Origin of the sequence: Collinsella sp. CLA-SR-H006, assembly GCF_040097075.1 — a bacterium.
GTDB lineage: Bacteria > Actinomycetota > Coriobacteriia > Coriobacteriales > Coriobacteriaceae > Collinsella.
In genome coordinates this window covers 57,672-115,342 of sequence record NZ_JBBNPD010000001.1, presented here as the reverse complement: position 1 = coordinate 115,342, position 57,671 = coordinate 57,672, and the positions used below count along the sequence as shown (strand labels likewise).

General features: G+C 61.5%; 49 protein-coding genes, 1 other RNA gene and 1 pseudogene (2 of these 51 cut by a window edge). 21 read left to right on the top strand and 30 right to left on the bottom strand.

What is annotated here, in order from left to right; genetic code table 11:
- The 15 genes and pseudogenes from AAA069_RS00480 to AAA069_RS00410 all read left to right on the top strand — a co-directional run.
- On the top strand, nucleotides 1–441 hold the 3' portion of the coding sequence (locus AAA069_RS00480) for a Gp15 family bacteriophage protein (protein ID WP_349127265.1). It extends 216 nt beyond the left edge of the window; only the last 441 of its 657 coding nucleotides appear in the window; the start codon falls outside the window, past its left edge; the stop codon is at nucleotides 439–441.
- 2 nt (nucleotides 442–443) lie between these two features.
- Complete coding sequence (locus AAA069_RS00475) at nucleotides 444–3,134, top strand: phage tail tape measure protein (RefSeq protein ID WP_349127393.1); 2,691 nt, start codon at nucleotides 444–446, stop codon at nucleotides 3,132–3,134.
- Nucleotides 3,131–3,844 carry a distal tail protein Dit gene (locus AAA069_RS00470; protein WP_117637885.1) on the top strand — a complete coding sequence of 238 codons (714 nt, stop codon included), beginning with the start codon at nucleotides 3,131–3,133 and terminating at the stop codon, nucleotides 3,842–3,844. The genes AAA069_RS00475 and AAA069_RS00470 overlap by 4 nt, the downstream gene beginning before the upstream one ends.
- On the top strand, nucleotides 3,844–6,405 hold the full coding sequence (locus tag AAA069_RS00465; RefSeq protein ID WP_349127264.1) for a phage tail spike protein: 2,562 nt from the start codon (nucleotides 3,844–3,846) through the stop codon (nucleotides 6,403–6,405). The genes AAA069_RS00470 and AAA069_RS00465 overlap by 1 nt, the downstream gene beginning before the upstream one ends.
- Before the next feature lie 12 nt (nucleotides 6,406–6,417).
- Nucleotides 6,418–6,738, top strand: a complete 321-nt coding sequence (locus AAA069_RS00460; protein WP_349127263.1) for a hypothetical protein — start codon at nucleotides 6,418–6,420, stop codon at nucleotides 6,736–6,738.
- Between the two features lie 3 nt (nucleotides 6,739–6,741).
- The gene (locus tag AAA069_RS00455) at nucleotides 6,742–7,644 is read left to right on the top strand and encodes a BppU family phage baseplate upper protein (RefSeq protein WP_118349153.1); all 903 of its coding nucleotides are present in this window, start codon (nucleotides 6,742–6,744) and stop codon (nucleotides 7,642–7,644) included.
- Between the two features lie 12 nt (nucleotides 7,645–7,656).
- Nucleotides 7,657–8,565 (top strand): DUF6273 domain-containing protein, encoded by a 909-nt coding sequence (locus AAA069_RS00450; RefSeq protein ID WP_349127262.1) that lies wholly within the window; start codon nucleotides 7,657–7,659, stop codon nucleotides 8,563–8,565.
- Between the two features lie 104 nt (nucleotides 8,566–8,669).
- A complete protein-coding gene (locus AAA069_RS00445) occupies nucleotides 8,670–9,140 on the top strand; it encodes a hypothetical protein (RefSeq protein WP_199669199.1) in 471 nt (156 codons plus the stop codon).
- A 34-nt stretch (nucleotides 9,141–9,174) separates the two neighbouring features.
- A pseudogene (locus tag AAA069_RS00440) lies at nucleotides 9,175–9,312 on the top strand (DUF6273 domain-containing protein); the annotation flags it as partial.
- A gap of 192 nt (nucleotides 9,313–9,504) precedes the next feature.
- A complete protein-coding gene (locus tag AAA069_RS00435; protein ID WP_349127261.1) occupies nucleotides 9,505–10,758 on the top strand; it encodes an RNA-directed DNA polymerase in 1,254 nt (417 codons plus the stop codon).
- Nucleotides 10,706–10,951, top strand: coding sequence for a hypothetical protein (locus AAA069_RS00430; protein WP_117637890.1), 246 nt, complete (start codon nucleotides 10,706–10,708; stop codon nucleotides 10,949–10,951). Before AAA069_RS00435 ends, AAA069_RS00430 begins: the two co-directional genes overlap by 53 nt.
- Before the next feature lie 74 nt (nucleotides 10,952–11,025).
- Nucleotides 11,026–11,451 (top strand): hypothetical protein, encoded by a 426-nt coding sequence (locus AAA069_RS00425; RefSeq protein ID WP_233514508.1) that lies wholly within the window; start codon nucleotides 11,026–11,028, stop codon nucleotides 11,449–11,451.
- Nucleotides 11,452–11,464: 13 nt separating this feature from the next.
- Nucleotides 11,465–11,770, top strand: coding sequence for a hypothetical protein (locus AAA069_RS00420; RefSeq protein ID WP_349127260.1), 306 nt, complete (start codon nucleotides 11,465–11,467; stop codon nucleotides 11,768–11,770).
- Between the two features lie 3 nt (nucleotides 11,771–11,773).
- Nucleotides 11,774–12,586: an N-acetylmuramoyl-L-alanine amidase gene (locus AAA069_RS00415; RefSeq protein WP_349127259.1), complete on the top strand. Its 813-nt coding sequence runs from the start codon at nucleotides 11,774–11,776 to the stop codon at nucleotides 12,584–12,586.
- Nucleotides 12,587–12,589: 3 nt separating this feature from the next.
- Complete coding sequence (locus AAA069_RS00410; protein ID WP_271736860.1) at nucleotides 12,590–12,901, top strand: hypothetical protein; 312 nt, start codon at nucleotides 12,590–12,592, stop codon at nucleotides 12,899–12,901.
- Between the two features lie 106 nt (nucleotides 12,902–13,007).
- Here the strand turns inward: AAA069_RS00410 and ssrA are convergent.
- Nucleotides 13,008–13,371, bottom strand: a transfer-messenger RNA (tmRNA) gene (ssrA, locus tag AAA069_RS00405).
- Between the two features lie 239 nt (nucleotides 13,372–13,610).
- On the opposite strand from ssrA, the gene AAA069_RS00400 reads away from it, so the two are divergent.
- The gene (locus AAA069_RS00400; RefSeq protein ID WP_349127258.1) at nucleotides 13,611–14,045 is read left to right on the top strand and encodes a hypothetical protein; all 435 of its coding nucleotides are present in this window, start codon (nucleotides 13,611–13,613) and stop codon (nucleotides 14,043–14,045) included.
- 58 nt (nucleotides 14,046–14,103) lie between these two features.
- Here AAA069_RS00400 and AAA069_RS00395 read toward each other — a convergent pair whose 3' ends face one another.
- From AAA069_RS00395 to AAA069_RS00370, 6 genes are all read right to left on the bottom strand, one after another.
- Nucleotides 14,104–14,619: a PIN domain-containing protein gene (locus tag AAA069_RS00395; protein ID WP_349127257.1), complete on the bottom strand. Its 516-nt coding sequence runs from the start codon at nucleotides 14,617–14,619 to the stop codon at nucleotides 14,104–14,106.
- A complete protein-coding gene (locus AAA069_RS00390) occupies nucleotides 14,616–14,969 on the bottom strand; it encodes a hypothetical protein (protein ID WP_349127256.1) in 354 nt (117 codons plus the stop codon). The genes AAA069_RS00395 and AAA069_RS00390 overlap by 4 nt, the downstream gene beginning before the upstream one ends.
- A gap of 139 nt (nucleotides 14,970–15,108) precedes the next feature.
- Nucleotides 15,109–17,124, bottom strand: a complete 2,016-nt coding sequence (locus AAA069_RS00385; protein WP_349127255.1) for a heavy metal translocating P-type ATPase — start codon at nucleotides 17,122–17,124, stop codon at nucleotides 15,109–15,111.
- Between the two features lie 78 nt (nucleotides 17,125–17,202).
- Nucleotides 17,203–17,448: a DUF6110 family protein gene (locus tag AAA069_RS00380; protein WP_055250999.1), complete on the bottom strand. Its 246-nt coding sequence runs from the start codon at nucleotides 17,446–17,448 to the stop codon at nucleotides 17,203–17,205.
- A gap of 145 nt (nucleotides 17,449–17,593) precedes the next feature.
- Nucleotides 17,594–19,351: an ABC transporter ATP-binding protein gene (locus tag AAA069_RS00375; RefSeq protein WP_349127254.1), complete on the bottom strand. Its 1,758-nt coding sequence runs from the start codon at nucleotides 19,349–19,351 to the stop codon at nucleotides 17,594–17,596.
- Nucleotides 19,352–21,178, bottom strand: a complete 1,827-nt coding sequence (locus AAA069_RS00370; protein WP_349127253.1) for an ABC transporter ATP-binding protein — start codon at nucleotides 21,176–21,178, stop codon at nucleotides 19,352–19,354.
- A 114-nt stretch (nucleotides 21,179–21,292) separates the two neighbouring features.
- Between AAA069_RS00370 and AAA069_RS00365 the strand changes: the two genes are divergently transcribed.
- Nucleotides 21,293–22,297, top strand: coding sequence for a helix-turn-helix transcriptional regulator (locus AAA069_RS00365; protein WP_349127252.1), 1,005 nt, complete (start codon nucleotides 21,293–21,295; stop codon nucleotides 22,295–22,297).
- Between the two features lie 64 nt (nucleotides 22,298–22,361).
- Here the strand turns inward: AAA069_RS00365 and AAA069_RS00360 are convergent, their stop codons facing one another.
- The 15 genes from AAA069_RS00360 to AAA069_RS00290 form a co-directional block, all read right to left on the bottom strand.
- Nucleotides 22,362–23,726, bottom strand: coding sequence for an ATP-binding protein (locus AAA069_RS00360; RefSeq protein WP_349127251.1), 1,365 nt, complete (start codon nucleotides 23,724–23,726; stop codon nucleotides 22,362–22,364).
- A gap of 343 nt (nucleotides 23,727–24,069) precedes the next feature.
- Nucleotides 24,070–25,746: an Asp-tRNA(Asn)/Glu-tRNA(Gln) amidotransferase subunit GatB gene (gene gatB / locus AAA069_RS00355; RefSeq protein WP_349127250.1), complete on the bottom strand. Its 1,677-nt coding sequence runs from the start codon at nucleotides 25,744–25,746 to the stop codon at nucleotides 24,070–24,072.
- A complete protein-coding gene (gene gatA, locus AAA069_RS00350; RefSeq protein WP_349127249.1) occupies nucleotides 25,746–27,260 on the bottom strand; it encodes an Asp-tRNA(Asn)/Glu-tRNA(Gln) amidotransferase subunit GatA in 1,515 nt (504 codons plus the stop codon). Before gatA ends, gatB begins: the two co-directional genes overlap by 1 nt.
- A complete protein-coding gene (gatC, locus tag AAA069_RS00345) occupies nucleotides 27,260–27,571 on the bottom strand; it encodes an Asp-tRNA(Asn)/Glu-tRNA(Gln) amidotransferase subunit GatC (RefSeq protein ID WP_055250987.1) in 312 nt (103 codons plus the stop codon). The genes gatA and gatC overlap by 1 nt, the downstream gene beginning before the upstream one ends.
- A 326-nt stretch (nucleotides 27,572–27,897) precedes the next feature.
- A complete protein-coding gene (locus AAA069_RS00340; protein WP_157758027.1) occupies nucleotides 27,898–28,815 on the bottom strand; it encodes a class C sortase in 918 nt (305 codons plus the stop codon).
- A 283-nt stretch (nucleotides 28,816–29,098) separates the two neighbouring features.
- The gene (locus AAA069_RS00335; RefSeq protein WP_349127248.1) at nucleotides 29,099–29,251 is read right to left on the bottom strand and encodes a hypothetical protein; all 153 of its coding nucleotides are present in this window, start codon (nucleotides 29,249–29,251) and stop codon (nucleotides 29,099–29,101) included.
- A gap of 782 nt (nucleotides 29,252–30,033) precedes the next feature.
- A complete protein-coding gene (locus AAA069_RS00330) occupies nucleotides 30,034–31,728 on the bottom strand; it encodes an isopeptide-forming domain-containing fimbrial protein (protein WP_349127247.1) in 1,695 nt (564 codons plus the stop codon).
- Between the two features lie 114 nt (nucleotides 31,729–31,842).
- Entirely contained in the window at nucleotides 31,843–33,510 is a 1,668-nt protein-coding gene (locus AAA069_RS00325; RefSeq protein WP_349127246.1) for a SpaA isopeptide-forming pilin-related protein, read from the bottom strand.
- Nucleotides 33,503–33,901 carry an FctA domain-containing protein gene (locus AAA069_RS00320; protein WP_349127392.1) on the bottom strand — a complete coding sequence of 133 codons (399 nt, stop codon included), beginning with the start codon at nucleotides 33,899–33,901 and terminating at the stop codon, nucleotides 33,503–33,505. Before AAA069_RS00320 ends, AAA069_RS00325 begins: the two co-directional genes overlap by 8 nt.
- An 18-nt stretch (nucleotides 33,902–33,919) precedes the next feature.
- Complete coding sequence (locus AAA069_RS00315; RefSeq protein WP_349127245.1) at nucleotides 33,920–36,880, bottom strand: hypothetical protein; 2,961 nt, start codon at nucleotides 36,878–36,880, stop codon at nucleotides 33,920–33,922.
- A 505-nt stretch (nucleotides 36,881–37,385) separates the two neighbouring features.
- Nucleotides 37,386–38,207 carry an HAD family hydrolase gene (locus tag AAA069_RS00310; RefSeq protein WP_349127244.1) on the bottom strand — a complete coding sequence of 274 codons (822 nt, stop codon included), beginning with the start codon at nucleotides 38,205–38,207 and terminating at the stop codon, nucleotides 37,386–37,388.
- A gap of 224 nt (nucleotides 38,208–38,431) precedes the next feature.
- Nucleotides 38,432–39,718 (bottom strand): MFS transporter, encoded by a 1,287-nt coding sequence (locus AAA069_RS00305; protein ID WP_349127243.1) that lies wholly within the window; start codon nucleotides 39,716–39,718, stop codon nucleotides 38,432–38,434.
- Nucleotides 39,719–39,981: 263 nt separating this feature from the next.
- Nucleotides 39,982–41,286 (bottom strand): molybdopterin-guanine dinucleotide biosynthesis protein B, encoded by a 1,305-nt coding sequence (gene mobB / locus AAA069_RS00300; protein ID WP_349127242.1) that lies wholly within the window; start codon nucleotides 41,284–41,286, stop codon nucleotides 39,982–39,984.
- Between the two features lie 4 nt (nucleotides 41,287–41,290).
- On the bottom strand, nucleotides 41,291–42,346 hold the full coding sequence (moaA, locus tag AAA069_RS00295; protein WP_349127241.1) for a GTP 3',8-cyclase MoaA: 1,056 nt from the start codon (nucleotides 42,344–42,346) through the stop codon (nucleotides 41,291–41,293).
- A 233-nt stretch (nucleotides 42,347–42,579) separates the two neighbouring features.
- On the bottom strand, nucleotides 42,580–43,617 hold the full coding sequence (locus AAA069_RS00290; RefSeq protein ID WP_349127240.1) for a hypothetical protein: 1,038 nt from the start codon (nucleotides 43,615–43,617) through the stop codon (nucleotides 42,580–42,582).
- Between the two features lie 319 nt (nucleotides 43,618–43,936).
- On the opposite strand from AAA069_RS00290, the gene AAA069_RS00285 reads away from it, so the two are divergent.
- Complete coding sequence (locus AAA069_RS00285; RefSeq protein ID WP_349127239.1) at nucleotides 43,937–45,283, top strand: MATE family efflux transporter; 1,347 nt, start codon at nucleotides 43,937–43,939, stop codon at nucleotides 45,281–45,283.
- A 55-nt stretch (nucleotides 45,284–45,338) separates the two neighbouring features.
- Nucleotides 45,339–46,187 (top strand): MerR family transcriptional regulator, encoded by an 849-nt coding sequence (locus AAA069_RS00280; RefSeq protein WP_055286025.1) that lies wholly within the window; start codon nucleotides 45,339–45,341, stop codon nucleotides 46,185–46,187.
- Nucleotides 46,188–46,280: 93 nt separating this feature from the next.
- Here AAA069_RS00280 and AAA069_RS00275 read toward each other — a convergent pair whose 3' ends face one another.
- From AAA069_RS00275 to AAA069_RS00245, 7 genes are all read right to left on the bottom strand, one after another.
- Complete coding sequence (locus AAA069_RS00275; RefSeq protein ID WP_195568424.1) at nucleotides 46,281–46,703, bottom strand: PIN domain-containing protein; 423 nt, start codon at nucleotides 46,701–46,703, stop codon at nucleotides 46,281–46,283.
- The gene (locus AAA069_RS00270; RefSeq protein ID WP_196026000.1) at nucleotides 46,700–47,092 is read right to left on the bottom strand and encodes a type II toxin-antitoxin system prevent-host-death family antitoxin; all 393 of its coding nucleotides are present in this window, start codon (nucleotides 47,090–47,092) and stop codon (nucleotides 46,700–46,702) included. Before AAA069_RS00270 ends, AAA069_RS00275 begins: the two co-directional genes overlap by 4 nt.
- A gap of 284 nt (nucleotides 47,093–47,376) precedes the next feature.
- Entirely contained in the window at nucleotides 47,377–49,605 is a 2,229-nt protein-coding gene (ligA, locus tag AAA069_RS00265) for an NAD-dependent DNA ligase LigA (protein WP_349127238.1), read from the bottom strand.
- A gap of 447 nt (nucleotides 49,606–50,052) precedes the next feature.
- Nucleotides 50,053–51,513: a trypsin-like peptidase domain-containing protein gene (locus AAA069_RS00260; RefSeq protein WP_349127237.1), complete on the bottom strand. Its 1,461-nt coding sequence runs from the start codon at nucleotides 51,511–51,513 to the stop codon at nucleotides 50,053–50,055.
- A gap of 208 nt (nucleotides 51,514–51,721) precedes the next feature.
- Nucleotides 51,722–52,384 (bottom strand): response regulator transcription factor, encoded by a 663-nt coding sequence (locus tag AAA069_RS00255; RefSeq protein ID WP_022095077.1) that lies wholly within the window; start codon nucleotides 52,382–52,384, stop codon nucleotides 51,722–51,724.
- A gap of 50 nt (nucleotides 52,385–52,434) precedes the next feature.
- Nucleotides 52,435–53,772, bottom strand: coding sequence for a glutamine synthetase family protein (locus AAA069_RS00250; protein WP_349127236.1), 1,338 nt, complete (start codon nucleotides 53,770–53,772; stop codon nucleotides 52,435–52,437).
- 134 nt (nucleotides 53,773–53,906) lie between these two features.
- Nucleotides 53,907–54,929, bottom strand: a complete 1,023-nt coding sequence (locus tag AAA069_RS00245; protein ID WP_271757503.1) for a LacI family DNA-binding transcriptional regulator — start codon at nucleotides 54,927–54,929, stop codon at nucleotides 53,907–53,909.
- Nucleotides 54,930–55,164: 235 nt separating this feature from the next.
- Here AAA069_RS00245 and AAA069_RS00240 point away from each other — a divergent pair, with 235 nt between their 5' ends.
- A complete protein-coding gene (locus tag AAA069_RS00240; RefSeq protein ID WP_195240513.1) occupies nucleotides 55,165–56,199 on the top strand; it encodes a sugar kinase in 1,035 nt (344 codons plus the stop codon).
- Nucleotides 56,200–56,452: 253 nt separating this feature from the next.
- Complete coding sequence (gene eda, locus AAA069_RS00235; protein WP_055286010.1) at nucleotides 56,453–57,094, top strand: bifunctional 4-hydroxy-2-oxoglutarate aldolase/2-dehydro-3-deoxy-phosphogluconate aldolase; 642 nt, start codon at nucleotides 56,453–56,455, stop codon at nucleotides 57,092–57,094.
- Between the two features lie 392 nt (nucleotides 57,095–57,486).
- Here eda and AAA069_RS00230 read toward each other — a convergent pair whose 3' ends face one another.
- On the bottom strand, nucleotides 57,487–57,671 hold the 3' end of the coding sequence (locus tag AAA069_RS00230; RefSeq protein ID WP_349127235.1) for a GntR family transcriptional regulator. 508 nt of this gene lie beyond the right edge of the window; only the last 185 of its 693 coding nucleotides appear in the window; the start codon falls outside the window, past its right edge; the stop codon is at nucleotides 57,487–57,489.

Here is a 57,671-nt window from a genome sequence, read left to right as displayed (position 1 = left end):
GCATGCGACTACGACGCCGCCGAGTTCGTGCGGATGCGCGACGCGGCGGTATGGGACATGTGCGGACTCGACCTGAACGGCGACCGCCCGCACGAGACCCCGCTGTGGGACTTGGAGGAGGACGCGGCGCGCATACGCACCAGCTTCCGCCAGGCCTACGGCATCGAGTGGGACGAGGTGCGCGGTCGCATCAGCTTCGCCGAGTTCGTGGCACTCGTGGGCGGCTGCCCGCAGGACACGCCGCTCGGCGCGGCCATCCACTACCGCAACCCGGCGACCAAGCCGAAGCCAACCAAATACAACAGGCAGGAGGTCGAGGCCTGGAACGCCGCCCACAAGGCGTTCGAACTCGGCAAAGGCCGCAGCTCACACGGCTCTGAGGAAGGAAGCGACGCGGCGATGCGCGATGTGTTCGCCGCGCTCAAGAGAGCGACGAGGTGAGCATGGACGGCAACGTCATCATCAAAGCGGTGCTCGACACCGTTGACGTATCCAAGAACATCAAGGCCCTGGAGCGCGACCTCCAGGGCATCTCCTGGAAGAACATAACCGAGGGCGACGAGAAGGCCGCGAAGCTGTCGTCCTCGTTCAAGAAGGCCGGCACGGCCGCCACGGTGACGCTGACCGCGCCCGTGGTGGCCGCCGGCAAGGCCGTATTCGGCGTGGCCAGCGACTACGAGCAGGCCAACGCCCGCATAGCCGCCGCGTTCGGCGTGTCCGGCGAGGAGGCCGAGCGTTTCAGCGGCATAGGCAAGCGCATATACGAGGGTGGCTGGGGCCAGTCCCTGGACGAGGTCAACGATGCGCTGATCCAGTGCAAGTCCACCCTTCGCGACGTATCCGACGAGGACCTGCAGACCGTCACCACCAACGCACTCATGCTGTCGGACACCTTCGGCGCAGACGTGAACGAGTCCATACGCGGCACCAACGCCCTCATGGAGGGCTTCGGGCTGTCTGCCACCGAGGCCAGCGACCTGCTGACGGCGGGCATGCAGCGCGGCCTGAACTACACCGACGAGCTGGGCGACAACCTGAGCGAATACTCCGTGCGATGGGGCGAGGCGGGAATGAGCGCCAGCGAGTACTTCTCGCTGCTCGAAGCGGGCACGTCCAACGGCGCGTACAACCTGGACAAGGTGGGCGACTACCTCAACGAGTTCCTGACGGCGCTGTCCGACGGTCGCATGGAGGAATCCATCGGCTCGTTCAGCGAGGGCACGCAGGAGGTCTTCGAGAACTTCAAGAACGGCAGCGCCACCGCCGAGGACATGCTGCAGGCGGTGCTGGGTGACCTCACGCAGATGCCAAACGAGTACGACAAGGCCGCGCTGGCCTCCACCCTGTGGTCCTCGCTGGGCGAGGACAATGCCATGGGCATGATCGAGTCCCTGGCGGGCGTGCAGGACAGCTTCGGCGACGTGGCGGGCGCTGCGCAGCAGGCCCAGGAGGCCGCCTCCGACAGCTTCGCCGTGAAATCGCAGGAGGCCATGCGCGAGCTGCAGGGCTCCATCGAGCCGCTTGGCGAGCCGCTGCTCAACATCGCCACCAACGTGGCGGGTGTCGTCAAGTCGTTCTCCGAGTGGTTCGCCGGCATCGGCGAGGGCGGCCAGACCGCCGTGCTGGCGATCGCCACGATAGCGGCCGCCATAGGCCCCGTGCTGTCGACGGTCGGCACCGTCGTGGACACCGTGCCGAAAATCGGAGCGGCCTTCCAGGTGGTCGGCAAGCTGGGCACCGGCGCGCTGGGGCTCATAGCCGCGCACCCCGTGGTAGCGGCCATAGCGGCCATCATCGCCGCCGTGGTGCTGCTGTGGAACAACTGCGAGGAGTTCCGCGACGCGGTGACCGCCGTGTGGGATGCCGTGTGCGCCGCGTTCGAGGCGGCCATCCAGGTGGCGGGCGACGTGGCCCAAAGCGTCGGCGAGTTCTTCTCGCAGCTCGGCGAGAAGCTGGGCGGCGTGTGGGACGGCATCTGCTCCACGGTGCAGGGGGCCATCGACGCCATAGCCGGGTTCTTCCAAGGCCTGGCCGATACCGCCTCGTCCATCTGGGACGGCATCTGCAACGTGGTGCAGGTCGCCGTGATGCTGCTGGGCGAGATTCTGAACCTGGCCATCGAGACGCTGCTCATACCCTGGAACTTCATCTGGGAGAACTTCGGCGAGCAGCTGACGGCGGCATGGGACGCAATCTGCGGCGCGGTGGGAGGCTACATCGACGCGGTGAGCCAGGTCATCACCGACGTGGTGACGGCGCTCTCCGAATGGTGGGGCGCGACGTGGGAAGGCATCAGCGGCACCGCCAGCGCCATATGGGAGGCCATCTACGGCGCGGTGAGCGCGTACATCCAGTACGTCAGCGACGTGATAGGCGCGGCCCTTGGGGTCATCCAGGGCGTGTGGGACACGGTGTGGGGCGCGGTGAGCTCCACCGCCTCCAGCATATGGGATGCCATCAGCTCGGCGATAGGCGCGGCCATCAATGCCATCAGCTCCACCATATCGGCGGTGCTGTCGGCAATTCAGGCGGTGTGGGACTCCATATGGGGGGCCGTGAGCAGCACGGCGTCGAGCGTGTGGGGCGGCATCAGCTCCACCATATCCAGCATCGTGAACGGCATCCGCGACACGATCTCCAGCGTGTTCAACGCCGCCAAGGACACCGTGAGCAGCGTGTGGAACTCCATCAAGAGCGCCATCGAGACGCCGATACAGAACGCCCGCGACACCGTGCGCAACGTCATCGACTCCATCAAGGGGTTCTTCAACTTCTCGTGGTCGCTGCCCCACCTGAAGCTGCCGCACCTGTCCATCTCCGGCAGCTTCAGCATCGCCCCGCCGAGCGTGCCGCACTTCGGCATCGACTGGTACGCCAAGGGCGGCGTGTTCAACGGCCCCAGCGTCATCGGCGTCGGCGAGGCGGGCCCCGAGGGCGTGGTGCCGTTCAACGAGCGCGGCGCGCGCCCGCTGGCCGAGGGCATCGCCAAGTTGCTCGACGGCAAGGGCGGCGCGGCCCATGGCGACACGAACGTGACAATCAACCTGTACGCGACCGTGCGGGAGGAGGCCGACATCGAGAAAATCTCCCGCCAGATAGCCAAGGAAATCAAACGGCAGGAGTGCTTCGCATGATATACAACGGCTTCGACTTCGCGCCGTGGTTCGACACCCGGCTCGTGACCCGCTCGCTGCTGCCCGAGTACGAAATCGCCACGCGCGACGTGCCCGGGCAGCCCGGCTCGCGCTTCATGCGCGCAGAGCTGAAACCCCTGACGATAGACGTGGCGGCGGCCTGGAGGGCGCGCCCCGCCGACGACATGGCGGCCCTTCGCCGCCTCATGGCCTCGCGCCTGCTGTGCCTCAAGGAGGCCGAGCTGTGGCTGGACGACGAGAGGCACCTGGGCCTGCGCTACATGGCCGTGCTGACCTCGCCGGGCGCGCTCGACACGTTGTGGCACACCGGCGAGGCCACGCTGACGTTCACGGCATACGACCCCGTGGCCTACGGGGCCGAGGGGCGCGCAACCGTGTCGGGCACCTCGGGCGTGCAGGTGGGCGGGACGTTCCGCACCTACCCCACCGTGACCGTCAGGCCCGGCGGCAGCACGTCGGCGCTGCGGCTGACGAACATGGGCACGGGCGAATTCGTGCAGATCGACAAGGCGGTGACGGCATCGAGCGCGGTGGTCATCGACATGGCCGCCCCGCAGGCCACGGTGGACGGCAGCCCAGCGCCCGTGACCTTCGAGAGTGACTTCTTCCCGCTGGAGCCGGGGGCCAACAGCCTCAAGCTGTCCAGCGGCACCGCGACGGTACAGTGGACGGAAAGGTACGTGGGCTGATGATTCTGTGGGCATGCGACCGCTGGGAGGCGTACAAGGGACCCATCAAGACGCTGTTCGAGTGCGAGGACACGCGCGAGGTCAACGGCGAGAACGCCCTGAGCATCACAACGCTGGCGCGCCTCGACAAGGGCGACCGCCTGGTGTGGCGCGACCTCAAGGGCCGCTGGCACGAGAACATCGTGGACGGCGTGGAGGAGGAGCGCGCAAGCGCGGGCATCCTCTACACGTACTACTGCCCGACCTCGGCGCAAATCGAGCTCCTGGGCGACTACCTGGAGGACAAGCGCCCCTACGACGTGAGCGCCTACGCCGCGCTGGCCTCGGCGCTGTCCTCCTCGCGCTGGCAGGTCGGAACCGTGGCCGACCTCGGGCAGGCCGGCACGAACTTCTACCACACCAACGCATGGGCGGCCATCCACGACGTGGCAGACACTTGGGGCGGCGAGCTGTCGTTCGAAATCCAGGTGAGCGGCACCAAGGTGACCGCACGCCGCGTGTGCATGGCCAAGCAGGTCGGCGAGGACAACGGCAAGCGTTTCACCTACGCCAAGGACCTCGTGAGCGTCAAGCGCAGCGTGGACGAGGGCAACGTGTGCACCGCCCTGTACGGCTACGGCAAGTCCCTGCAGACCGCCGACGAGGACGGCAACCTGACGGGCGGCTACGACCGCAAGCTGACCTTCGGCGACGTGAACGGCGGGCAGAACTGGGTGGGGTCGGCCGACGCGCTGGCGCGCTGGGGACGGCCCGACGGCAAGGGCGGCAAGGCGCACGTGTTCGGCGACGTGGAGTTCTCCGACTGCGAGGACGCCGCCGAGCTGAAGAAGCTCACCGAGGCGCAGCTGGCGCAGTCGTGCGTGCCCACCGTGTCCTACACCGTGGACGCCACGGCGCTTGCGCGCGCCGGCGAGGGCTTCGAGGGCGCGGACGAGGGCGACCTGGTGACCGTGGTGGACAAGGTGTACGACCCGCCGCTGCGCGTGCGCACCCGCATCACCAAGGTGGTGGAGGATCAGCTGCGCCCCGGCGAGGTCACCTACACGTTCGGCAACTACCAGACCGTGGCCGAGCTGATGGCCGCCCAGAAGTCCAGCGCAAAGAGAACGGCTTCGAGCATCCGCGCCACCGTGGCCGACGCGGTAAACGCGTCCAACAAGGCATCGACCGGCAAATGGGGCGAGAGCCTGGCGGCCTCCGAGAAGCGCCAGGAGGCGTTCGCCAGGGAGCAGGGCGGCGCGGCCAAGGACTACACCGACGAGGTGAAGGACGCGCTTGACAAGGCCCTCAAGGAGTATGCCGACAAGGGCGACACCACGCTGGAAGAGGCGCTGAAGAAGTACTCCGACGACGGCAACCTGTCCCTTGAGGAAGTGCTCAAGCTCTACACCGACACCACGGTGGAGCAGAGCGAGAGCGTGCTCAAGCAGATAGACGAGGCCAACAAGGAGTACCTGGAAGGCGTCACCGGCTCGCTGGACGAGCGCCTGACGAGCGCCGAGAGCGAGGTTGATGGGCTGCAGAACCAGCTCGATCAGCTGCCGACGGATATCCGCAAGAAGATCGTGGAAATGCTCAACAGCGAGATAAACACCACGGGCGGTTGGGTGTACGAGGAGCCCGGCCAGGGCATCCTCGTGTACGACAAGAAGCCGGAGAACGCGACCAAGTGCGTGAAGATAGGCGGCGGCGTCATCGGCGTGGCCAACTCAAAGTACTCCAGCGGCGCGTGGAAGTGGCGCACGGCCATCACCGGCGACGGCGTGACCGCCGACGAGCTGACCACGGGCCGCATCAAGGGCGGCAACTCGTACTGGGACCTCGACAGCGGGGCCTTCTATCTGCGCGACGGCTCCATCTTCATGACGGACGGCAACGGCAACAAGGTGTACATCAACGCCACCAACGGCTTCCAGATATACGACAAGAACGGCTCTATCATCGCGGGCACCGTGCTGGTGGGCAGCACCTCCATGTTCCGCTGCAACATGGTCGGCACGTCGTCCACCAACTACATCACCACCGGCACGACGACGAACAACCACCCGGGAGCGTCGTTCGTGAACGGCTCGACCGAGTACTGCACCATCGAGGCCGTCCACGCGAAGGACAGCCCCACGGCGAGCTCGACCGACGGCGTGGGCATATCCACCTGCGGCTACGGCTTCCTGGCAGTCAACCGCTACTACCGCCAGACGTGGCTGACGACCCCCTACTACGCGGGCTACATGAGCCATCCCGACGAGCAGCTGTACATGAGGAGCGGCAACAGCAACGCGGGCGGCTCGGCGTACGTGAAGCTGCAGGAGAACTCCAACAACTACGTGTACCTGGATAGCAGCCGCGCAGACATTGGGTCGTCGGGCACCGCCAGGATACTCGCCCCGAAGTTCGCCATAGGAACCAGCCCGAGCAGCGGCGGCACCTACGGGTACACGGGTTCCACGCAGTTCATCGGGTGCATCACCAACAACGGCAACAACTGGACGTGGGGCACCATCAACGTGGTGAACGGAATCATCACCGGCATGAGCAGCATCACGGGAAACCAGACCAGCTAGAGAGGAAACGGAATGTTCTACCACCTTGTGCAGCAGCCCGAAGCGCCGCAGGCGCTCGACGGCGCGCCGAAGCCGCCCGAGGCGCTTCCGGTGTTCGAGTGCATCAGCGACACGGCCACGGCGCGGGCCATCGTGGAATCGGAAGACGTGTTCGAGTTCGACGGCAAGGGCGGCTTCACGCTCGTGTCCAGCCCCGTGGCCGTCATGGACGCGGAAGGCGGCGAGGCCAACGCCGTGGACTTCTCGGCGCTCACCGACGAGGAGATATGCGGGGTCCACAGAGCGCAGCCCGGCGACATATCGCGGACACTTGCGGCCGAAGGAAAGGAATGAGGCATGGCAACGCACGAGCTTACGCTCAACCTCAAGAAGACCAACATAGCGCCGCCCGTCATCACCGTGCACCAGGGCGACAGCGCCGAGGTCCTGAAGGCCGCCATCTACGACGGCGACAAGAAGGCGGCCCTGACGGGCTGCAAGGTACACCTCATGGCTGCGAAGCCCGACCACACCTACGTGGAGCAGCAGTTCACTGGCATCAGCGACAACGTGGCCACCGTAACGGTCGACCCCGCCGTCTTCGGCGTGGCCGGGCTGCTCAAGGTGTGCTACGTGCGCGTGCGGAACGCGGCAGGGCTGGACGCCACCACCGAGAACGTCCTGGTGAACGTGCTGCCCTCGGCGAGCGCGTCGGGCGAGATATCCGGCCCGTACGTCGATGCGGTGGAGGCGATCATCGCGAACCTCGAAGGGCAGCTAGCCGACGTGAGCGCGCTGAACGCGCAGATGCAGAAGGCCGAGGCCTCCCGCGCGAGCGCGGAAAACCAGCGCGCCACGAACGAGAAGGCACGCCAGACCGCCGAAACCAAGCGCGCGGAGGCCGAGAAGAAGCGAGCCACGGCGGAAAGCGACCGCGTGACCGAGGCGTCGCAGCTGAAGACGGCCTCGCAAGCCGCCACGGCTGCGGCAAACGGCGCGGCCTCGAACGCCGACGCGGCGGCAAACATCGCCCTGCAGATAGCCAACAGCGTGGCGCAGGGCAGCGCGGGCAGCTCGGACATGGCCAAGCAGAAGCAGCAGATAGCCGACCTGTACGGCAAGCTGGCCGACGCCACGGACGCGTTCATCTACGACGACGGCACCGTGTACTGCCCCGCCTCCAAGGCCAGTGCATCTGGCAGCACCATCACGTTCGGGAGCACCTGCACGGCGTCCGGCACAACCCTCAACCTCAAGTAGAAAGGCAACGAAATGGCACAAGCGAAAACCCTGTCGGTGGGCGGCATCGGCTACGAGGTCATCGACGATACCGCGCGCAGCAACGCGCAGACGGCGCTCAACAACGCCGAGTACAACCGCCAGGGCCAAATCGGCAAGTACGGCGGGCAGAACATCGCCACCATCCTGGCGGGAGAGATCGGCAGCGGCAGCGTGTACGACGCGCTGCATAAGCGCATCGCCGCCGCGAACTTCGCAGGCCTGCGCGTGGGCGACTACCTGGACGTGCCGCTTGTGAGCGCATCCGCCGTCACCACACAGCAATCTGTGCGGTTCCTGCTTGCCCACATCGACCCGTACCTTTACTGCGGCGACAACAGCAAGGGACACCATATCGCGTTCGTGGCGTCCGCTCCCGTGCCCGTAGCCAAGACCGTGACCGGCGTGGCAAACGACAGCTTCCTGATGTGGAACACCACCAACACGAACCAGGGCACCGCCGACCGGAAATGCCCCTACCTCAATAGCAACCTCAAGGCGTGGGAGACGGCCTTCGAGGCGTGCCTGCCCGAGGGGCTGACCAAGTACCTGCTTACCCAGCGCGTGCTGCTTGAGGAGCGGTACAGCGCCAGCGGCGCGCTCAACGACTCCAACTCGTGGAGCTGGCAGGATATCGGCAAGGTGTTCTCGCTGTCGGAGATGGAGGTGTACGGCTGCCCCGTGTGGGGGACGAAGGGCTACAGCGTGGGCTTCGACTGCCAGTTTGACCTGTTCCGAGACACGGCGCACCGAGTCAACGGAAATCGCTGCACTTGGTGGCTGCGTTCCGTTGCGTCGGGCTCCGCGTCCCACGTGTGCTATGTCAGCGACCACGGCAATGCCCGCTACACCTCGGCGACGTACGTCTGGGTTCGCCCCCGCCCCGGCTTCCTCGTCGGCTAGCCAGCCGAGTGCTCTATACTCTGCTTTTAGGCGACCGCCTTGCGCGGTCGCCTCCTGCCCGCGAAGCGGGCCGTTTTTTTCGCCAGTTTCCCCAGGAGGTGCACGTGAGCGGCGTCTACCAGCGCAACCGCGAGGTGTCCGAGTACAAGTTCTTCACGCAGGCCATCGCCATCCGCGTGGAGGTCAACAAGCTGATGGCGTCCTCCTCCGTGGTTCCGAAGGCCTACCGTCTGCTGAACGCGGTGCCGACCGTGGAGACGGCGCGCAGCATCGTGTACAACGTCAACCGCGCCGACTGCTTCTATCCCAACAGCTCGTTCAACGCGCTAGAGAGGAAACGCTACCTGACGCTGGCCATAGCTGACTGCGAGCAGCTGATGCTGGACATGCAGTGCCTCATGGATATCGGCCTGCCCGTGAACGCCAACCGCTTCGAGGAGCTGGCGGCCATGGTCGAGGAGGAGATCAAGCTGCTGAAGGGCGCGCGCAAGAACGTGCGCGTGACCGGCAAGAAGTCCACCGAGGAGCGCATAGCCGAGGCCGAGGCCGAGCTAGAGCGCCTGCGTTCGCTATAATGGACGGCGGTCGCACCTTGTTTATCGGTACAATTGGTGGCTGCGTTCCGTTGCGTCGGGCTCCGCGTCCAACGTGTGCTATGTCAACAACAACGGCAATGCCAACTACAACTCGGCGACGAACGTCTGGGTTCGCCCCCGCCCCGGATTCCCTTATTGCCAGACCGAGTAGGCCCCAGGGCCGAAAGCAGAGCGCGAAGAGGAAGGAAGGCGCGACCGTCGGGCATGCGCCCGTAAATACGCACCCCGCGAGGGTGGCCGGACGCTGCTTGCATGGCGCGGCGCTCCGTGGCTTCGCCGCCTTTCATGGCCATACCTCAAGCGGCTGCCAGAGCCACATTGCAAGCCGCGCGGGGTGCCTCCTGTGAACTCCGAGCAAAGGCGGGCGGCGCGCCGCAAGCGCCGCGAGGAGAAGCGCGCGCAGGCCAAGGCCGAGCGCGTCAAGGCGTGCACGCTTGATACCGTGGCCGACCTCAACAGCCTGTGCAAGGCTTCCAAGCAGGCCGCGCGGGGCGTCATGTGGAAGTCGTCCACGCAGAGGTACATGAGAAGCTACCTGCGCAACGCCGTCCTGTCCCGCCGCGACCTTTTGGAGGGGCGCGACATATGCCGGGGCTTCATACGGTTCGACCTGTGGGAGCGAGGAAAGCTGCGCCATATCAGCGCCGTACACTTCCCCGAGCGCGTGGTACAGAAGTCCCTGGCACAAAACGCGCTCGTGCCCGCGATCGTGCCCACCCTCATAGCCGCCAACTCCGCGAACATAAAGGGGCGCGGCACCGACTACGCCCTGAAGCTGCTCAAGCGCCACCTGGCCGACCACTGGAGGCGGCACGGCCGCGAGGGCTACATCCTCCTGGGCGACTTCTCCGACTACTTCGCGCGCATAGCGCACCAACCCGTCAAAGACCAGGTGGCCTCCGCGCTGCTAGATCCGCGCGTGGTCGCCTTGGAGCACCGCCTGATAGACGCGCAGGGCGATGTGGGCCTGGGGCTGGGCAGCGAGCCGAACCAGATATGCGCCGTGGCCCACCCCAACCGCATCGACCACTATGTGACCGAGATGCTGCGCCCCGAGTCTTACGGGCGCTACATGGACGACTTCTACCTGATACACGAGTCCAAGGACTACTTGCAGGTGTGCCTGCTGCTGATAGAGGGCAAATGCGCCGAGCTGGGCATCGAGCTGAACCCGCGCAAGACGCGCGTGGTGAAGCTCACGCGCGGGTTCACGTGGCTGAAGAAGCGCATCTTCTACACGGAGACGGGCCGCATAGTCGTGAAGCCGTGCCGAGACTCCATAACGCGGGAGCGCCGCAAGCTCAAGAAGATGGCCCGCATGGTCGCCGATGGCATCATGACCCCCGAGCAGGTGGAGCAGAGCTACCAGAGCTGGCGCGGAGGCATGAAGCGGCTGGACGCGCACCGCAGCGTGCAGGCCATGGACGCGCTGTACCGCAGCCTGTTCGGAAATCCCGCGGGGGGGGGGTTGCTCAATGCAATCCAAACCTGGAGGCGACACGGATGGGAACATGCCCCTACCCTAGCAACGGAAGGAGCGACCCATGACGGAACAGGAAATCGCCGGGGAGATCAACGGCTACAAACAGCAGCTTGAGCAGAGCGACTACAAGGTCATGAAGGCGGTGGAGCGCATCTTCTCCGCATCGTCCATCACCGACCTGCTCTCGGCCATCGCCGCAGCTGCCAAGGAGGTGGCCGAGATCATCTCGCAGCGCCAGACGTGGCGCGACCGCATCAACGAGCTGGAAGCCATGGAGCCCGACCAGCCGGAAGCGCCGCAGGAGTAGCGAGCGCCCCTTCGGGGGCGCTTTTCTTTTGCCCGGCGACACCTCGCGGACAATCGCGGCAGCGATTCGAGGAGGTGAGAAAACGAATGACCGACGTGCTGGAAATCTTCGCGCCGTACGGCCCCGGGTCGCTTTTCGGCGCGCTGCTCGTCCTAGTGGTCCTGTACTTCGGCAAGCAGTTCCTCGAAGAGTTCAAGGCCCAGAACGAGCGCAAGGCGAACATCGACCTCAAGCGCGAAGAGCGAAAGCAGGACGAGGTGAACGAGCGGGCGCAGCGCGACCGCGAGCGCAGCCAGATGGAGGGCCGCATCGCCGCGCAGATGGAGCGCAGCAACGCGCTGATGGAGGCTATGAAGGCGCTCATGGAGTCCGTCGTGACCTCCAACGAGGTGCTGCACGCCGACCTGGCGAACAGCCAGGCGCGCAGCCAGGGCATGGCGGCGAAGGTCGACCACATCGCCGACCGCGTTGACCTGCTCTACAAGGAATCGGCTCGATAGAAAGGAATCCGAAATGACAGAAATGCAAGCAATCGCAGCCATCGTGCTGTCTTTCGCCGTGCCGTTCGCGGTGCAGCTGATCAAGACCGAGGCCATGACCGGCAAGGCCGCGCGCATCCTGGCGCTGGGCTGCTCGCTCCTGGCGGGCGTCGTGACCGGCTTCGTGGGCGGCGTGCCCGCAGACCCGGGCGCATGGGTCGCGTGCGCCTTCGCCGTGGTAGGCGGCGTGCAGGCGGCCTACACGCTGTTCAAGTCGGTAGGCATCACATCCAAGTGGCTCGACGCCCTGTTGGGCGTGACCGTAGGCGGGAAGGAGTAGGCAATGGCTAAACTGTTCATCATCTGCGGCCACGGCGCTGGCGACCCCGGCTGCTGCGCAGGCGGCTACACCGAGGCCGAGCGCGTTCGCGCCCTGGGCCAGCGAATCAAGGAACTGGGCGGTTCCGAGGTCGAGCTGGGCGATACGTCCCGCAACTGGTACGCCGACGGCGGGCTTAACCGCCTGAGCACCGACGCGCCAGTGGTGGAGCTGCACATGGACGCCAGCGGCATCGCCACGGCCCACGGCGCGCACGTCATCATCAAGGAGGGCTTTGAGCCTGACGAGTACGACAATGCGCTGGCCGACAAGCTGGCGGCGTTCATGCCCGGGCGCTCCGAGAAGCTGGTGCGCCGTTCCGACCTCGCGAACCCGAACCGAGCCGCCGCGCGCGGCATCAACTACCGCCTGTGCGAGAACGGCTTCATCGACAACGACGGCGACCGCGAGAAGTTCAACGGCAACCTGGACGAGCTGGCGCGCATCTACCTGGAATGCTTCGGCATCACTGCTGGAAGCGCCCCCGCAGCCGTCCCGCAGCCGCAGCCTGCGCAGCAGGAAACGACCGAGAACTTCGGCGGCACCTACCGCTGCACTGTGAACTACCTGCGCGTGCGCGACGCCCCCGGCCTGGGCGGCACCGAGGTGGCGCACTATTCCAGCGGCGAGACCGTGACGCTGGATAACTGGTACAAGATCGCCGACGGCTACGTGTGGGGCCGATACACGGGCTACAGCGGCGCAACGCGCTACATCGCCGTGGGCAAGGCCACGGGCAAGCCAGAGGCCGACGACTATCTGGTGAAGGTGGGATAGGCCATGCCGTACCCGAGCCCCGCAGACGAGGAGCGCAACGGCGGGTGCGGCCCCATCCTCGCGGCGGTCGTCCTGCTGTTCATCGTCCTGGCCGCCGCCAGCTGCGCGTCGCAAGCCATGGGAGCGCAAGACGTGACCGTGAGGCAAGCCCGCACGGACGGCCCCATATACGACCTGCCCGAGGGCATCGGCCAGGAAATCGTGTGCGACGAGCACAACCGCGAGTACCTGCTGCTTACCACCGAGCAGGGCGGCGTGTTCCTCATGCCGTACCTCGACGAGGACGGCGAGCAGGAGATCATGCCGCAGGCCTAGAACGCAAAGAAGCCGCCCCGTATGGAGCGGCTTCTTTTTTATTCGACGAGCAATACGAACGCCCGCCTAACGACGAACACCTGCATATGTTCGCCTACTGAACAGTTGGTGGAGGCGCGGAGAATCGAACTCCGGTCCACGAAAGCCCCCTGATTGGCATCTCCAAGCTCAGTCGCTGGTTTAGTCTCGGACGCTTTGCGCGCAGCGACACGCTCGCGGCGTCCTAACCGGTTCGGTCTTAGCCTGCACCATACCGATTACGTGCGCAGGAGCATTCCCCTAAAATGACGTCGCGCCGGTGTCGGGGAAATCACCGGGTTGACGCGCCGCTATAAACTAAGCAGCGAGAGCCATAGGCTCAAAAGAAGAGTTGTTGTCAATTCAATTTGACGGTACCCCTGTTTAACGAGGCGAGGAGACCTCGGCTTGCTTCCTCTCTCAGAGCTATCGTGTCGAAACCAGTCGCCCCCGAATGTTGGGAAAGTCTGGATGGTATCGGGTCTGCAAACACCCGATAACCGTCGACTTTTCAAGGAACACGCGGGGTGAACCCCGCTTGTGGATAGCTATCTTACCACGTTCTAAAGGCAGACAGCTGTTCTATGCACGAGCTGTGAAGACCCCAATGTGCGCCGCACTTCGCACTTTTGTTACCGATCGCGTCACGTATATTTTCGCCAAGCAAAATTGACCCGTCGAAAGGACCGTTATGGATACCAAACAGCAACTCGTCAATGCCCTCGCAGGCCTGGGTTCAACCATTACCGAAGCTATGGATGTCATCGAAGGCTTTGTCCCCTGTGGACATCCCGCCCTCACGGTATCGAACGCACTCGTCGCGCTGGACGCTGACGATGATGCAGCTCTCGCCCAGCAGCTTGAGACCGTCGAGGGCTTTATCGACCACGTGAGTGAGAACCGCGGCGTGGCCGCCTACCACGGCATCGAGGTCGAGCTCGCGGGTCCCAAAGCCGATCTGCTCGCAGCAATCCGCGAGGCAGGCGCCCTTATGCAGACCGCAGGCGTCAAGAACACCCAGGTCAACGAGTGGGTCTACCGCAGTCTGGCAGCACTCGACAGCTCCGACGAAAAGGCAGCCGAAAAGCTCGCAGAAAGTCCCGCCATTAAGGCCGAGCTTTTGTAAATAGCAGACGCGGGCCCCTTGGCGCATCGTCGTCCAAGAGGCCCGCAAACAGTTCGCGTCAACCGATAGCCGCGCCGCCGCGTTCGGCCAAAGCAAGAATCGGCATCATTTGACGAGGTGTCTTTGCTGCAAGATCGGCATGTTCGAGCAGTTTGCGATCGTTGGTCACCAAGTAATCGACCTGCGCGCGTTTGCATGCGGCGAGTACCAAGTTGTCCTCGTAATCGCGATGGAGCGTCAGATATTTGTCAGCTAGCCACAGATCGGATGCATCAGCGCCCACGGCCGTGGCGCTTTCGGTCATGTTCCGAACAAACGCCAACGCCGCATCGCCAATTGCGCGGGCAGATGCCTCGTCGAGCGCTCCCCCGCTGGCAAGAACGCTACGCTTCAACTCGTGTTGGACAACGTACAGCACGTCCTTGGCGATATGCACCGGAAAGAACAGCAATGCCCCCGCCTCCGTCGCCTGCCCAATAAACGCACGCGCGGCAAGCGACTCGGCATGGTCGACGCAAAACGAATCAACCCATACGTTGGCATCCACCATGATCTTGAGAGGCGCCCCACTCACTGAATCATCCCCTTTTGGCGATAATGCTCATCCATGGCTTCGGAATAGATTGTGTCCCAATCGCGATCGTCGGATACGGGCGACGTAGCGATGCCCAAATCTGCATAAAGCCGGTCGGCCGCTGCCCACGACGCGGCGAACGGAGTATCGGGCGCGACGACCTGCTTCCGGTCGTCGACGGCCGCAAGCACTTCCTCACACTGCCCGCCACCCTGCGCGACCTTGGCCACCACCTTTTTGATGAGCTCGGGCAGTGACCTGCCCGAAAGCTGCAGCGCTTCCTCGGCACGGTTCTTGACCTGGCGATCTACGCGAACGTTCACCTGCGCCATGCTGCCAACGGTAGCCATCTCAACCTCACCTTCAGCGTTTGCTAGCAGTGCTAGCACGAGCATATATCCGAGCTAACATCTCGTCAAACAAAAGAAGGCCTGCACCCTGGCGGCTGCGGTGCCGCCCGAATGCAGGCCATATACTCAATCGAAAACGCTAACGCAGGTACGCCTTTGCGTTGCCCAGGCTGTAGGCAATCGTCGAGCCGTTGTGCAGCAGCGACGATGCCTGCGGGGTAATCGCGCCGGTAATACCCAATGCCAACAGCGCCGAGTTGGTGAGCATCACCTTGGAATACGAACTCATCAGACGATCAATGAGGCCCTGGCTCATGCGGCGCAGACGCACGATCGCGGCCAGATCCGTATCGGTCAGGATGATATCGGCGACCTCCTTGGCGATGTCGCTTCCGCCACCCATGGCCAAGCCCACGTCGGCCAAACCGAGCGCCGGTGAATCGTTGACGCCGTCGCCCACCATGGCAACGTGGCGCCCCTCGCGCTTAATCCGCTCCACATACGCGTACTTGTCCTCGGGCAGCAGCTCGGCCTTAAACTCGTCGACTCCCGCCTCGCGCGCAATGCGCTCGGCCGTGCGCTCCGAGTCGCCCGTGAGCATGACCACGTGCTTAACGCCCAGCGCATGCAGGTCGGCGATGGCCTCGCGGACCCCGGGCTTGAGCGGATCCTCGATACCGAGCACGCCCACAACGGTACCATCGACCGCCAGATACAGCGGCGACAGGCCCTGCATCTGGGACTCGATTTGCTCCTTAATGTCGGACTCGAGCTGCGCGCCCTCATCGTCGAATACAAAGTGCGCGGAACCGATGATGGCGCGACGTCCTTCGATGGACGAAGCGATGCCGTGCGCCACGATGTACTCGACGGCAGCATGGCGCTCGCGGTGCTCGAGCCCGCGCTCGCGTGCCGCATTGACCACGGCGCGCGCCACCGGATGCGGGAAATGCTCCTCAAGGCAAGCGGAAAGGCGCAGGACCTCGTCCTCGCTCCAGCCATCGGTGGTGAGCACGCAGGCAAGACGCGGCTGCGCCTCGGTGAGCGTGCCGGTCTTATCAAACACAATGGTGTCGGCCTTGGCAAACGACTCAAAGTACTTGGCGCCCTTGACCATCACGCCCATCTTGGCGGCATCGCTCATGGCAGTCATGACGGCGACGGAACCCGTGAGCTTGAGTGCACACGAGTAGTCGACCATCAGTGCCGCCGAGGTCTTGATGAGGCTGCGGGTGGTAAGCGCGACCAGGCCCGCGAGCAGGAAGTTCCACGGGACGATCTTGTTGGCGAGGTCCTCCATGTGCGACTGGCCCTCGGACTTGAGCGAGTCGGCCGTCTGCACGAGCGAGACAATCGAACGCAACTTGGTCTGAGCCGTGTTAGCGCGCACGCGCACCAAGATGCCGCCGTCTTCCACGACGGTACCGGCGAACACGTCGTCGCCCACGCTGCGCTCGACGGCCAGCGGCTCGCCGGTCAGGGTCGCCTGGTTGACCATAGCGCTCCCCTGCTCGACAACACCGTCGATGCAAATGGACATGCCGGTGCGCACGGCGACCAAATCGCCGGGTTCAAGCTCGGTGGCGGCAACGCTTACCTCGGTGTCGCCGACGACTTTTTGCGCCTTGTCGGGCACATCGAGCAGCGAGTTGATGAGCTCGTTTTCGCTCATAGCGCGGGTGTAGTCCTCGAGCAGCTCGCCCACGTTGAGCAGGAACATCGTCTGGCCCGCGGTGTCGACATCACGCTTGACGAACGAAATGCCGATGGCCGAAGCGTCGAGCACAGGAACGGTCAGGCGTGGCTGCGCCAGCTCATGAAGGGCAGCGCGCAAAAATGCCATGTAACCGGCCACGACAAACACCGCACGCAGAGGCGTCGGCAGGAACCAGCGGCGTGCGTAATGGGCACCGACGAGTGTCGCCAGGTCCATAACGAGTTTGTGCTTGCGCGGCTCGAGTTGCATCACGTAGCCCGACTTGGCATCGGCGATAGCTTGAGCATCGAGTGCGCCCAGGGCGTCGAGCACGCTTGCGCGGCGCGGCTCGTCGTACTCCAGCGCCATCTGGCCAATGCGGCCATACACGCGCACCTTGTGCACGCCGTCGATATCGCCGCTGAGCTTAAGAAGTGCGTCGAGATCGCTCTCTGGCACAGGACCCGCCAATTGAAGACGGGTCCTGCCAGGGATCTCGCTAATAATCGAGAATCTCATAATTTGTGCCTGAGAGCGTTACTCGGCTGCCTCGTCAGCAGCGGCCTCGCTCTGGGTGATGTAAGCAGCCTCGGCAACCATGTCGTCGACATTAGCCTTGGCCTGCTCGACCATGTCCTGGTAGCCGTTCTTGATGCGCATGCCGCACGCGATACCCTGCACGCAGGCATTCTTTACCGGAGCGCTGGTGAGCAGCTTGATGCCGGCCGTACCAAGCAGAAAACCGCCACCGACAAGCAGGGTGTTAAAAGTCGACTTCTTCATGTTGCTTCTCCCTTTTGCCGCACAAGCGCGGCATGGTGCCTTAGCACCCGAGTTCATTAGTTTGCTCGAGCACGCTTTTGAGACTAGTTTAGTCGAACTATTATGGTCAACCAAAGTTAACCTTTGGAAATCTTGGTCCCCTTTCCTACAGCTGCCAGGCAGCCGCTTCCTTTTGCAGTGCGACCATGCGGGCAAATTCTCCGCCTGCCGCCTTAAGCTGCGCCGGAGTGCCCTGCTCGGCAACCACACCATCCTTGAGCACAACGATTTTGTCGGCATTTTCCACCGTACGCATACGGTGGGCAATAACGATAACCGTCTTACCTGCAAGCAGACGGGAGAGTGCCTGCTGTACCACGGTCTCATTCTCCACATCCAAGCTTGCCGTCGCCTCGTCCAACAGCACGATGGGCGCGTCTTTGAGCAGCGCGCGGGCGATGGAGATGCGCTGGCGCTCGCCACCGGAGAGTTTGGAGCCGTTCTCGCCGATCATGGTGTCGTAGCCCTGCGGCATGCGGTTCACGAACTCGTCGCAGTTGGCGGCACGCGCGGCCGCAAGCACTTCCTCATCGGTGGCATCACGACGCCCGAGGCGAATGTTTCCCATCACCGTGTCGTCAAAGAGCAGCACGTCTTGGAACACGATGGCGTAGTCGCGCAGCAGCACCTCGGGATCAACGCTCGCAACATCCACGCCACCCACGGTAACCTTGCCCGCGGTGGCATCCCAAAAGCGCGCGGCCAGGCGGCTCACCGTAGACTTACCGGAACCCGAAGGACCGACCAGCGCCGTGACCTCGCCTTCCTTGGCGGTAAAGCTCACATCGGTAAGAACTTTCTCGCCGGCGCGGCCGTCCTCGCCCGCGCCATAGCCAAATGCCACGTGATCGAACACCACATCGTGGCCCACGGGCTCAAATTTCTCGCTGCCCCGCGCCACGGGCTCTTCCATGATGGAACGCATGCGCTTGGCAGACGACTCGGCGACAAACAGCTCGGACATTAACATTAACGCTTGGTCAAAGGGTGCATAGATACGGCTCACCATAAGCAGGAAGGCAAACAGCACCAAAAAGTCGACCTGCCCGGAGGCGACCATCGCGGCACCCGTGACCAGCGTGGTGGCAATGCCCAGACGCAGGATGGCAAAGGCGGAGTTAACCAAAAGCCCGTTAACGAGCTCGCCCTTGGTGGTCTCACGCTCCTCAGCATCGATCACGGCGTTGAGTCCCTCAAGATAATGGGCCTCCTGGTTGGTGGCGCGGATCTCGCGAACGCAGTCGAGCGTCTCTTGAATTGCCTCGGTAACCTTGACCTTCTCGGCACGCACGCGATCGAACACCGGAGTCATGGGGCCGCGTGTTAGATACAGCACGGCAAAGGCCACGGGAACGCTCCAAAACGCCGCGATCGCCAGCTGCCAGCAAAAGAACAGCGACGCCACGAACACAATGGCGCTTGCGATGATGGCACCCCAAAGCTCTCCCAGCACGTGGCTGTAGGCGTGCTCCATGGCCTGGACGTCGCCCATGATGGTCTCGGTTAAATCGGCCAGATCACGACGACCAAAAAACGACAGCGGCAGTTTGCGCAAGCGCTCGGCAATCTCCATGCGCTGCTTGCCGCACTCCTCGTAGAAGATGCAGTAGGTGTAGTAATACTGCTGCCAGTTAGAGGCAAAGAGCAACACGAAAAAGACCACGAGGCCGCCCACGATCGGCAGGGTATCCGGCAGGTCGGCGCCGGTGGCGAGATGCTCGACAAAACCGGCCATGACCAGGAATAAAAAGCCCATGCCGGCCATGGTAATGAGATTGGTGAGCGTGGTCCAGAAAATGCCGCGTTTTACTCCGGCGACGCCTTTATCGGATAGGAAATACTTCTTTTGGAATGAGGCGAACATTTAGGCCTCGCCTCCCTTCGTGACGGCGGCATCCGCGGTCGCTGCAGTGATTTTCCAGCTCGCGGCCTGTTCGTATTCGGCCCACATCCTGGCATACAGGCCCTCTTGGGACAGCAACTCGGCATGGGTACCCGACTCCTGTACGCTGCCCTGGTTGAGCACCACGATTTGGTCTGCGCCCACTACAGTCGAGAGTCGGTGCGCAATCATAATGACCGTGCGGCCCGCCGCCAGCTTGCTAAAGGCGCGCTGGATGAGCGCCTCGTTCTCGGGATCGGCAAACGCCGTGGCCTCATCGAGCACCACGATAGGCGCGTCTTTAAGGATCGCGCGGGCGAGTGCCACGCGTTGGACCTCGCCGCCCGAAAGATATGCTCCGCCGGCGCCGAGCATGGTATTGATGCCCTGTGGGAGCTTGGCCACAATGTCATCGCATTGAGCTGCGGAGAGGGCCGCACGCACTTCGTCGTCAGTGGCCGTAGGCTTGGAGGCGCGCACGTTATCGGCAAGTGTTTGCCGGAACAGCTGGTTGGTCTGGAACACGAAGGCAACCTGGTCCATAAGCTCGTGCGGATCCATATCGCGAACGTCCACACCGCCTACGAGCACTCGACCCGAGGAAACATCCCAAAAACGCGGGATCAGGCTTGCGCAGGTTGACTTACCGCCACCCGAGGGACCCACCAGGGCGAGGGTGCTACCAGCGGAAACGCTAAAACTCGCATGGTTGATGGCAGGCGCTTCGGCACCCTCGTAGGTAAAGCTCACATCCTCAAATCGTACGTCGCTGCCGGCAGGGTGCTTGGGTTGGGCGGGCACGGAGAGCTGCTTGGAATCCATGATGCTTCGGATGCGAGCCAGCGAATCGGCACTCATCTGAGAGGCCTCGCCCACAAACATGAGCTTGGTCATGGCCGTCGGTACCACGGCCGAAAATATCGCGTAAAACGTGAAGTTTGCCATAAAATGCGCGAAGTCCGTCTCGCCCGGCGCCAACAGCAACGCCACCGGCAAAAAGAATGCCACGAGGCCGTTGAGCGCCGTAAGGTTGAGTACCTGCGGACCTCGGCAGAACGTGCCCGCATAGCTTTGTGCCATGTCCGCGTATTCGGCAATCGCATCGTGGAAGGCCTTGAAGGAGTAGACCGTCTGCTGAAACACCTTGACCACGGGGATGCCGCGTACGTATTCGGTGCCGGTCTTGTTCATCTTGACCAGCGCTCCCATGTAGGCCTTCATGAACTCGGCGCCTTTGCCGCTCATCATGGTGGCCATGGCGCCAAGCGAAACGACGACCGAGATAAGGCATGCCACCCCCAAACGCCAATCGAGGGCGAAAAGCAGCACGAGCAAGCCCACGACCATGGCGGTGGCGCCGGCGATATCGGGCAACATGTGCGCGAGCAGGGTCTCGGTGGAGGCGGCGCATCCGTCTACAATACGGCGCAGCTCACCGGTGGAGTGCGTGTCAAAGTAGCCAAGCGGCAGCTTAAGCAGGTGCTCGCTCGTAGTCTTGCGGATATTGGACGCGCAGCGAAACGCAGACAGGTGCGTGCACATGAGCCCCACGAAATAAACTACGATGCTTGCCAGGGCAAAACCAACGGCCCACCAGCCATACATCGCGATATCGGTGGCTTCGCTCCAGTTAGGCGCCACAGCGATAAGGTCTCGCGCGACAAACCAGATGCACACGTACGGGCCAAAGCTCAGCAGCTGCGAGAGCGCCGAGAGAGCCATGCCCAAATAAGTTAGGAATTTACGGTCGCCGGCATACGCGAGCAACTCGCCGATGCCTCCACCCTCCCTTTTTGATCCCTTTGCCATGAGATTCCTTTCTAACGGCTTGAGAGTTAACCGTAATGAACTTATCATTGATGTGTTAGCCATGGCTCACAATCAAGCCAGGCGTGGACGTTTCCGCAAAGGAAAGGAACGCTTTTGCAAATACGGCGGGCAGCGACCGACATAACCGAGCTCTACGCACCGCAATTTGAGCAGTTTGGCCTGGAGCTTACCGGCAAGGGCGCCGTCTTTACCGGCGAGGTGGCAAACGACCGGGCGCACGGCCGCGCATGGATCATGCCTCTCTCCCCCGCCTGCATCGTCATGGAGCATTTCATAACCCCGACGCACGATATGTACCTGGCCGAATACACACCCGAGCCATACGCCTGCGTGAGCGAAGTCAGCGCGCCCACGCTTACATGCATGCCCGAGGCTGGCATAACGCCCGCGAACCTCAAACCATTGCATGGACCGTGGCCAAACAACGCCGTTTGCAGCTTTATCCAAGATAGCTGTGGCGAGGAATTAAGCCCGCTGTTTGCGGGGGAGCTTTATCACTCGCGCTCGGTGCTCTTTTTGCCTGGATATTTTGACGAACTGGAGCACCGCTATCCCACCGAGTTCGCGGGAATCTTTGAGGCGTTTGCCGAGTCATGGCACGAGGAAGCGACGTCTGCCATCTGCCACACGCTGCGCCGGATTAACGAGGACCGCGCCCGCACCGTAGGTGGACACGTCTATATGCAGGGCATCGTGGAGACCATGGTCGCGGAGCTCGCCTGTTCGCGCGCGGCCCACAAGCAGGCGCGGCAGGCGGCAGGCACACGCGTCAGCATAACCATTGCCGAAGAAGCAACGGCGATGATTGAGCGCGCGCTCGACAAAGGCAGGCGTGTGGGCATCAGCGAGGTGGCCGAGAGGCTCTACACAAGCCGCTCCAAACTATGCGCCACCTTTAAGGCCCAAACTGGCGAATCCCTGGGCGCCTACATTCGCAGACGCCGTATGGAGCGAGCGCAGGACCTTTTGGCCGATAGCGCGCTCACGATAGCGCAGGTGGCAGAGCGTCTAGGCTACCCTCAGCAGGCCGCCTTCGCCCAAGCCTTCAAGCAACACACCGGCATGACACCCACGGCTTGGCGAAGCAAGCATCGCTAAGGCCCAGGCTCCCTGGCCGTAACGGAGCGATTAATTAGCCGCCGCCCGTCAGCTCACCCAGGATCTAAACGTCAAGATGTGCACGATCAAGCGCCTTTTTGATAAGAGGGACAGATCGATCAGCCAAATACAACGGAATGTTGAGCACCCCGTCGTCGAGCTTTAGATTCTTAAGTGAGTAGCGGACCCTCAATGGAGTCGTCTCCGCATGCTTGTCGGCATAGTACTTAAGGCTCTTGGAATGAACGACCTCTCCCGATTTGACCTCGACGGGAACGATTTCGTTTCCGACTTGAATCAAAAAATCGACTTCGTGCTTCGGCTTCTCGTTTGTCCAATAACGCGGAGCAGCATCTAACTGTGAAAGTAATGCCTGAAGCACATAGTTCTCGGCGAACGAACCTTTGAACTCCGAAAATAGCGCATCCGAGATGGCAAAAGCGGACGCATCCAGCCTTGCCATGCGGCGCAGCAAGCCGACATCAAGACAGTAGACCTTAAATGCCTTGAGGTCATCGTACGCAGAGAGCGGCACACCACCAGCAGCATTAAGGCGAACCGCCGTGATGAGCCCAGCATCGGCAAGCCATTCCAGAGCATCCTCGTATTCTCGAGCACGAGCCCCCTCGCGCACCGCACCCCAAACGAACTTTTTGTTCTCGCGCGCCAACTGAGCTGGAATCGAGTTCCATATTTGTGAAAGCTTGGCGAACTGCGCACGGCCACCATGCTTGGCAAAATCGCGCTCGTAGGAATCCAAGAGATCAGACAACACCTTATCGACCTGAACGATATCGCCCGTCTCCACCCACCGGCCAAGAGCCTCTGGCATGCCGCCGCATGCAAAATAACGACGAAGATGCTCGACGAGACGGACATGGAAGAAATCGGGCACTGTCTCGATCTGATCCAGGCCGCCAAGGTATTCGTCGTAGTTTGCAGCGCCCTCGGCTTTCAGAAACTCGGAAAAGCTCATGGGGCGCATCTCCATGAACTCGACCTTTCCCACCGGAAAAGCGCTGGTCTCACGGGACAAGCGAACGCCCAACAAAGACCCTGCGCATGCGACGTGATACTCGGGGGCCTCGTCACAGAAGTATTTAAGGGCGCCGACCGCAGAAGGACAATCCTGGATCTCATCAATAATAAGCAGCGTTTCGCCGGGCTCGATAGGCTGTCCAAGTGCCAGGGAAAGATTTGAGATGATCCGTCGAGGATCGCGCGTACCTTCGAAAAACTGAGCGTACTCGCTCTGTACCCCAGGTGACGGCTCCTCGAGCGTCAGATACACAAAATTGAGGTACGAGGTTCGGCCGAACTCCTTAAGCGCCCACGTCTTTCCAACCTGGCGCGCCCCCTTAAGGATAAGCGGCTTACGATATTCTGACGCTTTCCAAGCGTTAAGCTTGGCAATGATATCTCGCTGCATGACCGAACCTCCCGCAAAGAAACTTCCGTAAACGTGATATTTCTCACATTTTACCTTAGGTAAAACGTGACATTTATCACATTTACGGAAGTTTTAAGCTCATTTCGCCACACTTTCATCACATTGAAAAGGCGGAGGCGCATTTTGCGCCTCCGTCACCATCTTTCCTATCAGCCCGCCTGACCCGAACGGCCGAGTCGTCACGGAACCGAGGGGCCGGGCGCAGGGCCTTGCCTCTCAATGAGTTCCGCACGAACAGGAGGCGCCAGTGGCGCCTCCGTCGTGAGTCAGGACTGTCCGAAATTGAGAGGCAAGGCCCTGCGCCCGGCCCCTCGGTTCCCGTTTACGAGAGCGACGTTCTCAGCAACTCGTTGAAGAGCTTCGGGTTGCCCTTGCCACGGCTCGCCTTCATGCACTGGCCCACCAAAAAGCCGATGACCTTCTGGTTGCCGTCACGATACTGCTGCGCCTGATCGGCACAGTTCGCCAGCACTTCGTCCACGATCGGCTGCAGCGCGCCGGCATCACTCACCTGACGCATGCCACGCTCGTCGACGATCTTGTTGGGGTCGTCGCCGGTCTGGGCCATGGCCTCAAAGACCTCGTGCGCCTGGTTGGAGCTGATGGCGTCGGTCGCCAGCAGCTTGGCAAGGGCTGCCACCTGAGCCGGCGCAATACCGGACTCGGCGAGCGACACGCCCGCGCCCTTAAGGTAGGCGATCATCTCGTTCACCAGCAAGTTTGCAACCGTCTGGGCCTCCTTGCCGGCCATACCGGCAGCGGCAGCCTCAAAGAACTCAGCAAACTCCGGATCGCCGGCAATCTGTTCGGCATCGGCCGTCTTAATGCCAAAGTCGGCCTCAAAACGGGTACGCTTGGCATCGGGCAGCTCGGGGATCTCGCCACGGCAGCGGTCAATAAACTCGTCGTCCAGATCGAACGGAGCCAGATCGGGGTCGGGGAACAGGCGATAGTCGTCGGCCGTCTCCTTCACACGCATGACCACGGTGCGCTTGCGGCTGGGCTCCCAGTGACGGGTCTCCTGGTAGATAATGCCGCCCTCCTCGAGCACCTCGGCCTGGCGGCAGATCTCGTAGGCAAGGCCATCGTGCAGGCTCTTAAACGAGTTGAGGTTCTTGAGCTCGGTCTTGGTGCCCAGCTTGGTCTCGCCGCGGCGACGCAGCGACACGTTGCCGTCGCAGCGCATGGAACCCTTCTCCATGGAGCAGTCCGAAATACCCAGCGTCACAAAGATGCGACGGAGCTTTTCCATGAACAGGCGTGCTTCCTCGGGCGTACGCAAGTCGGGCTCAGTCACGAGCTCAATCAAAGGCGTGCCGCAGCGGTTGTAGTCGACGAGCGACTCGGCCGCGGCGGTAATGCGGCCCTCGGCGCCGCCCACGTGGACCATCTTGGCAGCGTCCTCCTCCATGTGGATGCGCAGGATGCGGATGGGCACCGTGTACGAACCGTCCTCGCGGCGCTCGGGCATCTGAAGGTTGGACGCATCGTAGCTGGCCAGATGGCCGGCACGCTGATTGCCCTCGCGCATGGTCGACGTCATGGACGTGGACAGGCCCTCGGCGTTGGCCGAGGCGCTCGCCAGGCTCTGGGCCTCGGCCTCGCCAAACGCACAGTCGGGGCGCTCGGCGGCACCGCGGCCGGTCACGTCCAGGTCCAGGTGACCGTACATGGCAAAGGCGACCGGGCCCTGCGTGGTCTGGAAGTTCTTGGCCATATCGGGATAGAAGTAGTGCTTGCGGTAGAACATCGAGTGGCGCTGAATCTCGCAGTTGGTGGCGAGACCGGCCTTGACGATGCTCTCGATGGCGCGCTTGTTGGGCACCGGCAGAGCGCCGGGCAGGCCCAGGCACACCGGGCACACGTTGGCGTTGGGCTCGTCATCGTGGCTGAGCTTGCAGTTGCAGAACATCTTGGTATCGAGTGCGGTGAGCTCGGTATGGATCTCCAGGCCGATCACGGCCTCCCAATCCTGCAGGACCTCGGAAAGCTCCTTCATTACAGCTCGCCTCCCTTCCCGGCAAAATCGGGCGCGACGGAAAGCGCGGGCGCACCCGTGGCGACATCGGCAAAGCCGCGCTCCAGGGCGCGGGCAAACGTGAGCAGCTGACGGTCCTTAAACGCCGGACCCACCAGCTGGGCAGAAACGGGCAGTTGCGTATCCTCGCCCAGGCCCAGCGGCACCGAGATGCCACCGTTGCCGCAAATGTTGAGCGAAATGGTGTACAGGTCGGAGAGGTACATCTGCGTGGGGTCGCTGATCTCGCCAAACTTAAAGGCTGTGCGCGGCGAGGCGGGCATAAGGATGGTATCCACCTTGGCATACGCGGCGTCGTAGTCCTGCGTGATGAGCGTGCGGGCCTTTTGTGCAGCGTAGTAGTACTTGTCGTACACGCCCGAGCTCAGCAGGTAGGCGCCGAGCATCTGACGGCGCTTGGCCTCGGCGCCAAAGCCGTGGGCGCGCGAGAGCGAGCTCTGGTCGGACAGGTTGGCGCAGCCCTCCTCCTGGTAGCCGTAGCGAATGCCGTCGAAACGAGCCAGGTTGGAGAACGCCTCGGCCGGGCCGATGACGTAGTAGGCGGCGATGGCGGCGTCCAGATGCGGCAGGTCGACCTCGATCAGCTCGGCGCCCTGGTTCTGCAGCTCCTGAGCGGCGCGCTGAACAGCGGCCTTGACCTCGGGCGTCAGGCCCTCGGCCTCCATAAACGCGGGGATGATGCCCACGCGCTTACCCTCGATGCTGTCGTTGAGATGCTCGGTAAAGTCGACGGCGCAATCCTGGCTGGTGCAGTCGTACGGATCGTGGCCCGCGCCGGTAAGCGCATTCATGGCCAGCGCGACATCCTCGACCGTGCGGCCAAAGGGCCCCACCTGGTCGAGCGACGAGCCAAAGGCCACCACGCCGTAACGGCTCACGGCGCCATACGTGGGCTTAAAGCCCACCACGCCGCACAGCGACGCCGGCTGGCGAATGGAGCCGCCGGTGTCCGAGCCCAGCGAGAGCGCGACCTCGCCCGCGGCGACAGCTGCAGCGGAGCCACCCGAGGAGCCGCCGGGCACGCGCTCGGTATCCCAAGGGTTGTTGGTGCGGTGGAACGCCGAGCTCTCGGTGGAGCTGCCAAAGGCAAACTCGTCCATGTTGGCCTTGCCCATGGGCAGGCAGCCGGCATCGAGCATGCGCTGGACGCAGGTAGCGGTGTAGACGCTCTGGTAGTCCCCGAGCATGCGGGAAGCGCAGGTGGTGCGCGTGCCCACGAGGTTCATGTTGTCCTTAATGGCCAGCGGCACGCCCGCGAGCGGAGGCAGCGGCTTGCCTGCGGCACGGTCGGCATCCACGCGCGCAGCGGCCTCGAGCGCAAGCTCGGGCGCCACCTGCAGGAATGCCTGGACCCCGCCCTCGCGCGCCTCGATGGCGGCAAGGGAGGCCTGGGCCACCTCGGTAGCGGTAAAGTCGCCGGCGGCAACGCCCGCGGCGATCTGGGCGGCGGTAAGGGAATCGAAGCTTAGCGCCATTACTCGCTCTCCCCCTCTCCCAAAATGGACGGCACGCGGAAGTAGCGGTCGCGCGCGCTGCCGGCGTTTTCGAGCGCAACGTCGAGCGGCAGGTCGCGCTCGGGCTCGCGCAGGTCGTCGCCCATCACGTTGGACAAGCTTCCGATAGGATGGAACGTGGGCTCCACGTCGGGCAAGTCATATTGCAAGACGGGCTCGAGCATCTGGACGGCATCGTTCATGTAGGACGTCATCTGGGTGAGCTCGTCATCGGTCAGTGCGATCTTTGCGTACTCGGCGATGCCGCGCACGTCTTTCTCGCTGAGTGCCATAGGCGCTCCCTTCCGCATAACAGTTAAACCGCTCTAGTATACAGGGCAGCGCCGGCTTGGAGCAGGCACTTTACCCAAATGCAGCGAAAACGTAACGAGGGCGGCGGGCTGGCAGGCGGCGGGCTGACGGTTCTGCAGCGAAACCGCACCGTCCATATCGAAAACCGTCCCGCCCACAACGAAAACCGTCCCGCCCACAACGAAAACCATCACAACATTCGACACTTTTCGTCAAAATCGCGATTTTCATCGAATGTTGTGATGGTTTGGAAGTCCCGACCACCACAAAGGTGCCTGTCCCCATTGTGATGGTTCTGGAGAATGTCCTATGCCGAGGCCTTGGCCTTGCGGCGCTTGCGGACCGCGTGGATCACGATGTCCAGCAGCAACAGCACAATGGCTACGACCACGATGAGCACGGCAAACTCGCGCTTGCCCCAGTGGCGGCCGGCCAGCGACTTTTGCTTGTCGACGTCCTTCTTGTTGTACTTGGTGCGCACGCAATGCACCAGCAGGCGATGGTCGTTCACGCCGTAGGGCGTGCAGGTGACGAGCGTCACCTTGTCGGCGCCGGGCTCGATGGTCAGTGACTCCATCTCCTCGGGCAGCACGACCTCGGAGTCCACCATCTTGTAGGCGAGCGTCTTGTTCATGGTGTGCAGCAGCACCAGGTCGCCGGGCTCCAGCGAATGGATGTCGTCGAACATACTCAGGTTGCGCATACCCGAGTGCGCGGTGAGCACGCAATGCGTCGAGGTGCCGCCCACCGGCAGGCTCGTGCCCTCCAGGTGGCCAACGCCCGCCATAAGGACTTCCTCGCTCGTGCCGTGGTAGATGGGCATACTCACGTCGATGGAGGGGATCTCGACCCAGCTCATCATGGGATCGCGGTCAAAGATGAGCTGCTGAGCGTAGGGCTCGATCTGGTCGGCGGGAAGCTCGGTGGCCTCGCCCGCCAGCTGCTCGTTAAAGGAGCGCGCCTGGAGCAGGATGCGCTCGCGCTCCTCGGCAGACAGCGCGTCCACGGTGCTGGACACCGTGCTGATCTGGTTGAACACGCCCGAGGCCTCGAGCCGGTCCAAGATCCACGGCCAGGTCATAAGGCCCACGCCAATAAGGATGATGACGATGGTGATGAGCCGGTCGGCCCAGCGCGGCAGCCGCTTGCGACGGCGCTTGGGCTTTGGTTGAGGTTTGGGCTGCGGGCTTGAGCCACCGTTGGCCGCGGCGTTATTGCTCTTCATATGTTTGGCGCCCTGCACCATCACCGGTCACTCCTCTACAACTCATGTTGTCTAAACAAATAATAGCCGATTAGCGAACCTCTGCGCCGGACAACGCAGCTAAACAGCATTGCGCGGCGCAAGCATGGGCCCGCATTTGCGTTTTCAAAATGTCCCGGATCGGCTGGGCGATTCGGGATACAATATCAATAGAAAACGACGCATCCCGCGTAAGTGTACGAGAGCGCGGGCGGCCTAGTTTTCTGGTTTTGTTAAATGCCCGGGCTCCGAACCCCGGGCATTCTTATTTGCGCTTGTTGCGGCGCAAATGCCGTCCACCGTCCGCACCGCGCGCGCGTCTACGGACCTTAATCCGAACCTCATACGAGTCAAGAAACGCGATGACGAACGTGCCCACCGCCGCGAGGGCGGCGAGCGCGTTAAGGAATTTCAGCATATGGTGACCTCCGATCGAGTCGTCGGCCGCCCACGCACGGGATGCGTCGCAAGGGTATTTTACTGCGAGTGTATGCACCCACGCCTGGTAAACGCGATTTTGACAAACATTTGTTCGATAGTTACAAACACGGTTCCCCGTCCAGAGGAGCTTGGCCGCATTGTCCGCGTTTGCCCGACGTGTTTGCGTTTTCAAAATGTCCCGAATCGGCGGGGCGATTCGGGATACAATAACTACAGGAAACGACGCACCCCGCGTAAGTACTTAGGAGCGCGGGCGACCAGTTTCCGACGTTGTTAAATGCCCGGGCTCCGAACCCCGGGCATTCTTATTTGCGCTTTCGACGCAAATGCCGTCCACCGTCCGCACCGCGCGTGCGCCTACGGACCTTAAACCGAACCTCATACGAGTCAAAAAACGCGATGACGAACGTGCCCACCGCCGCGAGGGCGGCGAGCGCGTTAAGGAATTTCAGCATATGGTGACCTCCGATCGAGTCGTCGGCCGCCCGCGCACGGGATGCGTCGCAAGGGTATTTTACTGCGAGTGTATGCACCCACAGCTGGTAAACGCAATAATTGCAAACATCTGTTCGATATTCATACGCTTGATTCATCGGACGGTGGAGGCTGGCTGCGTTATCCAAAAAAACGGGGCAGACTCCAGCGCGGAGTCTGCCCCGAAAAGAGAATGGCAAAGCAAGAACGTGGATGGACGAGAAAAGTGTCCGCAAGTCTCATGGCCATCACATCCCACCTGCCAAAGGGATGGATGAGCGAGCGTTACTCCTGCTCGGACTCCTCAGCCTGCTTACGGCTGCGGATGAGGTGCGCCACGCCGATGCACAGCACCGCGCCACCAGCGATCCAAGTGAAGGTCACGCCGTTAAGGCCGGTCAGCGGGAGGCCGACCTGCTTGGTATCGCCAACGGTGATATTGAAGATACCGTTGGTGTCCTTCTCCGAGTTAGGCGCCGCCACCAGATTGTTATCGCCGGAATTGCCATCGGTGAGGCCGGCGATAACCTTGCCGCCCTGGTCAGTCGTAAGTACTCCACCGAGCTTAGTAGGACCAGCATCCGGATCATCGGCCTTCATGTTCGGCTTGATCTCGAAGGTGAAGGGGTCGACCTTGGCGTAGCCAGAGGGGGCAGAAACCTCCGTGACGGTATAGATGCCGGCGTCGAGACCAGTAAGTTGAATGGCACCATTGACGTTCGTCGAAAGAATTACCTCGCTGTCGCTCAACATTCCGTCATCATTGACATATTTATCGTTTTTGTTGCTCTCGTCTCCCTTGGTTGTGATGGTGAACCTGGCGCCTTCGAGGGGCTTCTCGGTGCCCAGGTCGACCTTGTTGATCTTGAGGCCGTAAGTGTAGTCCTTGACCTTATCGAGCGGAGTCTGGCCCTTACTTTCCTTGTTCATGGGATTGTTGGAGTACTTAAGTACCACGGCGTTGTCGTTACTCCCAGTGCCAGCAACAATAGCTTGCTTGTTAATCTGTGCCGTATAAGAGACAACGATGCAGGAGTCCTTGGTGACGCCATTGACATTCTTCAGGTTATCGCAGGTCCACCTCGTCGTCTTGCTGCCATCTTCGGCAGCCTCGTCGTTCGACTCCTTGAATTTATCAGTAATATTCGTACCCTCCGTGCGGGCGAGATCGCCCTTCGCGTCAGCCTTGTTCTTATACAGGTAGACCTTAGCGCCCTTCTGCAGCGTCAGGCCCTTGGAAATCTGATCGGAGAACTCGTAGAAATACGTGTCGTACTTATCGAAGTTCTCGGCGACGGTACCGTAGAGGTTGTACGTCACGTCCTGGCCGATCTGGGAGTCAGCGGCATCGTGTTCTGTGTTGTCGGCATCACTCACGATCTTTTTCTCAACGGTGGGGATGCCGGTTTTCTCGCTGACGTTAACGGGAGTGCTTCCCACGACAGTGAAGATGGGGGACGTACCCGCCTCGCCCTCATTAATGGTGTCGGCTTTGGTCACAAAGAGCCAGTAACCGTGCGCGAGACCGGAGGCAGCGCCGTTTGTCGTTGTCGTCTTTTCAGTAAGATTGTCTACGGCAGCGGCAATCTTATAAGCAATGTGCTTAGAGTCAACACGGGTTGCCTCATCGGTACCTGTCACCGCATTCGTGATCCAGTCTGCAGCATCCTGAGCAGTCCTACCCTTGTAATTCGGCTCCTTTTCCTTGATAACTTCCTCGACAGCCGTCTTCACGCTACCGTTTGCCCAAGTGATGTTGCTCGCGACCGTCTTGCCTTCAACCGTAGCGAAATCAGCATTGAAAATCTGATAGCCCTCGAACTCGGTAGTGTTACCCTCAACGTTCTCGATAGTCACCGAGCCGTTCGCAGTCGTCGCACCATCAGCAAACGCCATGGTCACCGGGGCCATAACTCCGCCGAAGCTCAACGCCGCTGTGAGGCCGGCGGTTACTGCCAGGCGTGCGATGTTCTTGCTCATGCTCATCTTCTTTTCCTCTGCTTTCTGCTCGAATTCCATTTGATCTAAATCTGTCTGTCTGTGTCTTAGCATCTACTTCGCTACGTCTCGCCCCGCTCTCTGTGGGGCTGCCAGCTACTCTTTATGGCTGCCACCTCCCCGCTTGACCAGGAGCGCGACCACGATGAGCACGGCTCCGGCGACCGCTGCGGCGGCCGCGGCGTACATTGCCATATCGCCAGTCGAGGGCATAAAGCCTCCGGTGGTAATGCTAGGGGGTGTGCCGGTGGGTGTGTTGATGAGCGACGCCTCCAGGCTGCCCGTCGACCCGTCCGCGCTGTCGGCGCGCAGGGGCGACTCGGCCGTGATGGTGAGTTTGGGCTTGGCGGCGGCCACCTGGTCGACGTCCAGGCCCTCGGCCTTGACCGTCACGGAGCGCGTACCCTCAAAGGCGGCGTAGCCCTTGGGCGCCTTGAGCTCGCGGACCTCCAGCTTGCCCGAGTCCACGCCCGAGACGGTCACTCGGCCGTCCTCGCCCGTGGTGACGGTGGCCTTGCCCTCCGCATCCCACGCGCCGTCGGCCGCCAGCGTGCGACCGCGGTCGTCGGCGATGCTCAGGACCGCCCCGGCAAGCGGCTTGTCGCCGTCGCTGCCGCGCTTGGTGAGCGCGAGATCCCAGGTGTAGGCGCACGCGTCATCGCTCGGCGTACGGGTAAAGCCGGCGTCGCCGGACTGGTCGGCAAAGGGAGAACGCGGGTAGCGCAGGTAGACCTCGTTGGGGTTGCCCTTCGCGATGCCGTGGTTGCATGCGCTGTTGAGCGGCGCGTTGTACACGGCGACCACGCGGGCGCCCGCGGTAAAGGCATCGGCCCCGCCGAGCGCGGCGATGAGGTCGCCGGTGCGCACGGTGAAGGTTCCGTCCGCCGCTACCTTGGTGGCGCACTGAGCCGTGATGTCGGTCCAGCCCTTCGCGGGCTCGGTTCCGGCGCGGCCGTCCTTGCCAGTCTGGACCGCGTCAAAGCCGCCGTCCGCGCCCGCCGCCACGTACACGCGCATGCTCGCGGCCACCTTGGAGGGTTCGAGCCCCGCGCTCATGGTGTCGACGAACTGCACCGTATAGGCGTCGTAGGCCGTGAGCCCCGACGGAACCGTGGCAGAGAGACGCCAGTACAGGTCGTCGGCGACCGTGGCGTCGGCGGCCTTCTGCCAGGCGGCGGTGCTGTCCTCCAGCACGTGCTTGGCGACCTTGGGGGTCGCGGCCTTGGGCTTGACGGTGACGGCGCTGCCGCCCACCAGGGCCATGATCGGCGCGGTGCCGGCCTCGCCCTGGGCGATGGCGTCGTCGTCGGCGACGATGAGCCAGTAGCCACAGGGCACCTCGGCCGTCGTGCCCGCGTTAAGGGCCACATACTCGGCGCCAGAGCTCTGGAGGGAACGAGCGAGCTGTGCGCTCAGCGCGCTCGTAAGGTGGGAATCGGTGTTGAGCCACTCGGCAGCTTCCTGCGCGGTGGTCTGGGAATTGGGCATGCCGGCGCTGTGCAGCACAGGCAGTGCGGCGTCGCGCACGGCGTCGCTTGCCCAGGCGAGGTCGGTGGCGATCTTGGCGTCGCTGTCGCCGTCGACGACGTTGGCGCTAAAGATCTGGTAGGCGTCGTAGCGGCTCGCCACGGTGCCGCTCACCGTGATGGAACCGGTCGAGGTCGGCGCGGCCTGCGCGGAAGCGGGGAACACAACCGCGCAGGTGCCGATCAGGAGGGCAAGCAGCGCAAACAAGATCGGGAAGGAGCAAACTTTCTTATTCACGACGCTCACCTCCCTTCGCATTCGCCTTGCGACGAATGTGCATCCAGGCCGCAGCAGCGCAAAGCACCGCCGCGCCGGCAAGGTACGTCAGAGTGACGCCCGACATACCAGAAAGGGGCAAAGAGGTGGAGTAGGTGTTGGTGAAGGTGGGGTTATCGGTCGATTTCTCGCTCTCATTACCGTTGGCGTCGACCTCGTAGTAGGCCGGCGTGCAGGTCAGATGTCCGTTGCCGTCATCCTTTGCCGTCACCACGACCTTGAAAGTCTTGGTGTCGTTGGTGTAGCCCTCGTGCTTGGTGCCATCGTCCTTGCGGGCGGGGCATTCACGGATGTAGTAGGTGAACTGCGCCTGCCGATTTTTATCGAGATTCTTAAGGCCTAGTGGGCCGATTGGTACCGGTTTATCGAACTATACTATCTGAAGGTTTCCCGACTCAGCAGAAGTACATTTGGTCTGAAGAGATGTCTCTCTGTCTTCCGAATCCTTGGTATACAGCTCGAACTTAAACTTCTTCATCTCGCCGCCGTCGACCTTCTTGGTCACCTGAGGTGTCCAAGAGCCCGAGGTCTGGTAGGGCGCGAGCTCGTTCGTAAACGCAGGTTTGGAGGCGTTGCCGATTTTTACGGTCGAGACGGTCTTATCGTTCGCATCTTCGCTCCAACCATAGAAGTCAGATCCGCACGCGGTGAAGTCCGCTGCGCCTTCCTTTTTTACGGATACTGTGGAAGCGCTCCTATCAACTCCATAACGATTAATCTTGATCCCCAAGAGGCTGGTCGTATTAACTAGTGTCGTACCAACCTTTATATGTATTTTGTAAATAGACTTATCAAACTTTGTTCCTTTTTCGTTGACAGGAACGTTATCAGGGTCAGGGGGAACTTCAACAAGGTAGAGGTCGTAATCGCCCGATTGGTAGTTCGCGCCCGTGTCAATGAGAATCTCTCCGTTTTCATTGACAGGAACCGCCGGTTTCGCCTCACATCCGTTTTCGTTAAGCGTGCCGTCCTTATTCCAGTATGGTGCCTTGGTTGGATCGGCAGGTGCACCCAACAGCTTAAACTGATAGTTGTGACCCGAAAGACCTTTCTCTTCGTCGTCCTTCATAAGGACTTTATTAGCCTTGACTTTGATTGCGGGATACACGTTCAAAGCCTCGACCTTGCCAACGACAAGATCGCCGTTGGTCATGATGCCGCCACCGTGGGTGTAGGAGTAGTTGCCACTGATGATGGTCGTAGCATCTCTCTGCGCATCACTTTTAGCCATATCGGAAGGATTAGCCTCAAGGCCGAACATCCACTTAGCCTCGGCGCCGCCGTTGGCATCGATCTTAATCTCGTTGCCATCGCAGGTGCCCTTCCAGCCAGCCGAGCCGCCACCGAGCATCTTGCCAAGAACGACAGCGATTGTCTTATCCGCGCCAGTCTTATTACGGACCAAGAAGAAATCCTCATGACCGGAATCTTGGAAGAGATGAGTAACGTAATTTACTTCATCGCGGTCTTCAATTTTGTTGTCGCCGCCAGCGGAATAATGAAACGCTGGATGTTTATGTTCATTTTGATCAAGGTCTGGCAGCTTTTTGCCATCTTGATCAACGTTATCTGTGTTGTCATAGATAGCAGCGCCATTTGAGTGCGAAACGATTGTCTCGCCCGTAGGACAAGCACCGACGCCACCGCCCCAGCCACCGGCGCGATTATTAGTGATCAGCGTCTTGAAAATATTGAGCCTGCCGCCCTTCTGGATAAAGACACCGCCACCGCCCCAGTCGCCGCCGCGGCTCTCACCCGTCATGGTCTTGTTGTTGGTGATGTAAATCTTGCTGGACGTGCCCGGCCTAGTCCCAATATCGCCGGTAGTACCGGTGGAAATACGGAGACCACCGCCCTCAGCGTTTGCAGATTTGTTGCCGGCAATCGTGCCACCTGTCATGGTAAACGTAATCGCCCGGTTCCAGAAGCCAGCATAAATTCCGCCACCGGCCTCTTTGGAGTAGTTGGCCGTAACAGAACCGTCCGTCATGGTCAGTGATCCCTTTTTATTATCACTGCTCGTTGATGCAATGCCGCCGCCACCGAGGAGACCGTTGTTGTAAATGTCCTTATTAGTGACTTGAGCTTCAACTCGGTTGTTAGTTATATTGGCAGAACCACTGATGGTTACGGTTGCACCCTTGGTATAAACACCGCCACCGTAGCCGCCGGTGTCGGCGGTATCGCCGCTGCCGACAGAAACGGGATCCGTAGCGTTACCCGAAATGAAACCGCCGGAGAGATCCAACGTGACACCGCTGTCGGCAAAAATGCCACCACCGGAAGCAGCCTTATTCGCTGCAATCACGCCGCCGGTCATATTGAGTGAACCCGCTGCCGTGCACAGGCCGCCGCCCCAGCCGCCGCCGAAGCCGTTGGTGACATACCCGCCAAAAATATTAACAGCGCCTCGAGAGAAAATAACGTGACCGTTGTTGCCCAGGGTACGAGGCGTTGTGATCATGCCACCCTTAAGGTTGAGCGTACAGCCGTCCGCAACAGAAATGACTTGATTTACATATCCTTTTTTGCATGCAACGATAGCACCGAACTTGGTAACAGTGTGCTTGTAAGTTTTCTCACTGGTACCAAAACCGCTAGGCGTGCTTTCCGTTACGAAGTAAGTGAGTGATTGCGGAGTGTTTTCAATCCACTGCATCTCCGCAGTCTGACCAGGCTCATTACTGACAGCCTCGACCGGTATATCCTCCGCTGCACCTTCGACAGTTAGCGTTGCGTCTCTTGAAACTGTAATAAAACTACAATCTTGGCCATTGACATCGCTGTTGCCGCTGTTGTAATAAAGCTTGTAGCATGCAAGGTCGATGGTGGTGTCGTGGCTAATAGTGATCGGTGCGGACGACCAAGCGTCACCCGTCAGACAATAGTTTCCGCCGTCGTTGAACTTATCAGTAACATCGCCCTGTATTTCGGTATAGCCCTTAGCATTCACGCTTGCGAGCGCAATCGCATTCTCATCACTATTACTATCATCCGCAGGCTGCTCAGCGCCCTCGAGATCAGTGCCATCAGACAACGGGGGCGTCCCGAGAGCATCGTCGCCAGTCTCATCGGCCTCGGCGTCGTCACTATTCTGGTTTTCGGTATCCCCGTTGGCAGTGTTGTCTACATCAGTGGGCTCACTTGAGGAATCCCCCATCACAGTTTCCTCGGCTGCACCCGCCTGACCATCGTTGGCAATGGCCTGCGAGATTGGAGGCATAACGAGCGACAGTACCAGGCTCAACACGGAGGCTCCGCACAAAACGCCTGCCAGTACACGGCGCGTCGCTTTATTACTCTGCTTAAATTTGTCCGAATTCGCTTTCATCGATGTCTCCTCCCCAAGAGACCGCGATCTTGCTCTTTCCCTATTAAACGTATCTGCGCAATCTGTAATTGCACACGCTTATAGTACATATTGTAACGATTGTTTGAACATCTAAGCAAAAATACCGATAGTTTTGTAGCGAATTCTCAATTCTCTTGACATTTGCTCGGATTTACCTTCGTTTATTCGCTATAAAATATCTATTTCTGCTGGTAATTAAGCCAGTTATCAGTTTTTTAATAGCATTTTATTTATTTGCACAACATTTTGCTCAAGAGCATGCATCCTGCGAACGGTCGAAAATCGACCGTGAACGGTAGGTCATTAACCGGGAGGAATAGACTACCAAATTGATGGGAATACTTTTATTTCATCGGTAGTTAGAAGCGTAATGTTCAGACAACTAAATTTGAATTTTCGCGCAGATTTTAGGCATCAATTCGCCCAAATCGCCTGAGGCCACCGCAAAGGTGCCTGTTCCCCTTGTGGCGACTCTCCCCCGGCGCTACAGCAGATGTTCCTCGATAAAGATCGCGATGCCGTCTTTGTCGTTGCTCGCGGTTACAAAATCGGCGGCGGCACGGGTGGCATCGCTGCCATTTGCCATGGCCACGCCCACGCCGGCGTCAGCCACCATGCAGGTGTCGTTGTCCGCATCGCCAAACACGCAGATGTCCTGGAGCTCCATGTCGTTGAGCTCCGCCACGCGCGCAAGGCCGCGCGTCTTGGACACGTGCGGATCCATGAACTCGTAGAGCCGCTGCGTGGTTTGCAGAGCCGCCGCCTTGACGGTGTCGTCGGCAAACGTCGACGCCCGCTCAATCACCCGCGGCATTACCTCGGGCGCCATGGTAAACATCACCTTAGGCTGTGGTTCGCGCAAAAACTCGGCAAAATCGACCACCTGGTAGGGCACGCCGTCGACGCGCGACAGGTGCTCGACGCACGCGTTGCTCTCGGGCACGTAGAACACGCCGTCTCGGGGGCAGACGGGCGTCGCCGGAAGGTCCGCCATGTGCTCGCAGATGCGCGCGATGGTCTCGCCCGGCAGCGGATAGCTCAGCTCGTTGATGTCGTGCGTGCGGTCGATGACCTCGGCGCCACCGCAGCCCACGAGCACGTCTACCAGGCCTTCGATGCCCCAGAGCTCGTACATGGCCTCGGTCGCGTGGGCGTCGCGCCCGGTGCACAGGCCAAAGAGCACGCCACGCTCGCGCAGGGCGCGGATCGCCGCCACGGTGCGCGGGGACACCGTGTGCCGGCTCGTGAGCAGCGTGCCGTCGATATCGCAGAACACGGCTTTGATTTGGCTGAAGGTGGTGTCCATGGGGGCCTTTCTGGATTGTGCGGCGGTGTGGGGTGTATTCGTGAACGGCGTACATGGTATACCAAGGCACAGGCGCGGCCCGTCAAAGCAAAAACCACCACAAAGGTGCCTGGCCCCTTTGTGGTGGCTGGACCCGCAGGATGGCATGGCCCGGGGCACAAACCATCACAACATTCGACGTTTTTCGGCAAAATCGCGATTTTCATCGAATGTTGTGATGGTTTTTACTGCCTTGCGGCACGATCAAAATGCCGGCGTCCAAACAGCAGCAGCGCCGCGGGAACCGCCGTCACGACCATGCCCGCACCAACGAGCGTCTGCTGCACGCCAAACGTCGCCGCCAGCCACGGGGCAATCGCCAGCGGGGCTACGCCGGCGAACATGTTGCCAAAGCCCATGACCGAGTTCACGCGACCGAGCTGCTCGAGCGGAGCCTTCGTTTGCACGATCGTGTTGTGGAGCGGGTTGACGATGCCCCAAGCTATGCCCAGTGCAACCTGGCCGACAAGAGCCACGCCCACGTACGGCGTCCCCACATAGAGCAGGCTTCCCAGGCCCACGGACATGAGCGCCACGAGCAGCGTTTTAAGGTTGGCCAGGTGCGGCGGCAAGCGGAGCGCGACCACGGCGCCCAGCACCGCGCCCACACCGCTGGCCGACGAGAGCCAGCCCATCCACTCAACACCGACGTGCAGTACATCGCGGTAGAAGAACGACTCCAGCGGGTCAAAGGCGCCATAGCCAAAGTTCGAAAGAAAGATGATGCAGAAAAGTAGCGCGAGGACGCTGTTGGTGAAGACTGTCTTGATGCTGGTCGTGAAGGTGACGCGGGAGGACGTGCTGGGGTCGGGACTTTGGCTGGTATTGTCCGATGTGATGTCACTGGTCGCGGGCCTGCCATCGCGCGCGGCAGCCTGACCCGCCCGCGGCCTAAAGCCCCAACCGGCGACGAGCGCCAGTACGGTAAAGATCATCATGAGCACGAACACCGCGCGCGACGACGCAGCCGCCGCGACAAAGCCGCCCAGCGTGGGGCCAACGATGATACTCACGTTTGAAAACATGGCGATGGCGGAGTTGATGTCTTTGAGCTCGCCGGGGTCGTCGGTGAGATACGCCGGATAGGACGTAGCGATGGGCTGGGCGAATCCCATCACAAAACCTAGGAGCGCCGCGCCGAGCAGGACGATGCCGGTCGCGCTGCCAAAAACGAGGATGACCGCGCCGGTTGCCAGCGTGCCCACGATGCTCAGCAAGAAATGGCGGCGCGGACCCCAGGCGTCGAGCTCCGCGCCGCCCGCAAAGGATCCCAGGATCACGAAAACGTTCATGAACAGGACGGCCAGCGATGTCGCCACGACCGAGGCATCGTCCGCATAGGTGAGCGTTCCGATGACACCGATAAAGTAGCTGGTCTGAAAACCGGTGTAGATGAGAAAGCGCATCGCCACCAGACGCTTGGCCTGCACGGACAGCGAAGGTTGAGGCTTTGAGAAAAGAGAGGCGAGCATGGAGACTCCTTGTTTCATACGAATGCGGGCGGCGGGCATTCGCCACCGTCTGTCAAATCAATCCATCCGTATGAAACATTAAGGACGCATCAAGCCCCTTCTCTCCGTTTTTGCCAGCACGAACTACTTGGTAGATTGTAAGGCATGTCCCACACATCTACTAAAGCAAAATCCACCACAAAGGTGCTTGGCCCCTTTGTGGTGGAAATGACGTTTGCCCAGATAAAACCTGCCAAAACAAACCTGTCCCTTTTTGGCAGGTTTTAGGCCAGATGGTCTTGGATGAGATCGCAGATGGCTCGGGCGTCGTTGATGTTGATGGCTCGGGTCGCAAAGCCGGCGTCGAAGGCCTGACGCGCCAGGGCCTCGTTGCAGGCAAGCGCCAGCGTGTGACCGTCGACCAGGTCGAGCGAGCTCTTGCCGCGCAGACGGTCGACACCGGAGCGCGCGACCACGATGTTGTCGAAGCCCTCGGTCTTGTAGCCCTCGATGATCACCACGTCGACATCGTTGTAGCGCGACAGCAGCTCACGCGCGGGCATCTCGTCCTCCTCGCGCGTGTCGGCGTACTCCGCCCAGCGCGTGGCGCAGATAAGGCCCACGTGCTTGGATCCGGCCTGGTGATGGCGCCAGGTATCCTTAGCGGGCACGTCGATATCAAAGCCGTGATGCCCGTGATGCTTGAGCGAGCCCACGCGCAGGCCGCGGCGGGTGAGCTCGGCAATGACCTTCTCGACGAGCGTGGTCTTGCCCGAGTTTTGGTAGCCGATAAACGCGATCGCGGGGACGGCCGGTGTCGGAGCTGCGGACGCGACGGCGACGGGTGCGCTCGCGGGCGCGGCACCGTCAGCGGTGGCGGCCTCAACAGCAGCGGCCTGGCGCTCCGCGCGGTCCCACACGCCCGAGCGGCCGCCCTCCTTGTGCAGAAGGCGCACGTCGACGATCTCCATGCCGCGATCGACCGCCTTGCACATGTCGTAGATGGTCAGGCACGCGGCACTCGCGCCGGTCAGGGCCTCCATCTCGATACCCGTCTTGCCCGTCACGCCGGCCGTAACCAGTACGTGAAAGCCAACCTGCCCGTCCGCGCGCGCCGGCGCCCAGCCCTCGGGCACGTCCTCGGCCGGCGTCCCCGCCGGAGCGATGGGCGCAATGTCGCACTTGCTCTTGGTAATGAGCAACGGATGGCACATGGGGATGATGTCGCTCGTGCGCTTGATGGCCATAATGCCCGCCACGCGTGCGCAGGCAAGCACGTCGCCCTTCTTGGCACGGTCCTGCAGCACCATGGCCTGTGTCTCGGGGTGCATGAGGATGGCACCCTCGGCGATGGCAATGCGATGGGTCTCGGCCTTGTCGGACACGTCGACCATACGTACCTCGCCCTTGGCGTCCACGTGCGTCAGCTCGTCGCGACGGGCGTCACGGGCGGGCTCGGTGGCAGCGCTGGCAGTCGGCTGCGCTGACGCGTCGGCGTTGCCAGCATTCGCCGCAGCCGTGGCTTTGTGGGCAGACATCGCGGCCCTGCGAGCGGCCTTGGTGGCATCGGCGTACCTGCTCTTGGCCATATGATCATCCTCCGATTTGGGACATAAATCGTTGCGTGCCCTCAATTATCGCGTGTTCCTGCGGTTTGTGGGCCACGGCATCGCGCCAAATCGAAAGTACCTGCATATCATCACCACGGCGCAGCGCCTCACGCACCGAATACTCGGCATCGCTGAACAGGCACGGACGCACGTTGCCATCGGCCGTCAGGCGCAGACGGTTGCAGCTCGCACAAAAATGGTTGGACATGGCGCTAATGAAGCCAACCGTTCCCGCCGCGCCCGGAAAGTGCCAATAGCGCGCAGGGCCCGCGCCGGCAGGAGCGTCGTTGATGTCGAGCGGCTCGAGCTCGCCCAGTCCCGCCGCCGCGGCCCCGGCATTGATGCGCGCCCGCAGCTCGTCGCTCGGAACGGTGTCACTCGCATCCCACAGCTCGGGATTGAGCGCGGGCGCATGCGGATCCACAGCGCAATGCGAGCTGGTGCGCTCGTCGCCGATGGGCATGTATTCGATAAAGCGCAGGTGGATGGGGCGGTCGACGGTCAAGCGCGCGAGGGCTGCCACATCCTGGTTGAGCCGGCGCACCACAACGCAGTTGACCTTAACGGGCTCAAAGCCCCAAGCCAGCGCCGCGTCGATACCGGCCATGGTCTGCTCGAGTCGACCCAGGCGCGTGATCTTTCCAAAGAGCGTAGGGTCGAGTGTGTCGAGCGAGATGTTGACGCGGTTAAGCCCGGCATCTTTGAGCTGCGGCGCCAGCTTGGGCAGCAGGGCGCCGTTGGTGGTGAGCGAGACGTCCTCGATCTGCGGAATCGCGCGGATGTCGCGAATAAGCGGAATGATACGGCGGCTGACCAGCGGCTCGCCGCCCGTCAGGCGCACGCGGCGAATGCCCTCCCCCGCCACCAAGCACACAAAGCGGGCGATTTCCTCGGCGCTGAGCAGCTCGTCGTGCGCGCGGGGCGCCACGCCATCGGCCGGCATGCAGTAAATGCAGCGGAAATTGCACTTGTCGGTAACGGCAATGCGCAGGTAGTTGATATCGCGGCCAAAGCCGTCATGTTGCACGTGCCCGTCCACGCAGCCCTCCCCTCGCGCGGCGTTTTATTCTTCGGAAAACATAATACCCCACGAGAGAATCATGCCGACACCCGTACGACAGGACAGGTCACTTCGAGCAAGACCGGCTTCCCGAGCCCACCCTCAACACAGACCATCACAACATTCGATGCTTTTCCCGATTTTGGCAAAAAACGTCGAATGTTGTGATGGTTTGCTTGCCCGTAGCGCCCCGTAGAAGAACCAAAACGCCCCTAAAGGCCGCCGTCCCAGTGCCGAATTACGAATTCTCGCAGGTCGTTCTGACGTTTTTGGAACGCTTCGCTTCGGTCGCACTTGAGACCCATAGCGAGCGCGATGGCGTTCATCGCCCGGTGCAATTGCAGCTGGTGGGCAAATTGAGTCCCGGTGAGGACGATCATCCTAAAGCCCAGCGCGCTCAGCACGGTTATACGCTCCGCGTCCGACGCGCTGCGCTGTTTATCAAGATGGTCCGAGCCGTTGTATTCAATCCCCGTACCGCTTGCAGGCGCATATACGTCGATCTCGAAATACCCGGCCTTTGCGAGATACTTGAACTCGTTGGGAACATCGACCCGATGGTTGAGCTCGATCTTGGCGTATCCCAGCCCGCCCTGGGAACGTTTTGCTACGACCATGATTGCGGTGGCCGTCTCCATGGGCGACCGCGCGCCATCGTGCACGCGCTTGAGCGCGGCGGCCGCGCGTATAGCCCCCTGACGAGATCGGTTCTCATTGCAATAGGCAATCAAGTCGGCAACGGTATACCTCTGCCCCATCTCGATATAATCGCCTGTCGACAGATGATTCAAATGGTATCGGGCGCAGATTTCGTAGCCATATTCCAGCTGCTCGGGTTCTCTCATCCACGAACCCGCTTGGACAAAGCACATGGCCTCATCAACCACCAGAAGGCCCTCTGCCACCTCGATAAGATGGCCTGGAGGTACCGGCGCTCCAAACACGTGGCACCTAAATCCAGCCGGCGTCGAGCGCTCAAAATCAAAGTTGACGAGCGTGTCGATATGATCGAGCTCTTCTCGTGGAATACCGAGCGAAACCAGATAGTCGGCAACGATCCCAACTGCCGTTGAAGCCCTCAGCCCTTTGGCATCAAGTCCCAATTTGGGCAGGCTCGCGGTCGGCTCCGCCTCGTTAGCAAGCGAGTCCTCATCGTATAGGCTGCTTGCTCGCGAGAGCGGCTCGGACGGGCGCGCCACGTTGTGGTACAGCCAGGCAGTCTTATGGGACAGGACGATCGGCAGGTCCATGAGCCCTCCAATGGAGTCGGATAACCAACCTTATTCCCCTGCTCACGGGTTCGCACACCTTCGTGCGCAAGAAAGCGATTCCACCCGGTCGAGTGGCAGAAAAACCATCACAACATTCGATGCTTTTCCCGATTTTGGCAAAAAACGTCGAATGTTGTGATGGTTTGAGGCAAGGTGAGGGGCACGGAGGGGTCAAAGTATCGTGCTCGGAGCGTGACTTTTTTCGCCCCACTGCCGACACAAACCTTGACTCTACAATCGTTGTAGGGTTTTCACTACACTGGTACGTAAACAAACCCAGCCAGAAAGTGCCCCGCCCATGGAACACGACCTCACACGCGGCAATGTCCTTAAGACCATCGCAGTCTTTGCCCTGCCCTATATGCTCTCGTACTTTTTGCAGATGCTCTATGGCATGGCCGACCTGTACATGATGGGGCAGTTTAGCGGCGCCGCCGGCATCACCGCCGTGGGCAATGGCGCACAGACGCTCTATATCATTACCGTGACGCTCGTGGGCCTGGCCATGGGAACGACGGTTATCGTCGGCCACGCCGTGGGCTCACGCCGCTTCGACCGCGCCGAGACCGCCATCGGCAACACCATCACGCTCTTTATGGGTGTCTCGGTGGTGCTGGCCGCTGTCCTGCTCGCACTGTGCCCGCAGGTTGTGGCGCTCATTGGCACGCCGCCCGAGGCAGTCGAAGGCACCGCCGCCTACCTGCGCATCTGCTTTATGGGCATCCCCTTTATCGCCGCGTACAACATTCTTTCGGCCATCTTTCGCGGGCTGGGAGATTCGCGCTCGCCCATGTACGTGATCGGCGTGGCATGCATCATCAACATCACGCTCGACTTTCTGTTCATCGGCCACATGGGGCTCGGCCCCGTGGGCGCGGCGCTCGGCACGGTAACCGCGCAGACGGCCAGCGTTGCGCTCGCGCTCGTGTGGCTTAAGAGCCGCCGCACGAACATCCACGTTAAGCGCAGCGACCTGCGCCCCCAGCCCGAGGTGCTCGGCAGCATTCTTAAGATCGGCGTGCCCGTGGCCGTGCAGGACGGCTGCATCCAGGTGGCGTTTATGTTTATCACTGTCATCGCCAACCACCGAGGGCTCGTCGACGCCGCCGCCGTGGGCCTGGTCGAGAAGATGATCAGCTTTTTGTTCATTGTGCCGAGTTCCATGGGCGCCACTGTCAGCGCACTCACGGCGCAAAATGCCGGCGCGGGCAAGGGCGATCGTGCACGTCAGGTGCTCAAGGACGCCATGACCATCTCGGTAGTGTACGGCTGCCTGATCACGGTACTGATGTGGCTGGTGGCGCCGGCGTTTATCGGCTTTTTTGCCAAGGACCCCGCAGTGGTCGCCGCCGGCACCGGTTATATGCGCAGCTACATTTTCGACGCGATTTTTGCCGGTATCCACATTTGCTTTAGCGGCTTTTTCGCTGCATACGGCAAGAGCTACATCGGCTTTGCGCACAACGTGCTGGCCGTGGCGCTCATTCGCGTGCCGGGCGCGTGGCTGCTGTCGAACGCCTATTCCGACACGCTGTTTCCCATGGGCATCGCTTCGCCGTGCGGGTCGATTTTGTCGGCAGTCATCTGTGTTGTCGCGTTTACCGTGCTCAACCGGCGCGGGGCTTTTGACAAGTTGGCAGCGTAGCGAGGCGACGCGAGCCTGGCGCCCCTCCCCTGTTTTTACCGAAAGGAGCGGTCCCATGACCGACTCGCCAACCGAACATACCGAGGGTCTGCTCCGCATTGGCGAGGTGGCGCGCCTGTTTAACCTGAGCGTGGGGACGCTACGTCATTACGAGCAGATGGGCTTGCTGGACCCGGCGCACATCGATCCGGCAAGTGGGTATCGCTACTACGGATCGCGGCAGCTCTCCACCCTCAACACCATCAGCCACCTGCGCGTTCTCAACTTGCCGTTAGCACAAATCCGCGAGTTTGTGACCACGCGCGATGTGGACCTTATGCAGCGGCAGCTGGCTCAGCAGCAGGAGCTCATCGAGCGCAAGCGCCGCGAGCTCGAACGCGTGTCACGCAAGATTGACAACCGGCTTGCGCTGCTCCACGATGCCTTGAACACCGAGCTCGATACCATTTGCACAATCGATGCGCCCGAGCTTCGCTGCGCCGTGTTGCGCGAACGCGTCAACCCTACCGACGCCTATGCGCTGGAGTGGCAGATTCGTCAGCTGCAGAAAGGCCAGCACGAGACCTTTGTCTTTCTGGGCAACTTAGGCGTCGGGATTAGCGCCGAGCGCCTCGCCGCCGGCGACTTTGATGGCTACGACGAGGTCTTTTTGCTGCTCGATGACACCGATGAGTACTTGGGCGACGTCGAGACGCGGCCCGCCGCGCGCTGCCTGACCATAAGCTTCCGCGGCACGCACGGGCAAGCAGCCCCACGCTATGAGCAGCTGCTCAGCTATATGCGCGAGCACGGCCTGACACCCGCCGGGCCCTCGCGCGAAATCGCCCTCATCGACGACATCATCAGCGACGACCCGGCAACCTACGTGACACAGATCACGGTGCCCGTTACTGTGCTCGATTAAGAACCTCCCGGACAGGCATGAAGTGCAGCTCAACTAACGAGCGTCGGCTACAGGATAACCGCCATGTCGAGGGCAGTCCCCGATATGGCGGTTTTACTCCTCCGGAATCGGAAACGCGCGGATGAACTCTGCGGGCGAGAAGGTCTTGATGGTCGAGCGCACAAAAGCGGCGCGATCGCGCGTGATGATAAAGTCCACGCCGGCACGCTCGGCCATCGCGCGGATACAGCCGTCCTCAAAGTCTGGCTCATCAGAATAGGCGGAGGTAAAACAAGCTTCTTGGTCGAGAGGCTCTACCGAGTAGCTCTTAAGACAGTCGCGCACTACCTCGCGGGCGCGCGCCTCGCCTGCCTGTTTAGTGAGAATGTAGTACGCGTCCTTGAGAGAGCAGGCCGAAACAACACCTTCTATAAGTCCCACGTCAACGAGCCCCTTGGTCGTTTGCGCCGCCCCATGCTCCGGCCGGCCCGGCAGCACGCAATCGAGCAGAAAATTGGTATCGAGAAATGCCCTCATAGGTAGCGCTCCCTCGCGACGCGCTTTTCATCTTCAACCGTCATCGTATCGAGCGGCGTTCCCTTTGGCATGCTAGCCACGATATCGAGATACTCCTGGTAATCCTCATTCTCCGCGAGCATCTCACGGATCTCCTTCCAGGTGATCTTGGGATGCCACATCGTACCCACGTCGCGCTTGGGCTTGTCCGAGCCGCGCGTCGGCTTTGCACCCCCGCGCTCCTGGGCAGCATCATATTCCACCGTAACTGGACCTTCATAGTCGAGCGGCACGATCTTGAACAACGGCTTGCTCCGCTTGAAGACCACAACCTCCTCGCCCTCATTGGCAACCCTTTCGGCCACCTGCGTAAGGTTTTGGCGCAGTTCCGAAAACGCGACGGTAACCATAGCGGCTCCTCTCAACATATATCTTCACTGCTAAGTATACACGTTAATGTTAATGTTAACGTGTATAAAACTCATCACAATGGGGCAGCCCCGTTGTGAGACCTCACTGCGGGGCCCCTTTGCCTTGTATGAATCTTCTATCGCTCCGGAACGACACCGCTCCGCAGGGTCACCCTCAGCAACCTACATGACGCAAATCATGCTGCCCGCCACCACGCCCAAATAAAAACCTCCCGGAAAGTATCAACCTTTCCGGGAGGTTTTCTAATTTGATTATCGATGTCCTAAGCCTGGGGCACCTCACCGGTAGCCAAGATCTGCTCGAGTGCGTCCTCGTCCAGCACGGGTACGCCCAGCTGCTCGGCCTTGGTGAGCTTGGAGCCCGCTTTGGGGCCGGCGACTAGATAGCTCGTCTTCTTTGAAACACTGCCCGAGACCTTGGCACCAAGCACCTTGAGCGCCGCGCCCGCCTCGTCGCGCGTGCGGTTGACGAGCGTGCCGGTGAGCACAAAGGTCAGACCCGCGAGCGGCTGTGCGTCGGCGAGCTCGCCCGCCACGCCGGCATCGGCTGCGGCTTGCGCGTGTGCGGCGCCCAGGTCGACCTCGAGCGACAGACCCGCTTGGCGCAGACGCTCCAGCACGGCCAGGTTTTCGGGCACGGCCAGGAACTGCTTGACGCTCGCCGCAATCTTGGGACCGATGCCCTCGCACTCGGCAATATCCTCTTCGCTCGCCAAGATGAGCTTGTCAATCGACAGGAATCGTTCGGCAATGACCTCGCCCACGCTCTTGCCCACGTGACGGATGCCCAGGGCAAACAGCACGCGACCGAGCGGCTGGCTCTTGGACTTGTTGAGCTCGGCGATGATTTTCTCGGCCGTCTTGAGGCCCACCGGAATGGGGTCGCCCTTCTCGACGCCCTTTTTGCTGTTGGAGCTGGCATAGGTGCGGCCCGTGTCCAGTCCGGCGATGTCATCGACCGTGAGCTGGTAAAAGTCTGCGACATCGTGGATCAGGCCGGCGGCGATCATCTTGTCGACGATCTCGTCGCCCAGGCCGTCGACGTCCATGCAGCCGCGGCTCACCCAGTGAAGCAGGCGCTCCTTGAGCTGCGCGGGGCAGTCGATGGAGACGCAGCGGTAGGCAACCTCGCCATCCTCGTGGACCACGGGGCTGCCGCACACGGGGCAGACCTCGGGCATGTGCCAGTCGACCGAATCGGCCGGGCGCTTGTCGAGTACCGGGCCTACGACCTCCGGGATCACGTCACCCGCCTTGTGCACGATGATGGTATCGCCCTCGCGCACGTTTTTGCGGCGGATCTCGTCGATGTTGTGCAGCGTGGCGCGCGCGATGGTGGAGCCGGCAACCGTCACCGGGTCGAACTCGGCGACCGGCGTGAGCACACCGGTGCGGCCCACCTGGATGCGAATTTCGCGCAGGACGGTCTGCTTTTCCTCGGGCGGGAACTTAAAAGCAATGGCCCAGCGCGGCGCGCGGGCGGTAAAGCCCAGGTCGAGCTGCCGTTGGAAGCTGTCCACCTTTACGACCACGCCGTCGATGTCGTAGTCCAAGTCGCCGCGGTGCTCGAGCGCCTGGGCACAGAACTCGTGGACCTCGGCCGGCGTGGCGCACCGTGCCACGTTGGGATTGACGCTAAAGCCGGCGCTACGCAGCCAGTCGAGAAACTCGCGCTGGCTGTGGACGTGCAGCGGGTCGGTATCGGCAATGGCATAGATAAAGGTGGCCAGGTCGCGGCGTGCCGTGACCTTGGGGTCCTTTTGACGCAGGGATCCTGCAGCGGCGTTGCGCGGGTTGGCGAAGGGGTCGCGTCCCTCGGCATCGGCCTCTTCATTCAGACGAACAAAGCTGCCCTTGGGCATATAGACCTCACCGCGCACCTCGATGGTGCGCTCGCGGTCGGCACCCATGTGGGCGAGCGCAGGCTCGGACAGGTGCATGGGCACATCCTTGATGGTACGGACGTTAAGCGACACGTCCTCGCCCGTGGTGCCATCGCCACGTGTGGCCGCACGTACGAAGGTGCCGTTTTGGTAGGTAAGCGCCACGCCCAGGCCGTCAATCTTAAGCTCGCAGGTATAGGTAACGCTGCCGGCACCGAGCGCATCCTCAGTGCGCTGGAGCCATGCGTCGAGTTCGTCCAGATCCATGGCATCGTCCATGGAATACATGCGCGCCATATGCGTAACCGGCGTAAACTGCTCGCTCACGTAGCCGCCCACGCGCTGGGTATAGCTGTCGGACGTCACCAGATCGGGGTAGGTCGCCTCGATTTCCTGCAGCTCAACGAGCATTTTGTCAAAGGCGGCGTCCGTGATCTCGGGCGCATCGAGCATGTAGTAGCGATAGGCGTGGTAATCGAGCTCGTGGCGCAGCTCGGCCGCACGCGCTGCCGCCTGGGCACGGGCGTCGGTCGATGCGGCGGTATCCGTGCTCGCGGGCGTTTCGGTATCGATGTCCACACCGTCACCAAACAGGCTCGATTGCTCCATAGCGGCACTCCTTCGCTCGATTTCAAACGGATACAAGAGTACCACCGGTCGCAACGGGGCCGAATAGCGGTCTCAAACCGCACCGAATCGGCAGCCGCCAGACTGGGGTGGACAGTTAGTTCAGATACGTATAAATCCTAGAGCTAAATCAGGCACGAACACCCCTGTTTCGACGAATTCGGGCTCCTCGAGACCATGTAAACGTCCCACTCTCCCTTCCAAACACCCATTCGAGCCCCATCCCAATCAAAAATTGCTCAAAACGCATTCCAAGCTGTCCCAGATTTATACGTATCTGAACTAACTGTCCAGACCATTACGAACCAGGCCTCTTGTCAGCCCCAAGTGATCCGTTTTCCTCCGTCCCCAACGGATCAATAAGAAAAGAGGGGCTGTCCCGCGTTGATGGGACAGCCCCTCTGGCATCGGTATGTGCGATACAGCTCGTTAGAAACCCTGGCCGTAGCCCTGGCCCTGGCCCTGCTGGCCTAGCAGCTCCTCCAGGTACTGGCGCAGCTGCTCGTCGGTAATACCGCCGTTGCCGGTGTCGGTCGAACTGTCGTCCTGCTGCTGGTTCTGCAGCTCCTCATCGGAGCCCAGCTCAACCGTGACCTTCTTCTCTTCCTTGCCGCGCATAAGCGTGATCTCGACTTTCTCGCCCACCTCGTGGCTGCGCAGCGCAATGATCAGGCCATCGGCGCTCGTAATCTCATCGTCGCCCAGCTTGGTAATGACATCGCCCTCTTGGATGCCAGCCTTGGCGGCAGGACCATCCTCAACGACGCTCGCCACATACGCGCCGCTATCGGTGCTCAGCTTGTTGGTGCGGGCGTTGAGCGCGTTGACGCTCGAAAGCGTGGCGCCCATGTACGGATGCACCGGCGTCTTGCCGTCGATAATCTGGTCGGCAATGTTCTTGGCGTAGTTAACGGGAATAGCGAAGCCCACGCCCGAGCTGGAGCCCGAGTAGCTCTCGATAAGCGAGTTGATGCCCACGAGCTCGCCGTTGTCATTGACGAGCGCGCCACCGGAGTTGCCCGGGTTGATGGCGGCATCGGTCTGAATCATGTTGGCATAGATGGTGTTACCGCTGGTAGAGCTCATAGCCGTGGAGCGGTAGAGCGCCGAGACGATACCGGTGGAGACAGACTGCTCGTTGCCGAACGGCGAGCCGATCGCCATGACCCACTCGCCCACGTTGAGCTTGGAGGAATCACCAATCTCGATCGGCGTGAGCTTGGAGGCGTCGGCGTCCTTGAGCTTGATGACGGCCAGGTCGCTCGAAGCATCGTTGCCCACGAACTCGGCCTCATAGGTGGTGCCGTCGTCCATGGTCACCACGTACTGGTCATAGCCATCGACCACGTGGTTGTTGGTGAGGATGTGGCCCTCGGTATCGAGTACTACGCCCGAGCCGACGCTGCCCGAACTATCCGACTCGTCGGCAGACTGCGAAAGCGAGCCATTCTGGCCGCCGCTCGAAGTGGCGGTGATGGAAACCACGGAGGGCAATGCCTTGGCAGAAACGGCCTCGGCCAGCGTGGTGTCCTCGGAATCAATCGTAATCTTTTGCGTCGACGAACCCGAAGCACCCGCCGTCACGGCGTTCCTGCCGCCGCCGATATCGAGCGTGCCGCTCATAATGAGCGCAATGACCAGCAGGGCTCCGCAGGCACAGCCGGCGAGTGCCGTAATAAAGATCGGCAGTTTTTTGGTCTTAGTCTTGACCACCGTGTGCTTGTTCACGACCTGTTGGCCGCCCAGCGGCTTGCCGGTCTGCGTGTCGTAAGCCTGCACGTAGGGAATGTTGTTACCGGCAGGCGTCGACTCCACCTGCACACGCGGCTGCTGCTGGGTCTCGCCGGCGTTGCCCGCATCCTGGGGACGCTGGGAATCGTTCTCGCTCATGGCTGCGATCCTTTCGTCTAATAACCAAAGGCCCGCCAAACATGTGGCGGGCCATCATTGTTCACGTTGAGTTGTACCCCAATATGCGGGCGAACGTGTATGAGAACGCAATCTTTTAGGAAGGCTTAAGTTCTGCTGCAAACTCGAAAGGGATCCACGCATGCGTCAAAACCACCACGAAGGCGCCTGTCCCCTTTGTGGTGAAAAGCTAGTCCTTAAACAGATAGCCCACGCCGCGGACGGTGGTGATGTGTGCCGCAATCTGCGGGCCCACCTTGGAACGGATGCGTCGAATGTGCACGTCGACGGTACGCGTACCGCCGCAGTACTCAAAGCCCCACACGCGGTGCAGCAGCACCTCGCGGCTGTAGGCACGGTTGGGATGCGTCGCCAAAAAGCTCAGCAGCGAGTACTCCATCAGCGTCAGGTCGATGGGCTCATCATCGAGCGTCACCTGGTAGGTGGCCAGGTTAATCTCGAGGTTATCGATGTTGAGTACATCGTCGGCGGTGACGGTCTCCTCCTCGCCCATCAGGCGCTGCGCACGAGCCTTGAGCTCGTTGGGCGTCGCCGTGGGGCACACAAAGTCGGCATGCGCGTGATTCGGCAGGCGCAGGGTGCCAAGGGCCTCATCGTCGACGATCACCAGCATGGGGACGCCGCCACGATCGTCAAGCCACTTGGCAATCTGATCGATGCGGTCGCTGCGAATGCCGTCGGAATCGAGGATCAGCAGGTCAAAGTCGTGCGCCGCAGTCGGCGAATCGGGGGTTGCCAGGCTCACCTCGACACCCAGGGTGGTCGTCAAGCTGCGGGCAAACTCGTGGAAGCGCGTCGTGCGCGCCATGAACAGGGCACTCTTTTCGGACATATCGGCCTCCAAAGAAATGAGCTCAATCGTACTGGAACAAGCCAGCGCGATTAGGAGTTCGCCAGGTAGTGCTTGATCTCCCACTCGGTGATCGTAGACTCAAACTTATGCCACTCGTTGCGCTTCTTTTTGAGGAAGAAGCTGTGGATGTGCTCGCCGAGGGCATCCTTCATAAACTGCGAGTCCTCAAACACGTCGAGCGCCTCTTTGAGCGAGCGCGGCAGCGGCGTGTAGCCGGCCTCGAGCATCTGACGGTCGGTAAGCTTGAGCGTCTCGGCCGTTGCCTCGGGCGGGAGTTCTAGCTTGCGCTCGATGCCGTCGAGACCAGCCGCCAGCGTGACGGCGTTGACCAGGTACGGGTTGGCCATGGGGTCGGGACTGCGCAGCTCGATGCGCGTGGACAGCTGCTTGCCAGGCTTGTAGACCGGAATGCGGACCATGCTCGCGCGGTTGCGCAGGCCCCACGTGGCGTACTGCGGTACGGAGTCGCCACCCGTGGTGATGCGCTTGTACGAGTTGACCGTGGGGCTGGTGATGGCGCTGATCTCGCGCGCGTGCGCCAGGATACCGGCCATGTAGTGTTTGGCGATGTCGGAAAGATGGTACTTCTCGTCGTCCTCGCTCCAAAAGACGTTGTTGCCGTCGTGGTCGAATAGCGACTGGCACAGGAACATAGCGCTGCCGTCCTCGCCCGCCAACGGCTTGGGCATAAAGGAGGCGTGGCAACCGCTCTCGTAGGCCTGCTGTTTAATGATGAGTTTGGCCGTGGTGATGGCGTCGGACATGCTCAGGGCCTCGGCGTGGCGCAGGCTCATGCCGTGCTGCGAGCGACCGGCGGCATGGAAGGTGTACTCCACGGGCACGGACATCTTCTCGAGCGTGAGGACCGTGTTGCGGCGCAGGTCGCGGGCGGCATCGCTCACCGAAAGATCGAAGTAGCCCACGTTGTCGAGCGGCTCGGGGGTGTGCTCGTCGGGGAAGTAGTAATACTCCAGCTCGGCGCCCACGTTGAGCAGATAGCCGGCTTTCTCGGCCTTGCGGAACATGCGGCGCAGGGCATCGCGCGGATCGCCGGCGAAGGGCTTGCGGTCGGGAGTGCACACGTCGCAGAACACGCGGGCAACGCCGTTGTGGCTCGGACGCCACGGCAGAATCTGGAAGGTCGAAGCATCGGGAAACGCCAGCATGTCGGCTTCCTCGGGCGTGGCAAAGCCCTCGATGGCGGAGCCGTCAAAGCCAATACCCTCCTCAAAAGCGACCTCGAGGTCCTCGGGGCTAATGGCAAAGTTCTTGAGGCGGCCGAGAATGTCGACAAACCACAGACGCACAAAGCGGATGTCACGCTGCTCTACGGAGCGGAGTACGTAATCGATGTTCTGCTGGTTCATGTCGCTCCCCTTTCTTTCGGGCGGGTTTCGACTGGTCTATATCGCAGATACTATCGCAGAAAAATGTTTCCGCAGGGTTAAAGCGTATCAAGCGCTCAAAAAACGTGCGCGAACAGGCAGTTGCGAACAAGCGGCTAGCGAGAGGTCGAGGCGCGGTGTTCGATGTGGCCGGGGATCTCGATGCGTTTGGGCGCCAGCTTTGCGGCCTCGCCCACGGTGGTGGTAACGACGTCGATGCGCTCGGAAAGGCGCTCGACTACGCGCTCGGCAATGGTGAGGGTGTCCTGCGCGGCCGTGGTGACGCCGCCAAAGAGCACATGGTTCCAGGGGTAGTCGTCAAACGTCGCGATCTTGAGCCCCGCCGGCAGCGAGGGACCAAGCTGCGCCAGCGCCTCGGTCAGACGCAGGAAAACCAGGCCGTTGACGGCGATAAGGCCGAGCCTTTTGCCCGCGTAGTCGCGGATGGTCTTGTCCAAACGGCCAACGCCCGTGGCGCCACCGTCGGCCAGGGTGACGACCTCGCCCGCAAGGCCGCGGCGCGAAAGCTCGTCGGCAAAGGCCTCGGCGCGCTCTCGACGCACGGGGCTATCGTCGCTTGCCTCGGTGAGCAGGCACAGACGCTCGCTGCCCGCAGCTGCCAAGGCGTCTACCAAGCCGGCGACCAGCTCACGGTTGTTAGATGTCACCAGGTCAACACCGCCGTCGGCAACGTCGCGGTCGAGCAGCACGACGGGCAGACGTCCCGCTGCCGCGGCGATCGCCTCGTCATTGCCTCCGCAGGTGTTGACGACCAGGCCGTCCACGCCGGCATCGATAAGTCTGGTGAGCGACTCCGCTTCCTTAGCGGGGTCGTTGCCGCTAATGGCCGTCATGAGCGAGCAGCCGCGCGCCGCGGCGCTGGCGGAAAGGCCCTCGAGCATGGCGCTCGAGAACGGGTTGGCGATGTCAGCCAGAATCACACCGATGAGGTTGGTACGCGAGCTGCGCAGATTGCGCGCGGCAGCACGTGGGCGATAGCCGGTGCGCTCGATGACCTCGGCGATGCGGGCGCGGGTCTCCTCGGTCATTTGCCCGGGACGGTTGTTGAGATAGCGCGAGACCGTGGCCGGGCTCACACCCGCCTCGGCGGCAATGTCCTTGATTCTCATCTGCGCCATGGCGCACCCCGTTTCCCAATTGTCAGCAGTCTGAGCCATTTTAGGCATTTTTTTAAAAATCTCGCTTGCAAAACGCTGTAGGTGAGTATACTACAACTCGAAACGAAACCGATTTCGTAAACCGATTTCGGCAAGCGTTGGCGCGGAGGTGCAAAGATGTACCCTACCGTCTTGGCACCTCCGCGCCAACGCCATATCAAAGGTGTACGCACGAGCAAGAAGGAGCTGCGCGACCATGGGTAAAACGGTTCTTACCTTCGGCGAAATCATGATGAGGCTCTCGCCCAAAGATCATCTGCGCATTGAGCAGGCAACCGAGTTTGACGTCCGCTACGGTGGCGCCGAGGCCAACACCGCTCTTTCCCTGGCCTACCAAGGCGACAAGGCCGCTTACGTATCCGTTGTCCCGGCCAACCGCCTAGGCGAGTGCGCGCTGCGCTCGCTGAAGGCCTACGGCGTCGACACAACGCGCGTCGTGCGTCAGGGCGACCGTCTTGGCTCCTATGTGTTTGAGGTCGGCGCCTCGCAGCGCGGCAACGGCTGCGTCTACGACCGCAAGTTCTCTGCCATCAACATGGCCAAACGCGACGTCTTTGACTGGGACGAGATCCTCAAGGGCATCGATGTCTTCTATTTCTCCGGCGTGACCCCCGCCGTCTCCGATGAGATGGCCGCCGCCTGCAAGGAGGCACTCGCCGCCTGCCGCGCCAAGGGCATCACCACCGTGTGCGACGTGAACTATCGCGGCAAGATGTGGTCGCCCGAGAAGTCGCAGGCCACCATGAAGGAACTCCTGCCGCTCGTCGACATCTGCATCGCCAACGACGAGGATGCGCCCGCCGGCCTCGGCATGACCTGCGTCTCTGGTTCCCTTGCCCATGGCATCGAGGAGCGCGACACCTACGTCGAGATGGCCCGTCAGATCTGCGCCGAGTACGGCTGCAAAAAGGTCGCCTCGGTCGTCCGCAACATCTCTTGCGTCGAGCGCTCCATCTGGATGGGCATGCTCTTTGACGCCGAGAGCGGCGAGTACTGGTTCTCCCCTGCTCACGATGTGCACGTGCTCGAGGGCGTTGCCGCCGGCGACGCTTTCAACGCCGGCTTCGTCCATGCCCTCATCAACGACTTTGACCCGCAGGACGCCGTCAACTACGCGATTGCAGCCTCGATCCTCAAGCTCACCATCAAGGGCGATTCCAACTTGGTGACCGCAGACGAGATCGCAGCCGTGGCATCCGCCGCCGACGGTGGCACCCGCGTCGCGCGTTAGTCCGTCTCCATTCCGCGGGCCGCAGCTTTCCAATCCCATACCCCTGCGGCCCGCTCCCCGATTCCTCCGGTCGGGCAAAACCACCAGTCCCATTCCGGTTTTGCCTGGCATTCCCTACATGACTGGTCGAGCAGCTGGTTTTGGAATTGCTTGAACCCCAAGCAGTGCCTCCGATAACCAATCCAAAATCGGCTCCTGACCAGCATATTTGGCAATCACGCGCCCATGCGCGCCATACATCGAAAGGAACATTATGTTCGATCAGTTCTACACCACGCTTGAGTCCCTGGGCATCGTGCCGGTCGTCGTGCTCGACAAGGTCGAGGACGCCGCTCCGCTCGCCCACGCCCTTATGGCAGCTGGCATGAAGTCCGCCGAGGTCACCTTCCGCACCGCCTGCGCCGCCGAGTGCATCGCCGCTATGGCCGAGGCCGAGCCCGAGATGTGCGTTGGCGCCGGCACTGTCCTGACCGTCGAGCAGGTTGAGCAGGCCCGCGCAGCCGGTGCCAAGTTCATCGTCTCCCCGGGTTACAACGAGGACGTTGTGAAGCACTGCATCGACATCGACCTGCCTGTCCTTCCCGGCACCGTAACCCCCTCCGAGGTCACCGCAGCCGAGAACCTGGGCCTCAAGGTCACCAAGTTCTTCCCCGCGTCCCAGTATGGCGGCCTGAACACCATCAAGGCCCTCGCCGCTCCGTTTGTCGGTCACCGCTTTATGCCCACCGGCGGCGTGAGCACCGCCAACGTCGAGGAGTACCTGAGCTCCTCCGCCATCATCGCCTGCGGTGGCACCTGGATGGTCAAGCCGGCCCTGTTTGCCGACGGCGACTTCTCCAAGGTCGAGCAGATCGCCCGCGAGGCCATGGACGTCGTCAAGAAGGTCCGCGGCTAGGTTTAGCTCTCTATCGTGAAAGGGGGCGTGCCCTAGACCTCGCCCTCTTTCTTTTAAAGCGGCTCGGAAGCGCGCCGTTTCCGTCACGAACAAGAACCAAAACCGTCTTGTATGCTGATAGAACGTGACGGAAGCGACACGCCCCCGAGCCGCTTTGCCTACTCGGCTGGCAGTCGCGCTCAACTGAGCCACTTCGGTAAAAACCGAGCCACCAAAACAGCTGCGGCGCCGTCTGGAGGAATGGACCCTTGCTTCCGGTCTTTTCCTCCAAGCGGTGCCGCAGCTTTTTCGTGCCCCGATGTGCCCCGTCACTTGCGGTGGAATACGGACTGCCTACACCATCAGAGCCGCAAAACAATCCCTATTTCACCGCAACTAAATAAAGGGACAAATTAGATGGCCGAGTCTTTGGACAGCTCAAAATAGTCGGGATGCAAGGCGATAACCGGGCCCTGCTCCTCGGGCATCAGGTGCAGGTGTGTCTCTGCCAGATAGCTCGCCGCGTCGGTATCGCCCCTCTTAATGGCCTCGAGAATCCGGCGATGCTGCCGACGAATCGGCTCCCAATCCAGGTCCT

Excerpts from the sequence above, each read along its gene's own strand:
- AAA069_RS00455 (WP_118349153.1), top strand. The coding sequence starts at position 6,742 with ATGGCAACGCACGAGCTTACGCTCAACCTCAAGAAGACCAACATAGCG.
- AAA069_RS00340 (WP_157758027.1), bottom strand. The coding sequence starts at position 28,815 with ATGAAGAGCAATAACGCCGCGGCCAACGGTGGCTCAAGCCCGCAGCCC.
- AAA069_RS00305 (WP_349127243.1), bottom strand. The coding sequence starts at position 39,718 with ATGCTCGCCTCTCTTTTCTCAAAGCCTCAACCTTCGCTGTCCGTGCAG.
- AAA069_RS00330 (WP_349127247.1), bottom strand. The coding sequence starts at position 31,728 with ATGAGCAAGAACATCGCACGCCTGGCAGTAACCGCCGGCCTCACAGCG.
- AAA069_RS00275 (WP_195568424.1), bottom strand. The coding sequence starts at position 46,703 with ATGAGGGCATTTCTCGATACCAATTTTCTGCTCGATTGCGTGCTGCCG.
- AAA069_RS00270 (WP_196026000.1), bottom strand. The coding sequence starts at position 47,092 with ATGGTTACCGTCGCGTTTTCGGAACTGCGCCAAAACCTTACGCAGGTG.
- AAA069_RS00390 (WP_349127256.1), bottom strand. The coding sequence starts at position 14,969 with ATGGCTACCGTTGGCAGCATGGCGCAGGTGAACGTTCGCGTAGATCGC.
- AAA069_RS00250 (WP_349127236.1), bottom strand. The coding sequence starts at position 53,772 with ATGAACCAGCAGAACATCGATTACGTACTCCGCTCCGTAGAGCAGCGT.
- gatB (WP_349127250.1), bottom strand. The coding sequence starts at position 25,746 with ATGAAGGAGCTTTCCGAGGTCCTGCAGGATTGGGAGGCCGTGATCGGC.
- AAA069_RS00315 (WP_349127245.1), bottom strand. The coding sequence starts at position 36,880 with ATGAAAGCGAATTCGGACAAATTTAAGCAGAGTAATAAAGCGACGCGC.
- AAA069_RS00335 (WP_349127248.1), bottom strand. The coding sequence starts at position 29,251 with ATGCTGAAATTCCTTAACGCGCTCGCCGCCCTCGCGGCGGTGGGCACG.
- AAA069_RS00280 (WP_055286025.1), top strand. The coding sequence starts at position 45,339 with ATGACCGACTCGCCAACCGAACATACCGAGGGTCTGCTCCGCATTGGC.
- AAA069_RS00310 (WP_349127244.1), bottom strand. The coding sequence starts at position 38,207 with ATGGACACCACCTTCAGCCAAATCAAAGCCGTGTTCTGCGATATCGAC.
- AAA069_RS00420 (WP_349127260.1), top strand. The coding sequence starts at position 11,465 with ATGACAGAAATGCAAGCAATCGCAGCCATCGTGCTGTCTTTCGCCGTG.
- AAA069_RS00260 (WP_349127237.1), bottom strand. The coding sequence starts at position 51,513 with ATGAGCGAGAACGATTCCCAGCGTCCCCAGGATGCGGGCAACGCCGGC.
- gatC (WP_055250987.1), bottom strand. The coding sequence starts at position 27,571 with ATGGCACTCAGCGAGAAAGACGTGCGCGGCATCGCCGAGTACGCAAAG.
- AAA069_RS00430 (WP_117637890.1), top strand. The coding sequence starts at position 10,706 with ATGACGGAACAGGAAATCGCCGGGGAGATCAACGGCTACAAACAGCAG.
- mobB (WP_349127242.1), bottom strand. The coding sequence starts at position 41,286 with ATGGCCAAGAGCAGGTACGCCGATGCCACCAAGGCCGCTCGCAGGGCC.
- AAA069_RS00370 (WP_349127253.1), bottom strand. The coding sequence starts at position 21,178 with ATGGCAAAGGGATCAAAAAGGGAGGGTGGAGGCATCGGCGAGTTGCTC.
- AAA069_RS00245 (WP_271757503.1), bottom strand. The coding sequence starts at position 54,929 with ATGGCGCAGATGAGAATCAAGGACATTGCCGCCGAGGCGGGTGTGAGC.
- AAA069_RS00460 (WP_349127263.1), top strand. The coding sequence starts at position 6,418 with ATGTTCTACCACCTTGTGCAGCAGCCCGAAGCGCCGCAGGCGCTCGAC.
- AAA069_RS00410 (WP_271736860.1), top strand. The coding sequence starts at position 12,590 with ATGCCGTACCCGAGCCCCGCAGACGAGGAGCGCAACGGCGGGTGCGGC.
- AAA069_RS00360 (WP_349127251.1), bottom strand. The coding sequence starts at position 23,726 with ATGCAGCGAGATATCATTGCCAAGCTTAACGCTTGGAAAGCGTCAGAA.
- AAA069_RS00465 (WP_349127264.1), top strand. The coding sequence starts at position 3,844 with ATGATTCTGTGGGCATGCGACCGCTGGGAGGCGTACAAGGGACCCATC.
- AAA069_RS00415 (WP_349127259.1), top strand. The coding sequence starts at position 11,774 with ATGGCTAAACTGTTCATCATCTGCGGCCACGGCGCTGGCGACCCCGGC.
- AAA069_RS00255 (WP_022095077.1), bottom strand. The coding sequence starts at position 52,384 with ATGTCCGAAAAGAGTGCCCTGTTCATGGCGCGCACGACGCGCTTCCAC.
- AAA069_RS00450 (WP_349127262.1), top strand. The coding sequence starts at position 7,657 with ATGGCACAAGCGAAAACCCTGTCGGTGGGCGGCATCGGCTACGAGGTC.
- ligA (WP_349127238.1), bottom strand. The coding sequence starts at position 49,605 with ATGGAGCAATCGAGCCTGTTTGGTGACGGTGTGGACATCGATACCGAA.
- gatA (WP_349127249.1), bottom strand. The coding sequence starts at position 27,260 with ATGGCGCTAAGCTTCGATTCCCTTACCGCCGCCCAGATCGCCGCGGGC.
- AAA069_RS00375 (WP_349127254.1), bottom strand. The coding sequence starts at position 19,351 with ATGTTCGCCTCATTCCAAAAGAAGTATTTCCTATCCGATAAAGGCGTC.
- AAA069_RS00380 (WP_055250999.1), bottom strand. The coding sequence starts at position 17,448 with ATGAAGAAGTCGACTTTTAACACCCTGCTTGTCGGTGGCGGTTTTCTG.
- AAA069_RS00290 (WP_349127240.1), bottom strand. The coding sequence starts at position 43,617 with ATGGACCTGCCGATCGTCCTGTCCCATAAGACTGCCTGGCTGTACCAC.
- AAA069_RS00475 (WP_349127393.1), top strand. The coding sequence starts at position 444 with ATGGACGGCAACGTCATCATCAAAGCGGTGCTCGACACCGTTGACGTA.
- AAA069_RS00400 (WP_349127258.1), top strand. The coding sequence starts at position 13,611 with ATGGATACCAAACAGCAACTCGTCAATGCCCTCGCAGGCCTGGGTTCA.
- AAA069_RS00470 (WP_117637885.1), top strand. The coding sequence starts at position 3,131 with ATGATATACAACGGCTTCGACTTCGCGCCGTGGTTCGACACCCGGCTC.
- AAA069_RS00240 (WP_195240513.1), top strand. The coding sequence starts at position 55,165 with ATGGGTAAAACGGTTCTTACCTTCGGCGAAATCATGATGAGGCTCTCG.
- eda (WP_055286010.1), top strand. The coding sequence starts at position 56,453 with ATGTTCGATCAGTTCTACACCACGCTTGAGTCCCTGGGCATCGTGCCG.
- AAA069_RS00285 (WP_349127239.1), top strand. The coding sequence starts at position 43,937 with ATGGAACACGACCTCACACGCGGCAATGTCCTTAAGACCATCGCAGTC.